The sequence below is a fragment of the Lysinibacillus piscis genome (assembly GCF_026012395.1).
Lineage (GTDB): Bacteria > Bacillota > Bacilli > Bacillales_A > Planococcaceae > Lysinibacillus > Lysinibacillus piscis.
The window spans coordinates 115,343-173,013 of sequence record NZ_BRZA01000004.1; the positions used below are offsets into that span (position 1 = coordinate 115,343).

Sequence of the window (57,671 nt, forward strand, 5' to 3'; positions counted from 1 at the left end):
TTAATTTGTACAGATATCTTTTTATCCTTTAATTGCTCCAATGGTGTAATTTGTGAATCCTCTGTAATCGGTGAATCCTCTTTTACAACAATCACTAACTGTGAATTATAATATGGATCTGTGAAATCGAATTCTTGTTGGCGGTCTTCTGTAATGGTAATGCCTGACGCACCAAGATCTTTTTCGCCATTTTTAACAGCTTGGAAAACAGGTTCCCATCCAATATTTTCCCATTCCACAGCAAAGTCCATTTCATCTGCAATAGCCTGTAAAATATCTACATCAATCCCAACAATCTTCCCAGAAGCATCAACAGATTCAAATGGAGCGAAAGTAGCCTCTGTTCCAACTTTATATACTTTTTTCCCACCATCAGCAGAACCACCTTCTTTTGTACCACAACCAGCTAATACTAGCATGAAAGCAGCGACTACCATTACTAACATCGACAATCTTTTTTTCATTATTATTCCCCCTAACAAACATCTTTTAATTCTAAAATATCTGATTATTGAATTAATTATAGTAACACTCTCAATTGAAAAGCAATCGTTTTTTCAAAAAAATTATTAACAATAATTTCAATAACAAAAATCAATAATAAATATAACATAAACGGAATATTTATTCAAATTATATTTACTTTATTCATAGATTTATATGAGTGATATCGCTTGCTCATGTTTATAACGCTCCATTTTACCAAATTTCTCTATGCAAAATTTTACACACTTTGTGTAAGAAAATAAAAATTCCTTACAACCATGCTTACAATAACATTTAGACACATTTTATCCCAATAGTCGCAAATTTCTTTCATATAAATAGAAAGACCCCACAAACGTTGGTACAATAACGTTTGTGAGGTCCTTCTAAAATATAGCAAGGTTTTCTTAATAGTAAAATGGCACCCTCGGAGGGAATCGAACCCCCAGCGCAAGAACCGGAATCTTACGTGTTATCCATTACACCACGAGGGTAAATAAATACAAAAAAAAAGTACTCACTCAAGGCTTATCAAAAAGCATATTGTAGATACTCCAAATATGTGAAGCATACCAGCAAAATAGTGTAGCGTACTCTTAATCTTATGACTTTACTATTATACATATGAATGATTCATTTTTCAACTAAAAAATATAAATCTTTTTAATTAGATTTTATTGGGGTTAATATTTGACCTTTATTGACTATCGTGTGTATGATAAGGATACAGCTGAAATACATATTGTCTTTCAGCAAAGGTAGTCGAATTTTAGTTTCCAAGGAGGATTTAACATGAATTTAATTCCTACAGTTATTGAACAAACGAGCCGTGGTGAACGTGCCTATGACATTTACTCACGTCTACTAAAGGATCGCATCATCTTATTGGGCAGTGCGATTGATGATAATGTCGCAAACTCAATCGTGGCGCAGCTTTTATTCCTACAAGCTGAAGATCCAGATAAAGACATTTCACTTTACATCAACTCACCAGGTGGCTCTATTACTGCTGGTATGGCGATTTATGACACAATGCAAATTATCAAGCCACAAGTTCAAACAATTTGTATCGGTATGGCTGCATCAATGGGTGCATTTTTACTAGCGGCTGGTGAGCCTGGTAAACGTTTTGCCCTTCCGAATGCTGAAGTAATGATTCATCAACCATTAGGTGGTGCACAAGGGCAAGCAACGGAAATTGAAATTGCTGCTAAACGTATTTTATTCTTACGTGAAAAGTTAAATGGTATTTTATCAGAGCGTACTGGTCAGCCACTTGAAGTGATTGCTCGTGATACAGATCGTGATAACTTTATGACAGCTGAACGTGCAAAAGAGTATGGTTTAATCGATCATATTATGGAGAAAAAATAAGCATAAAGAAAAGGCATCCGTATACAGGGATGCCTTTTTTAATCTTCTTTTTCAATAAGAGCTGTTAAAATTGTTAGCGCTTTCTCTTCATCCCGACCTTCAGTGCTGACAATCACTTCAGCTCCCCTCGCGATAGCTAAGCTCATCACACCCATAATCGACTTGGCATTCACCTTTTTGCCGTTTTTTTCAATAAAAATATCTGCATGAAAACGGTTTGCCTCTTGTACGAACATAGCTGCCTGCCTTGCTTGTAAGCCCACTTTCAATTTAACATCCACCCTTTTTTCTATCATTCACAACCACTCCCTCAGTAGATTCTATATGAACATTCAGCGAGGACTTCCCCTCGCTAAATTATTCTTCCATTTTCCAACATTATTTACCGATGCTTTCACCATTTCTTAAAGCATCTGCAATTTCATCAATTTTTCTTAACCGATGATTCACACCCGATTTACTCACTGAGCCACTCGATACCATTTCGCCTAGCTCTTTCAATGTAACATCTTGATATTCTACACGCAATCTTGCAATTTCTCTTAGTTTCTCTGGTAGTTGATCCAGCCCAATTGTATTTTCGATAAAACGAATATTCTCCACTTGGCGCAATGCAGCCCCGATTGTTTTATTCAAGTTAGCCGTTTCACAATTCACGATGCGATTCACACTATTTCGCATATCTCGTAATATCCGAACATCCTCAAATTTCATCATTGCTTGATGGGCACTCACAATATTTAAGAAATCTGAAATTTTCTCTGCTTCTTTTAAATAGGTCACAAATCCCTTTTTACGTTCAATGGTTTTGGCATTCAATTCAAATTCATTCATCAAATCCATCAAAGCCTCACCATGTTCTTTGTATAAAGAATAAATTTCTAAATGGTAGGCAGATGTTTCAGGATTATTAACAGAGCCTCCTGCTAAAAAAGCCCCTCGTAAATAGGCTCTTTTTTGACCACTTTTCTTAATCAGTTTTTTAGAAATCGTATGGTTAAATTGAAAATCACTCGAAATGATTTCTAAATCCGTCAGCAATTCACGTGCTCCTTCTCGCACACGGCAAATATAGACGTTATTTTTTTTCAAGCGCATTTTTTTTCGTACAAGTAATTCTACATTATATGGATATAACTTCTTCATAATCGTATACAGCCGTCTCGCAATAGCTGCATTTTCAGTTTGTACGTCTAAGCTAAGCTGTTTATTGGCAAAGGATAGTGAGCCATTCATACGAATTAAGGCAGATACCTCCGCTTTCATACAATGATTGTCTGCTTCTATTTGTGTTAATTCCTTCTTTGTTTCAGAAGCGAAAGACATAAGCTCCCTCCTTTCTATACTATGTATATGTCTATTCTTTCATATACGTTAATCACTTTTTCTAGCATGGTAACCGTTCACATAATCTACTAGCCACTCAGCAACATTAGCTGAATTATGACGAACCGCCCCATCTTGACGGATAGTAGCAATATCACGCTGAATCACCTCTAAGCCCATACTCTCAAGCTTAGCTACATCAAAAGTAACTGGCTCCGCACTTTCTTCCTTATACAATTCCTTGACAGGGCTCGGCAATGTTTTATCATTCACTAAAATCGCATCAATAAATGGCTGTCCTACATGTTGATGTATAGCGTGTACATGGTCTCCCGCTGTATAGCTAATGGTTTCTCCTTTTTGCGTCATCAAATTGCATACATAAATTTTCCGACCTTTTGCTTTCAACACAGCTTCTCCAATTTCTTTGACAAGTAAATTGGGGATGATGCTTGTGTATAAACTACCAGGCCCTACTAAAATATAATCCGCACGCTGGATTGCTCGAATAGCTTCTGGTAATGCTGTCACATTTTCAGGCACTAAAAAAACGCGATGGATGCGTTTTTTAGCCATTGGGATTTTCGATTCTCCTTCAACTATTGAACCATCTTCAAACTCTGCATGTAAGTTAATTTTTTTATTTGCTGCTGGTATTACACGTCCATGTACTTTTAGCACTTTGCCCATTTCACTAATCGCCCGATTGAAATCACCTGTAATATCTGTTAATGCGGTTAGCATCAAATTACCTAGAGAATGTCCACCTAAGTCTTCTGATGTAGAAAAACGATATTGAAACATTTGCTCTACAAGTGGCTCTACATCCGATAATGCGGCAATCACATTCCGCACATCGCCAGGAGGTGGAATATCATAGTCATCACGAAGTCGCCCTGAAGAGCCTCCATCATCTGCCACTGTTACAATTGCTGTAATATCAAATGGATGATGCTTCAATCCACGAACTAATGTCGAAAGACCTGTGCCTCCTCCGATAACAACGAGCTTTGTTTGCTTCTTTTTCATTTACTCAATCCTTCCTATGATTGATATCACGATGTGTAATGAAGGCATGCTCTTTGCCAGTGAAGTATGCACCAAAGTATTCAGCCAATGTGACAGAACGATGTTGCCCACCTGTACAGCCAAAAGCAATGACAAGCTGTGATTTTCCCTCTTGTCGATATAAGGGAATCATAAATTCAAATAAATCGGTTAATTTTTGAATGAGTGTTTGTGTATCGTCTAAAGCTAAAACATATGAAGAAACTTCCGTCTGTAGACCTGTTTTATGGCGTAGCTCCTCAATATAGTATGGGTTTTTTAAAAAACGAACATCAAATACTAAATCTGCATCGATTGGAATCCCATGCTTAAAACCGAAGGACATAACATTAATTGAGAATGTATTCGTCGCATCTTTAGCAAATGCTTGTGCAATTTTTTCTCGTAAATCTTTCGGCTTCATTTTGGATGTGTTATAGACAAATTGTGCGCGTCCTTTGATTTCTGACAATAGCATTCTTTCTTGTTGAATTCCTTCTAAAGGCAAACCATTGATTGCTAAAGGATGTGAGCGTCTTGTTTCTTTATAACGTCTAACTAATGTAGCATCATCCGCATCTAAAAATAAAATACGAATCGCAATATCTTCCGCTTTTAACATTTGGTCTAAAGCATCAATAAGTGAGTCAAAAAAATCACCACCACGCATGTCCATTACAGCTGCAATACGTGTGCTATTTTTCCCTGAATCTTTTAGTAGCGTTAAAAAAGTTGTTAATAATGCCGGTGGTAAATTATCAATACAGTAATATCCTAAATCTTCAAAGCTTTGAATCGCTACTGTTTTTCCAGCACCAGACATTCCCGTGATTATCACCAATTCATGTGTACTTTGTTGATTTTCAACTATCACTGTTAAACAGCTCCCTTATATCATAATTAACTGCTACTTCGTGGTAATTCCTTTGATTAATAGTTATTAGTTAACGTTATCATAAATAACTGCTAGCTTTCCTATTCAATTGAATGCTGTATCTTTTCATGAAGCAATTCAAAATTAGTGGTATATTCAAATGTGCCATATTGAATACCTGCTGCTTGTGAAACAACAAACTGTAAATTTGTTCGATCGCCTTCAGCCATTGGTAAATGTGCTAAATCCTCGATTGGATGCCATGCTAATTTACCTTCTCGTGTTTCTTCAAATGGCGTTCCTTCGATATCTTTCGCCACGAATGTATAAAGCATCCATTCATCCACGACCATATCATTTTCTTTGATGACCATCGTATAGACACCTTTTAAATGTGCATGATGCGGGATAACATTCGTTTCCTCCTGAAATTCACGAACGGCTGCCTCATAAATGGATTCTCCGCTTTCCATTTTTCCACCTGGCGCTACATACCAGCCGCGTCTTGGTTTTTGTAATAATAAAACTTTCCCATCTTTAATGGCAAGTAAATTTGCAATTCTTTGCATAGCCACACCTCTAATCTCTTTTGCATTCTATTCTCCATTATAACAAGAGCAAGTATCATTTGTCTTGAATTCGTTCTTTCAATAAATCAATTATGCCCTAGCCTAATTGCATCTAGGTTTTCTATATGAAAGGGGAATGGGCATTTGGATACCCACTACATGCTCAGTTTTTTTGAACAGGTCCTTCACGTAATTTATTCTCAATCATAACTAAACGTTCCGCTAAAGCATCCACCTGCTTTTGTGAATGAATTGCTCTTACACCTGGCGATTGTCGCTATTGGTTACGTTGAGCTTTTCTGTAACATTCTCTAAGATAAAAAAATAAGCTACCCCACCTACAAAAGTGGAGTAGCCTATTCGGATAAAATAAAGGGGGATTGCTAATTACAACTCTTATTGTACACCCTTTGTATGTCATTCAAGTTACAACAATATTAAAAGCATATTAAAATTTACGCTTTTATTTTTTCTAACAAGTTTTCAATGTAATGCTGTGCCGCTTGTGCTGCAATACTTCCATCACCCGTTGCTGTCACAATTTGACGCAATGTTTTTTCACGTACATCACCAGCTGCAAAAATACCAGGTACATTCGTTTCCATTGTTTCATTTGTCACAATATAGCCTGCATCATTCAAAATGCCTAATGCTTGGAATGGTTTTGTTAATGGCAACATGCCGATATAAACAAAGACACCATCTGCTATAAATTCAGACTCTGTCCCATCCACTGTTGATTGTAATGTCACGCTACCCACTTTACCATTTGCTTCATTAATTTCTTTCACTGTTGCATTCCAAATGAAATCAATTTTGTCGTTGGCAAACGCACGATCTTGAAGAATTTTTTGTGCACGTAATTGATCACGTCGATGAACAATTGTCACTTTATCAGCAAAACGTGTTAAATACACGCCTTCTTCTACTGCCGAATCACCGCCACCTACAACGACAAGATTTTTTTGTTTAAAGAATGCACCGTCACATACAGCACAATAGCTGACACCACGACCACCAAGCTCTTGCTCACCAGGCACACCCATTTTTTTATATTCTGCACCAGTCGCAATAATAATAGCACGTGTTTTATATTCTTTTGCACCCGATTTAATGATTTTATATTCTTCACCATCAATAATTTCATTTACATCGCCATAAGCATATTCTGCGCCAAATTTCTTCGCATGCTCAAACATTTTCGTTGATAATTCTGGCCCTAAAATCGTTTCAAATCCTGGATAGTTTTCAACTTCTTCTGTGTTAGCCATTTGCCCACCTGGAATACCACGTTCTAGCATTAATGTGGCAAGATTTGCACGAGATGTATACACTGCAGCCGTCATCCCAGCAGGTCCTGCCCCAATGATGACAACATCATAAATTTTTTCTTCTGACATCCTAAACTCCTCCTAAACGAATACTAACTTCATCGTATGTGAAAGTGATATGTTATTCAACTAAGTTGCTCACGACTTAATCCTGACTATATGGCAAGAACGTTAACATTTCATCGATATACTTCGATAAAGTGGCTACAGAAATATTGTATTGCTGAGCAATTTCTTTTTTCGTCACATTTAACATACGTGCAGAGCGAAATAAATAATCATTTGCTCCAGCTAGTGCATTCGGATTCGTAAAACGATAATTTTTCACTAATGCTTGTTCACACAGCGTAAACCAAATTTGAAACATCGGCACAATAAATGGCGTTAGTTTACCATATTGCGCTAAAAGCACTTCTGGTACTTGAACAGCTCGTAAAAAGCAAGCCTCCACTTTATTTTTCATATCAAATTCATGACCAAGCGCATAGGCTAAAAATAATTTCTCTAACGCATTACATTGCTCCACATCAATCCATTTAGGATGTGCCATAATTTCTTGTTTATGTGCCGAACAACTTACTAGAAACAAGCCAAAAATACGCTCACTCGTATACTCACTTTGTAATTTTTCGATAATAAAATCACGATCATGCTCTAGTGCATCAAGCACATACTCATTCTCCTGCTGACGCCAAGGCTCAAATCCTTCTTTCTCTGGGTCCATATCTAATAATTCTTGCCATGCATCTTTCGCAATCGCTTCATAACCAGAAAAATACGCTGCATGTGCTAGCCAAAAATAAAAGCCTGCATCACCTATGTATCCTCTTTTTTGCATGCTACGCAACCATTTATAAGCTAGTTCATATTGTCCTACTAGAGCTAGAGTCGCTCCTAATTTATAACGATGCTCCCATGCATAAGGTTGAATTTTCATCAGAAGCATCAATAAATCTTGAAGTTCTTCTTCATTTTTTTCATAATAAGCAATGACTGTTAAATTACAAAGCGCATGCAAATTCCCTTTATTTTCACGTAATACTTCATTTAATAATGCTTTTGCTTGCTCCGCTTCTCCTACATAAAAATAAGCAAGGGCTAAATTATTATAGGCTGACCACAAATATGGTCGTTCCTCTATTAAAGCTTCTAACATGGCAATCGCTTCAGGGAAATCCCCTTTCTCCATACACCGTCTTGCCTGCTCTTGCCGATACAGTTCTTCTCCTGTACCATCAAGCTCTTCAAATTCATCCTGCTCAAAAGCGACAAACTCTAATATTTCTGCGGCTTCATCCGCATAAGCTCCCTCTGGCTCTAATTCCAGATAGCGCTCTGCAAAGCGTTTAGCATCTTGTATAATTCCTACACAGCCCGACACTTCTGCCATATAAAAAATAATTTCTGGATTTTCTGCATCTAGCTGATAGGCATGTTGCAACAATCCGTATGCTTCTTCAAAGCGTTGACCTTCTAGCTCCATAATCGCTAATTGCAGTAAAATCATAGCATCGTCAGGGCTTAATGCTACGGCACGCTGTAAATATTTATAAGCCTTTGCCATTTGTCCACTATTCATGGCTTGAATGGATTTTTTATAATAATAGTCACCTGTCGGAATAAACGATACTACATTTGTTTGATTGTCCTTTTGACGTTTCTTTTCCAAATTATTTCCTCCGAAACAAGAAATAAGGAACGCATTATACGTTCCTTCATACAGTAACTTTTATTATAACACAAGATAAGCGATGTGTGGTTATTTCTCCTCATGGCGTTTTTCTAGTACATGTAGCACATCATAAATGCTAACTTTTTGTTCTTGTAACAAAACAAGTAAATGATATAGTAAATCAGCTGCTTCCCATTTCACTTCTTCTGCATCACGATTTTTAGCACCAATTACAACCTCTGTCGCCTCTTCTCCAACCTTTTTACAAATTTTATCGATACCTTTATCAAATAAATATGTAGTATATGCGCCCTCTGGCATCTCCTGTTCACGCTGTGCAATTACTGTAGCAAGCTTAGAAAGAATCTCCACAGAGCCAACCTTGTCATTTTGCTGAATGATTTCTGTAAAACAAGAAGTTGTGCCATTATGACATGCAGGACCAACAGGCAATACTTCTACTACTAATGCGTCCCTGTCACAATCTCCTTTAATCGCTACAACCTTTTGCGTATTGCCGCTTGTTGCCCCTTTATGCCAAAGCTCCTGACGGGAACGTGAATAAAACCATGTTTCACCTGTTTCTAACGTTTTCGTTAATGACTCTTTATTCATATAGGCTACAGTCAACACTTCTTTTGTATTCGCATCCTGCACAACAGCTGTCACAAGCCCTTTATCATCAAATCGAATTCTTTCTATCATCTGACTGCCACTCCTTTTTCACGTAAATATTCTTTGACCTGCGCGACACTCGTTTCTTTATAGTGAAAAATAGAAGCTGCTAAGGCGGCATCTGCCTCTACATCTCCAGTTAGCACATCATAAAAGTGTTCAGCATTCCCTGCACCACCACTTGCAATAACAGGAACCGTTACAGCCTCTCTAACAGCTTTTGTTAAAGCAATATCAAAACCAGATTTCTCACCATCTTGATTCATACTTGTTAGTAAAATTTCACCTGCACCTAAACGTACCGCTTCCTGTGCCCACTCAACAGCTTGCCATGCCGTTTTGTTACGTCCACCATGTGTATAAACCATCCATGTACCATCTTCTTCGCTAAAACGAGCATCAATCGCTACAACGATACATTGAGAACCAAAGAAATCTGCACCCTCTTGAATAAGCTCTGGTCGTTCTAAAGCAGAAGTATTCACAGATACTTTATCTGCTCCAGCACGTAAAATACGTTTCATATCTTCTAATGTGCGAATGCCACCGCCCACTGTAAACGGAATCGCTAATGCTGTCGCTGTTTGACGCACAACATCTACCATCGTTTCACGTCCCTCATGTGAAGCGGATATATCTAAAAAGACAAGCTCATCTGCCCCTTGCTCATCATAAAACTTAGCTAATTCCACGGGATCACCCGCATCACGTAATGACACAAATTGTACCCCTTTGACAACTCGTCCCTCTTTGACATCTAAACAAGGAATAATACGTTTCGTTAACATGTAGCGACCCCTTTCAACCATTGTGCTAGTAAGGACATCCCTAAGTCACCTGATTTTTCTGGATGGAATTGCATACCTGTCACACTACCATTCGCTACAATGCCAGGAACTTGGATACCATGATAATCCGCATAGGCAACAAGTTGTTCCTCTTCTACATTCGCTGCATAAAATGAATGTACAAAGTATACATGCTTAGCTAATGCTTCTTCCGTTAACCATGTAGGGCGATTGGCAAATACAAGCTCATTCCAGCCCATATGTGGTACTCGGTAAATTTGCCCTTTTTCATTGCCACTAAAGCGTTGAATTTGTCCTTTGAAAAATCCTAAGCCTTTTGTCGGTGTTACTTCCTCGCTTTGCTCAAACAATAATTGCATACCTAAACATATGCCAAGCAATGGACGTTGCCCTACTTGTACCTTCTGCAAATAGCTGTCCAGCTGGCTTTCTTGTAAGCATTTCATCGCATCTGGAAACGCTCCAACCCCTGGCAATAAAAGAGCGTCCATTGTATCTAGCACTTGTGGCTCTGCTGTCACAAAAACCTCACAGTCCAACCGCTTTAATGCCTGCTCTACGCTAAATAAATTACCCATGCCATAATCAATTACGCCTATTTTCACGTTAACAGCCCCTTAGTTGATGGTACACCTTTCACGCGTGGATCAATGGCTATCGCTGCATCAATTGCTCGTGCCAATGCTTTGAAAATAGCCTCAATAATATGATGTGTATTATGACCATATGGTACAATGACATGCACGTTCATTCGAGCCTCCAACGCAAACTTCCATAAAAACTCATGCACTAACTCTGTATCAAAAGTGCCGACTTTGTCTTTCAATGGAGGGACACGGTATTCCAAATGTGGACGGTTAGAGCAATCAATCACAACCTGTGCTAACGCATCATCCATTGGTACAAAAGCTGTCCCATAGCGTGTGATACCCTTTTTATCTCCTAGTGCCTCACGAATTGCCTGTCCTAATACAATACCAATATCCTCTGTTGTATGATGGTCATCAATATATGTATCACCCTTCGCTTGAATCGTACCATCAAACAAGCCATGCTTCATAAATAAATCCAACATATGATCCATAAAGCCAACACCTGTTTGAATCTCTGTCTTACCCTCTCCATCTAAATAAATTTCTACCGCAATTTGTGTTTCATTTGTTGTACGCTCTATTTTTGCATAACGCTTCACTTCAGTCATCGCTATTCTCCTTTACGCCAGCCTCTTGATTCTACCGCTCGTGCATGTCCCTCTAGACCTTCCATACGAGCCAAACGAGCAATTTTTGGTGCATGATTTGCCCATGTTTGCTCACTGTAATACACCATGCTCGTCTTTTTTACAAAATCATCTACATTTAAGCCACTTGCAAAACGTGCTGTACTATTCGTTGGCAGCACATGATTGGTTCCTGCAAAATAGTCCCCAACAGGCTCTGAACTATAACGTCCTACAAATATAGCGCCTGCATGACGTATTTGCTCTGCTACTTGCTCCGCCTGTTCTGTCATTATTTCTAAATGTTCAGGTGCTAATGAGTTAATAGCCTCCACCGCATCTGCCATTGTATCCGCTATATAAATAGCACCAAAATGAGCAATCGATGCACGTGCTACCTTTTCTCGTGGCAATGCAGCCACTTGCTTTTCCACCTCTTGTGCTACTTCTTCAGCTAAACGTTCAGAAGTTGTCACTAAAATCGCACACGCTAATGCATCATGCTCTGCTTGTGATAGAAGGTCTGCTGCTACCTCATCCGCAAAAGCTGTATCATCTGCTAAAATAGCAATTTCACTTGGCCCTGCAATCATGTCAATTGCTACTTCACCAAATACCTCTCGCTTTGCTAACGCTACGAAAATATTACCTGGTCCTGTAATTTTATCAACAGGTACAATGGATTCTGTGCCATATGCAAGTGCCGCAATCGCTTGAGCCCCACCAATTTTATAAATTTCTGTAATACCTAAAATATGGGCTGCTGCCAGTACCCCTGTTGGTAATTGTCCATCTCGCCCTGCTGGTGATGTAAGTACAATGCGCTTCACCCCTGCGACAAGTGCAGGAATTACATTCATCAATACAGAAGAAGGGTAGGCAGCTGTCCCACCTGGCACGTATAGCCCAACAGCATCCAGTGGTGTTATCCGTTGACCCAGCCATGAACCATTTGCTAATTGCACACGATAGCCTGAACGCTTTTGCTGTTCATGGTAAAAACGAATATTATGGGCTGCTTCTTTTAAATCTGCATACAGCTGTGGATCAAGTGATTTCGCGCCTTGTTCGATTTCTTCTGTTGATACACGAAGCTCCTGCAATGTAAAACCATCCCATTTCTCTGTGTACGCTCGAACTGCTGCATCTCCTTGAGCACGGACATCTGCTAATACTTGCCTCACAACTTGCAACTGCTCCTCATTGCCTCCTTCAAGTGGACGCTTTAAGGAAATTCCCTTTGTTAACTTTGTTATTTTCATCAAACATTCTCTCCTTAATTCACACGCTTCTTCAATCGTTTCACAAGATCTAAAATGCGCTCTCCTTTCATGCGATAGCTAACAGGATTAGCAATTAATCGAGATGTCACAGCCGCAATAAATTCATATTCCACTAAGCCATTTTCCTTCAACGTTCGCCCTGTTGATACAATATCCACAATGCGATCGGCTAAACCAATCATAGGCGCTAACTCAATCGAGCCATTCAGCTCAATAATCTCAACTTGTTCTCCAATACCTTTATAATATTTCATCGCGATATTTGGATATTTTGTAGCAATTCTTGGTGCAATTTCATTCATCATCGTATTCGGTAAGCCTGCTGAAGCGATATAACAGTTGCTAATTTTTAAATCCAGCAGTTCATGAACTTCACGCTGTTGCTCTAGTAAAACATCCTTGCCTGCAATGCCAATATCCGCTACGCCATGCTCCACAAAAACAGGTACATCCATAGGCTTTGCTAAAATAAAACGAATCTTTTCTTCTGGAATTTCAATCATCAACTTTCGAGACATTTCCACTTCTTCTGGCAAATTAAAACCTGCATCTAATAGCATTTGATAAGCCTCTTCAAAAATACGCCCCTTAGGCATCGCAATAGTTAATTCATTCATCGATTACTTCCTCCTGTCCTACTACGATTATTTCTGTAAAATGTGCTAAAAAGGCTTGTTCATCAACTAGGCTATTGCGCAACTGTAAGACACTTTTCTTTCCCACTGCACGTAGCTCCTGTACTATAGCTAAAGCGGCTTCAAACTGCTCTTCTTCAAATAGCACAACCGTTGTATCATGAGACTGACTTTCTTCGGTATCTAATGTTTCCAACAAACGATCCACACGAATACTAAAGCCTGTTGCACCGACTTTGGAACCAAATACATCCAACAAACCATCATAGCGACCACCATTACCTAATGGGAATCCACTTCCAGTAGCAAATATTTCAAATAACATGCCTGTGTAATAACTCATATGGCTAGACAAAGTGAAATCAAATGCTATGTACTCTGCTAAATTGGCTGCCTCCAGCAATGTCGCTAATTGCTGCATATACGTAAGTGCATCATTTTTCCGTACATATTTCTCAATATCTCGAATGTCATTAACAGTGACCGCTTCTTCTATAAATTGCAACAAAGCATCTGACTTAGCTTTTGGTAAATCGAATGATTCCACTGCTTCTTCAAAACCAACAAAATTACGTTGTACTAATAATGATCTTAATATTTGCTGCTGTTCTATACTTTCCGTATAATCTTGCAAAATACAATTCAGTATGCCAGCATGTCCAATTGTCACTTTAAATTGTGTTAAAGCAAATCGCTGTAATAGCTCTAATGCTGTGATGATAACCTCAGCATCAGCAAAAACGGAATTATCACCAATAAGCTCGATGCCCATTTGCTCAAATTCTGCTGGTCTTCCTCCCTCTGTTTCCTGTGCACGAAAAACGCTAGCAAAATAAGCAAGACGTAGTGGAATCATCTCTTTCAATAGTTTTGAGGCTGCTACACGAGCAATAGGGGTTGTCATATCAGGTCTTAGCACTAATGTGTTTCCTTGGCTATCTACTAATTTGAATAATTGTGTATCCGTAATAGCAGAGGCTTTACCTACTGTGTCAAAATATTCAACTGTGGGTGTTTTAATAAATACATACCCTCTTGTAATTAAAAACTCTCTCCCTATACTTCTAATCGTTTCAACTTTTTCATAGATTTTAGGTAATGTATCACGCATCCCTAAAGGTTTTTCAAATTTTTTAATAAATGACATTTTGACACATCCTCACTCGATACTTCACTTCACTAGTGTATTAGATAATGAAAGTATTCTATCTTATTTCTAACATTCCGTCAATGAATCAAATTAATAACTATTAAATACTGATTTTTCTGTTAATTATACATATAAAACTACCACTCGTCCTATGGCAAATGGAGATTCTAATAATGAAAGCGCTATTGAGAATGAGAATGTGTCTAAAATGTGACAATTGAATTTTTATTATTATAGATATTTTTATAAAAAATAAAAAACATCTACTTTTCACACCTTTAATTATCAGAATAATCAATCTATCAATACTTTTATTATCTTGAAATAATTAAAAGTCTAACTAACCAAAAATGATTATCACTCTTATTATCATTTAAACACTTATTCTATCAATATTTCTATTGATTATTATTCTCATTTTATTTTTTAATATACATTTTTAAAAATCCATTATAGAATAACATCAACAACAAACATACTAGAAAACATAGGAGGGATTTATCATGGCATGTCCATTCGTACAACTTAGTGAACATATGATTGTAAGTATTTGTAAAGGCGAGTATTATCCTGGTGATAAAGTAACACTGCATGCAACAGAAGATGTTGATGGCACAGCAATTAAATCAGCCTATGCTGAAACTACTTGCTTAGGCGATCATGATAATTGTGAATTCAAACCTCAATATGATGCAGCTCATGGTGTAAATTAAACATTCATTCGCCAATATCTAAAATTGTATATGGGCTTACCCCCAGCAAATATTGTAAATTCAGTCGATGTCTAAACGCTCACTAAAGATAAAAAGCTGTTCTAAACAGGGTTTTCTCCCTAGCTTAGAACAGCTTTTATTATGTTGAATGTAGTAGCTTATTACGTTCAACCATTTGCTCAGCTGTATAAATAACACGCATTGGATTTCCTCCAACTAAACAGCCTGCTGGTACGTCTTTATGTACAAGCGTTGCAGCCGAGACAGTAGCACCATCACCAATTGTCACACCTGGTAATATAGTAGAATTTGCACCTACCATCACTTCATTACCAATATGGACATCCCCTAAACGATATTCCTTTATTAAATATTCATGTGCCAATATCGTAGTATTGAAACCAATGACTGTATTATCACCGATATGAATACGCTCTGGAAACATTGTATCTGGCATCACCATAAGTGCAAGTGATGTTTGCTTACCGATATCCATTTTTAAAAATGTACGATAGAGCCAATTTTTCACACGTAAAGAAGGTGTATAGCGCCCAATTTGAATGATAAGAAAACATTTCATCACCTTCCAAAAGGATACCGTATCATACATTTGCCACAGAGAATTAGCCCCCTCAACACGATAGCGTTCTGTTTTACGTGCCATATATCTCTCAGCCCTCTTTCACAATTGTCACTAAATCCGACATATGTTGCAACATATAATCAGGTTTAAACTGTTGCAAGTAAGCCTCACCCTTAATTGCCCAAGCCACACCTGCTGCTCTCACTCCTGCATGATGACCTGCTTCAATATCATGTGAATTATCCCCAATCATGATTGCTTCTTCTTTTGCTATGCCTAAACGACTTAAAGCAAGTAACACAGGCTCTGGATCTGGCTTTACATTTTGTACATCATCTGTGCCGATACACGTATCAAATAAATGATTAGCTCCAAGCAATGTTAACCCACGTTGAATTGTTTCATTGCGCTTAGTAGAGACAATTGCTAATTTGAGCCCCATTGCCTTTAATTGTTCTAATGTTGAGACAACATCTGGATATTCGGTAATTAATTCATCATGATGTGCCTCATTCCATGTGCGATATTGGGCGATTAGTTCCTCTTCTTCACCAGGAGCAAGCTCACTAAATGTTTGTGTTAATGACGGACCAATGAATTTTAAGCAATCTTTTGGCGAATATTGCCCAGGAAATCTTTTATTTAATACATGCATAAAGGTTTGGATAATAAGCTCATTTGTATTCAGTAATGTTCCATCAAAATCAAATAATAAAGCCTTTATAGTCATATTTGACACCTCTTATTTATTGTCTAAATAGTTTACTACTGGTTTCGTTTTTATACGTCGATAAATAATGGCTCCAAGCCCTACTACAATCCCAATGATTGAGACTACTTGTGCTGAACGTAAATCCCCTACTAAATACAAGCTATCTGTACGCATGCTTTCAATATAGAAACGTCCAATCGAATACCAAATCAAATAGCTAAAGAAAATTTCTCCTCGATGTAAATTCACTTTGCGTAATACTAATAAGATGATTAAGCCAACTACATTCCATAATGATTCATATAAAAATGTTGGATGCACATATGTACCTAAATCAGCCACATACATTTGATTAATAATCCAATCAGGTAACATTAAATTTTCTAAAAATGTACGAGAGACAGGACCTCCATATGCCTCTTGATTCATAAAATTACCCCAACGTCCGATAATTTGTCCAATTAACAAACTTGGTGCTAAAATATCAGCTACACGTAAAAAGCTAATATTTTTAATACGAGTAAAGACATATGCTGTTATAAATGCGCCAATCAGTGCACCATGGATAGCAATACCACCATTCCATATTTCAATAATTCGACTTGGTGTCTCACGATAAGCATCCCAGCTCATGGCTACATAATAAATACGCGCACAAATAATGGAAATAGGTACAGCCCATAATAATAAATCTGCTAAAAAGTCTTCTGGTAATCCTCGTTTAACTGCCTCTCGCTGTCCAACAAAATACGCTAATATAATACCTGATACAATCAATAAACCATACCATCGGACAGGAATTGGTCCTAGATGGAATGCTATTGGATTAATTTCTAATAATATCAAATCCATAATTTACATCCTTTCACTTCATTAATCATCTAATTCATCTGATGATGATGCAATGACTTCATCTAAACGTCTAGTAAATTCCTCTGCAGCATTAATTCCCATACGTTTCAGACGATAGTTCATTGCTGCCACTTCAATAATAACGGAAACATTGCGTCCAGGCCTTACAGGAATGGTCATTTTCGTTAAATCAGTATCAATAATTTTCATCTTTTCTTCTTCTAATCCTAAACGATCGTACATTTTTTCAGGATCCCATGTTTCCAATTCAATCACTAGTGTAACCCGTTTGTAGGGACGTACTGCACTCGCTCCAAACAAAGTCATAATATCAATAATCCCAACACCACGAATTTCTAGCAAATGCTCTAGTAATGGTGGAGGGCTACCAATTATAAGATTCTCCGATTCTTGACGAATTTCTACACAATCATCCGCTACTAAGCGATGCCCTTTTTTCACAAGCTCTAGCGCTGTCTCACTTTTCCCTACACCGCTTTGTCCAAGTATCAGGATACCAATTCCATATACATCCACTAAAACCCCATGCACAGCCGTTGTTGGCGCTAATCGACCTTCCAAGTAGTTCGTTAGCTTACTTGAGAATTTAGTTGTTGTCATATGTGTTTTAAATACTGGGACATGCTTTTCATTAGCCGCTTGTAACAATTCTGTTGGTACTTCTAAATCACGTGAAATAATGATTGCTGGTGTATCCTGTGAGCATAATAAACGCATACGTTCCAACTTGACATCAGCAGGAAGCATCTCAAAAAAGGATAGCTCTGTTGTACCAAGAAGCTGCACACGATTTGCTGGATAATGGGTAAAATAGCCAGCCATTTCAAGACCTGGTCTCGAAATATCACTCGTAACAATTGTTCTACCGATTCCTTCCTCACCTGCTAACAGCTCTAAATTAAATTTCTCCATGATGTCTCTTGTATAAATTACGACCATTATGAGAAGCCTCCATTTTCAAAGGAATTGAATATTGTTTCATTTTATCATGTTTATATAGAAAAAAAATGTATTTACACTTCTTTAAATTATCCAATGGCATTTATAAACAAAAAACTAGCGGATTTGAGCACCGCTAGTTTTTCTGTGTTATTTTTGTGTAGCCAACCATTTTGCAACAGCTTCCGCCTCTGCACCTTTAACAACATTTGCTGGCATCGTATTTTTACCGTTTTTAATAATATCTAAAATTTCTGTTTCAGATAAACGAGCACCAATATCATTGATAGCTGGTGTATTACCTTGTCCTGTCAGTTCTCCACCATGACACATAATACAAGATTTTTTAGCAATCGTTTCTCCATCTAATGGAGCCGTTTCACCGCCTGTAGATTCTTTGTCTCCGCCACCACAAGCAGCTAAAAAGATAGCAGAGCCAGCTACTAATGTTAACATCGCTTTTTTCATGAGTACCCCTCCTCATCATTCATAGCTTACAAGGATTAGTATACCAAATTTATGCACGTTTGAAACCTTCTCCTAGTACCTCATAAGCATCAGAAACGATAACAAATGCTGTCGGATCAACAGTTTTAATCAGTTGTTTCAGTTTTGTGAATTCTGTTTGGTACACAACTACCATTAAAACTGGTCGCTCTTCTCCTGTGTATCCACCGATAGCTGGTAGTTTCGTAACACCACGATTCACTTCAGCATAAATGGCATCTCGTACTTCATCTTGTTTATTCGTAATAATATAAACCATTTTTGATTGACTAAAACCAAGTTGAATAATATCAATTGTTTTTGTTGTTACGTATAAGCCAATTAACGCATATAGCCCTTTTTCTAAATCGAAAACAATAGCTGCACTTACCGCAATCACACCATCAATAAGCAATACACTCGTCCCTAGAGAGATACCTGTATATTTTGTAATAATTTGTGCAAGTAAATCTGTTCCACCAGTAGAAGCCTGTCCTTTAAAAACAAGTCCAATACCCAGCCCAACCACAATACCACCAAAAAGTGCACCAAGTAACGGATTATCTGTCCATGGCTGCCATTCATTTGTGATGATGACCACAAAAGGCAATGTGATGGTACCAATAAATGATTTAATCCCAAACTTTTTTCCTAATAAAATAACCCCTGCAAGAAACAGTGGAATATTGAATGCATACTGCACATACCCAGGATTCCAGCCGAACAAGCCATGCAGTATGGTACTAATACCACTTACTCCACCTGATGCTACTTGGTTAGGTAATAAAAATACATTGAAACCGACCGCAATAATTGCTGCACCGACTACAACATATACGTATTCCAGAATGCTCTCTTTCACACTATATGGTTGATTCATCATCTTTCACGCCCACTTTAACTATTGAAATTTTCTAAGACCAAATGATTATAACAAATAGATGTCTAATTGAGAACTTCAACCCAGTAAAGAGTATATGATTGATGCATAAATCACAGATTTACAATGATTTTTCTGCCCATTCCATTGCCTCACCATAGAGAACATCTGCTGTATATACATCTACATCAATTTGAGCAGCTAGCCTATTAATGTTCTCCCACTCTAATTTTTTAAGTGCCATACTAAATTCCAAATAAGGCGTCATTTCCGTTTGGTGACCTAAAATAGTATCAATCACATTAGCCGAAAATGGCAATTGCTTCAAAATCATATCTAATGGTCTTTGAAGCAATGTATCAATAAGTGAGAACATGCCGACTAAAAAGTATTCAGAGTAATTCTTTTTATAGGCACGTTTAGCTAATTTTTCACATACCTTGGCTCTAAATAAAGACGTAATCATTACCTCTTTAAATGCCTCGGAATCCATATTCGTATCTATTTCACGCATAGCCAACAAGTAAATCCATCGCTGTAAATTAGGAATACCTAATAAAATAATCGCCTGTTTCACTGAACGTACTTTTGATTTCGATTGTCGATTATCACGATTAACCATTTGTAATAGTTTGTACGTCAATGAAATATCACGCTCAATATTATCTGCTAATAACTGTATATTCGGCTCATCTTCTTTTAATAAAGAAATAATATGCAAATATTGCAATGTATTAGCAGGTATTTCCGTAGCCTTCAAAATTTGTGGTTTTTCAAAAAAATAGCCTTGAAATAGCTCATAACCAGAGTGTTTAGCTACATTGAACTGTGTCCGTGTTTCTACTTTTTCAGCTAACAATTTGATATGTGGAAATTTGGTTTTTACTTTGTTTTCAATTTCTAATCGTGCCGTCAGGGAAGTAGCCAAAAAATCCACTTTAATATAATCAATATGTGCAAATAATTCGTCATACACTTGAACATGTTCCTCTAAAACAAAATCATCCAAAGCAATTTTATAGCCAAATGCTTTTAATTCCACCACACGTGCTACTAACTTTGGCGTAATTGGTACATCTTCTAAAATTTCAATCACTACATGTGCTGGGTTCAAATATTCATTAATGGAACTCATCAATAAGTTTTCTGTAAAATTAATAAAAGCTGGTTTTCCTTTTGTTATTTCTTCAATGCCAATAGAAACAAATGCGTTAACTAACACTTCAAGCGTTGCCGCATCTGAATCAACCATAGGGAAAGCATTCATATTTTTATTGCGATACAACAATTCATAAGCAACAATTTGTTCGTTCAAATTAAAAATAGGCTGTCTGCCAATAAATACTTCCAATGTAACTGCCCTCCTCCTAAATATATAAGTTGAAATCCTTCATTGCTTCTATCTAAATGATAGGTATCTTCGCTGTCAGTAAATATTTCTATACTATAGAAAACATCCATTTCACTTATATCATTTCATTTTTCATATTCTGTTACATCTCGATTTTGGCGAGCTCACCACAAAAATTCGTAACTTGTAATACCCGCTAAACAGGAAAAATCAGCATTTCTCTTGCCACCGAAAAAGATGGAAGCTTTCTGTATCTGATGCTTTGCTTTCGATACAAAAAGAGAACTGTATCTGTCGCTTCGCTTTCGATACAAAAAGAGAACTGTATCTGTCGCTTCGCTTTCGATACAAAAAGAGAACTGCTGAATGAAGATAAATAATAGTTATTATAGCACTTTTCCAATAATAATTATATGCTCCTATAATTTCATTTTCTTTTTACAAATTAAAAAACAGCCTTTCAGTGATTGAGCTCACTTGAAGGCTGTTTTACTTTATCCCGTATTAACAGGCTGTAAGATCCCTACTTCAAAATAAGAAGTGGAAATGAACTGTTTCAGTGGGGGAGGAGAAAATCCCCCACCGATTGAAGGTTTACTTTATTTAGCCTTTATTTTCGATTTAATCGCACCCAAAACAGCAGGTATTACAGAAATGAAAATAATTAAAATTAGTACAGTTGAGAAATTATCTTTAATAATTGGAATGTTGCCAAAGAAATACCCTAATAATGTACAACTGAACACCCATAATACAGCCCCTACAATGTTATAAAAGATGAAGTAACGATAATTCATCTTACTCGCACCTGCAACAAATGGGATAAATGTACGGATAAATGGCATAAAACGGGCAATGACAATGGTTTTTCCACCATGTTTATTGAAAAACTTTTCAGCCGCTTCCATACGCTCTTTTTTGACAACTTTCCCTAATAAACTAGTAGGTGGAATCGATGTCCCTACTTTATGTCCGATATGATAATTTACCGTATCCCCTAAAATTGCCGCAACTAAAAAGACAGGAATTAGTATCCACATATCAAATGCACCCATCGCTGCCGCTAATGTCCCACTAGCAAAAAGTAAAGAATCTCCAGGTAGAAATGGAAAAATGACAACGCCTGTTTCTACAAAAACAATCGCAAATAAGATGACATAGCTCCAATTGCCAAAATCACGAATAATCTCTTCTAAATGTACATCAATATGTACGATAAAACTAATTAACCCTTGAATGAATTCCAACATTGTAATAGGCTCTCTTTCTCTCAATAAATTTATTCAATATACTCTCGAGGCTTTGACGAAATACATTTTCAAAAGTTCCAACTCATTTCATTTAGATCATGCTTATCAGCTTTTCAATCTCAATATATTGGCTACTATATGCTAAAAAATCTCCTGTTATGTTCCATGACTGATTCTATCATTTGTCCATAGAAGCATTCAACTGATTTCTTGATTCGCTACTTCAACACTACAGCTCTATCTTCTCTATTGAAGCAAATATCCCATAGTCGACTAAGTATATAAAGTGATACTAACAATCCAATTTTACAGACTGTTAATACGAAATAAAATAAGTAAGGTCTATTGAAGGATATTATTTCCTCAATAGACCTTACTTTATTTAAAGAAGCTTTTCTTTACACCTTCTCTTTTAATGAACGTCGTAAAATTTTCCCTGTTGTATTTTTTGGTAGCTCATCTAAAAACTCAATTACTTTTGGTATTTTGTACTTTGCAATATGCTCTGCACAGTAAGCTAAAATCTCTTCACTTGTCGTTGCTGTTGCATCCTTTAATACGATATAGGCATGAACAGCTTCACCTAAGTTTGGATCTGGGAAACCTACAACAGCTGCTTCCACAATATTCGGGTGTGCAAATAACACTTCCTCTACCTCTCTAGGATAAACATTATAGCCCCCTACAATAATCATATCCTTTTTACGATCTACAATATAGAAATAGCCTTCTTCATCCATCTTCGCTAAATCCCCTGTGTATAGCCAGCCATCACGAATTGCCATCTCTGTTTCCTCTGGCATTTTATAATACCCCTTCATCACGTTTGGACCGCGAACAATCAATTCACCAACTTCTCCAACAGGCACTTCCACACCATTAATATCTACCACTTTATTTTCGACATTACAAATCGATGTACCAATAGAGCCTGCTTTACGGTCACGGTCTAATGGATTAAAGCATGTAACTGGTGATGCTTCTGATAAGCCATACCCCTCTGACACACGTACATTAAATTTCTGTTCAAAATTATGTAATAATGCGACAGGTAATGATGCACCTCCAGAAATAGCCAGACGAATTGTTGAGAAATCTTCTACATTGCTATCTGGTAATTGGTATAAGAAATTATACATCGTTGGTACACCTGCAAAGACAGTTGCTTGTTGCTCTTTCGCTAAAGCAAAAATTTCTATTGGGCTGAAACGTGGTGCGAGTAAAATCGTTGCACCACTTAATAAAGGTGCATTGACAACAACCGTTAACGCAAACACGTGGAATACTGGCAATGTAGCAATAATACGATCCTCTGCACGAAATTCTAAATATTTCGCTACATCCCTTGCATTTGAATAAACGTTGCCATGTGTAAGCATTGCCCCTTTTGGACTACCTGTTGTACCAGATGTATATAAAATAATAGCTGTATCATCCTCTGTTACTTCAACAACTGGCAATGATGTTTGCGCTTTCAAAACTACTTGTGAAAATAAATGGATTTTTGCTTTTACATCATCTGATAGAGCTGCGACTTGCTCTCCAATAGTCGGTGTCGTTTCACACACAATAAATGACTGTATTTGTGGGAATGCCTGAACCCCTTTTTCTACTAAAGGTAATAATAAATCTAACGCAATCACTGCTTTTACATCACCATTATGTAGAATATACGAAATTTCATCTGCTGTATAAATTGGGTTAATCGGAATGGCTGTTGCCCCTAAACGCATTGTCGCATATAAAGCGATTAAATAATGCGGTGTGTTTCCAAGTAAAAATGCAACATGATCTCCTTTTTCTACCCCTAAATCTTGCAGCCCTTGTGCGAAGCGTCCGACAGTATATTCAAACTCCCCGTATGTTGTATCTTTCCCCATAAAATGATATGCCACTTTTTCTGGCTGCTGCATTGCTTGCTGTGAAACGCTTGAAACTAAATTCAATTACACCATCCCCCTTATTGTATAAAATGAATCGTTATTCATTCTTATTATATAAGAAATATTGTGAAAAAACAATGAATCTTTTCAACTATGCAAAAATTATGTTAAATAATCACTTTCTTGTCTCTTATACATATTTATAATCAATAAATATTTTTTTAACATAATATAAGTCTTCCACAAAAATACTATGTGGAAGACCTATGAAATCATTAAGAACGAATATGTGAAATGTAACGCCAGCGAATTAAATAAAAATACACAATTTGTATTAATACAAAAAAGCCAAAAGCAAAAAATACTTCTTTAGCAATCGATACATCAATAAACTCTCGAAGCACCCCTTGAATCATTAAAAAGGCAAAGGTACTATGCAGCATCGCCACACCCCATGGCAGGAAAAATTGTGGGAAAAGATGTCGATTCACTAATTTCTTCAGTTCAGCATCTGTTAAGCCCATTCGTTTTAACACATCAAATTTGCGCTTTTCCCTCTCCAATGATGTATGTAATTTGAAATAAACAAAACTACCTGCTGCTAATAAAAAGACAGTTGCGACCAATACACCCACCAATGTAAACAATGAATATGTTGCTAATATATAGGAATAATTGAGACCTGCATTTTCAAAATAAAATGGACTAAATTTACTTTGTTTTTTTACATAAATACTACTAGCAAATTGGTCGATATCTTGACCAATATCCTTCGTTTCTCTCCATTGTGGAATATGGAATGTAAAGAGGTGATAGACGGGCTGTATAATCGGCTTATAACTAATCAGTCTTGTAATTTTCTCAAAGTCCTCGTCACTAATCACAATTGAATTGACACTCACAATCGACGTTGGAAAAACAATTTTAGGGTACACACTATCAATTGTAATTGGAATATTATTTTCCTGTAATATCGTATGCACAATTTTATTTTTTAATTTTTTCAGTGACTCCTCCGAATAAGGAATAAATATTGCTTCGCCTGATTCTAAATTAATTAATGGATAATTAAATGAAGACACTAGACTGTTCATATCTGATTCTCTAAACACTTCCACTTCATTATGTGTAAAGGAGGATGTTTGTTTGACTACTACAAAGCGTGATAGCTGGTAGGATAATCCCTTTTCCTCTAATTGCAATCGTAATGAGTTAATATGATTTTTTTCATATGGATTGTCAATATCCCCTTTATATACAAGCCCTAATGGATTTAAACGGTCATATTGCGTCGTATAGGAGGACATTGTTGCTAATATACCTACAGATAAAAAAGCCAATGTGGAAACCATCGTCACTACAAAAAACATTTTGACGTTATCTTTTAGAATATCTGTCTGTTCCGCTAATGAGAGTAGTCGATAGCGTTGCCAATGAAAGTGACGTTTTTTTCGAGCCATTTCTAAAAATAAAGGAATCGTATCGCTGAATAAATAATACGTACCAACCGTCGCAGAAAGTGGAATCAATGCTAATAAACTAATAAATGATTTTTGGGCAATAATTAATGTAATCAAATAAGTGAATAAAATAAGACCAATCCCATATATGGCATGTACTTTCGAGTAAGTTTGTGCATAATTTGTTGTGCCTTTCATTAAATCACGCAATTTCCGTACACGTGTAAAATACACACTAATAAAAGAAATCACAATAAAGGCACTCATAAAGACACCAATCGTTAGTAAAAAAGGCTGCCACGAAACATACAATGATAATTTATTCAAATGTAAAATTTCACGAACAATCATAAAAAAGAACTTCGAAAAAGAAAAGCCAAAAATAATCCCTACGATAATGGAGCCAGCACCGATAATCATGGTTTCCAAAAACACAAGTCGATTCATTTGACGCTTTTCCATCCCAAGATGCAGTAAAATGGCAAACTCATGTGACCTTGCTTCTAAAAAGGCACTCAACGAATAGTATAAAAAAAATAAGGTAAACAGCACGAGTACGATTTCTGCGCCAACCATACCAATTAATGAAACCTCTCCTAAAATCCCTCGTTCAATATCAGGATGGAACATTAACATGGAATAGATAAAAAAGACAGCCACAGAAAAGAAACTAGCCATGAAAAAAGCGCCATATATACGACTATTGCGTATCACATTACGGTAAGCGAATTGTCGAAAGGTCACCCACTTGTCCTCCCCCTAATAAACTTAAAACATTTAAAATACGCTGGAAGAACATTTGGCGTCGATCATCTTTATAAATTTCATTAAAAAATTCGCCATCCTTAATGAATAACACACGATCACAATAACTTGCTGCAATCGGATCATGTGTCACCATGACAATAGTCGTTTTTCGCTCTTGATTAATTTTCGTTAATAATTCCAAAACATCTCGTGAAGAATTGGAGTCTAAATTTCCTGTTGGTTCATCTGCTAAAATCAGGCTTGGATTATGTATCAATGCCCTCCCAATAGCTGTTCGCTGTGCTTGGCCACCAGATATTTCGTTTGGTCGCTTCGGTAAGATAGCTGTTAAATCCAACTTTTCAACAATGCTAGTTAAACGACTTTCCATTACCTCTAATGGCTGTTGGTCTAACGTTAATGGCAGCACAATATTTTCTTCCACCGTTAGCGTAGGTAAAAGATTAAAATCTTGAAACACAAAGCCTAATTGTCGTCTTCTAAAATAAGCCAACTCTGTCGCATTTAATTGATGTGGATTCATACCGTCCACAATGATTTCACCACTTGTTGGTTCATCAATTGTTGAAATAACATTTAATAATGTCGTTTTCCCACTCCCTGATGGTCCCATGACTGCTAAAAATTCACCTAGCTCTACATCAAAGCTCAATTGGTTTAGTGCACGATGTGTCACTTTTCCTTCATACACCTTTGTGATATCTTTAATTTGCAAAATCGGCATCGTTCTTCACCCTATTTCCCGACTAATTCGATTGATTCAGGGAGCAGCCATTGTAAAACAACCTCAAAGCCAATTTGAAAATAAGGCTCTGCCAATCGTGTACCCAAATCATCTTCTTCCACCAGACTAAAACAATGTTGCCCAACAATCATGTCCCATGCATCGATTTCACCCGCTATAATTTCACCACAAATTGTATAGTAGCCACTATACATCACTTGATTGCCTGCTACTGGTAATGCCTGAAGTGTAGTAGGGTTGTGTAAATCTAAACCTAGCATATTTGAAAAGCCCAGAACATCTTCATCGACTAAACAGCTTGCTTGACGGAAATTTTCACTCAATAAACAGCCATGTTTTTTGCAATTTTCTGCATTATGATGTTCTGTTTTTTCTTCCTTCACGTTTAAAACCCACTCACCTACACGTAACTCTCTCAACTCGACTCCTCCTAGTTTGTAAATGTCACTGTTACAACTGTCCCTTTGCCAACCTCTGATGTAATCGCTAATGTATGCCCTAACTTCTCACAAATTTCCTTTGCCAAGTATAGCCCCATTCCTGTAGATTCCCCTGTTTTACGACCATTTTCTCCTGTAAAAAAGGCTTTCGTTACACGAGAAAGGTCAGATATTGGAATACCTATTCCCTCATCACAAACAGCTAACTGCACTGAATCTGTCGATTGTATAGCTGAAATGACAATTTTTTTATTTGCTTCAAATGTATATTTCACCGCATTCGTAATGAATTGGCTAATAATAAAGCGTAGCCATTTGGAATCACTCGCAACAATGATATCTTCGTCGATATGAATTTCTGGAAACACACGCTTTGTAATAAATAAACGTTTATTTTCATTCACAGTAGCTGTCACAATTGCCTTTAAAGACACTTGTTCCACCTGCATATCTTCTTCGAAATTATCCAATCGTGCATTCACTAATACCATATCCAGCCCTCTACGCAAACGGTCCATTTCTTCCTGCACATTCTTTTTATCCAATGGACGTTCATCTTGTAACAGCATTTCCATTACCGCAAGTGGCGTTTTCATTTGGTGCACCCATTGATTCATAAATTGCTCATGACGCTTTTGGCTCGCATATAATGCATGTAGTTCATGCTGATAAAGCCGGTATAGTTCGTGCATGTATTTTTCGGCTTGGGTAGCTTCTGGCGTTTTTGCACTTTTGAGCAATACGTCTTCCATCGTTTTAGGAAGTTGGGCAATTTTCGCTAAATAACGCTGCCTCATTAAATAACGTACAAAGAGAAAGGAGGCTAGCAATACTAAGCTAATACTAAATGTATAAATTGCCGTATCTACATTGCGGAAGCCATCTAAGCTATACAAAACCATAATAAAGCCCACTAATATTAGTTGAAATACAATAAATGAGGCATAATCACGTAAAAATAATTTCCAGCTCACTATAGCTCACCCGCACTTAACATAAAGCGATAACCTGCTCCACGCACAGTTTCAATTGTCGAGGTAATATGATAATCCGCTAATTTTTTGCGCACTCTGGTCATGTTCACATTCAACGTATTTTCATCAACGAAGGCTTGGTCATCCCATAATTCTTCAAGCAATTGCTCACGTGTGACAACTTTTGGTGCATTGCTCATTAACAGCTCTAAAATAATACATTCTTTTTTCTGTAGTGGTATTTCTAGGTCATTTTTATGCAGCTCCATACGTTCTAAATGAAGTGTAAGCTGCCCTTGTTTGATTGTACGCTCTTCCTGTTTTGCGGCATACTCTCCATAAGTACGGCGTAAATGACTACGAATTTTTGCCAGCACAATTTCATAGTTGAATGGCTTCGTAATAAAATCATCTCCACCATTTTCTAAAGCAAAAATTTGGTCCATTTCTCCAGAACGTGCCGAAATAAATAAAATCGGACATGTTGTATATTGACGCAATTGACGACACCAATAATAGCCATCATATGCTGGTAAATTTATATCAAGCAATACCATATGCGGATTAAATACTGTAAACTCTTCAATAAGTCGCTCAAAATCCTGAATAATTTCAACTTCATACTGATATTTTCTCAATGTTTCAGCAAGTAATGACGCAATTTTCACATCATCTTCCACGATAAATATTCGGTGCTTTTCCACCATGAACACCTCCTCATCTCTCTATTATACCAAAAAAAGGTTCGATGATATAATTATCCACCGAACCTTTTCATTTTGTTGCAACAAGATACTATCAATAGCAGAAAAAGCACTTTTAGCAAAGCGAGAGTTGATTTCCGTTCCGCCAGCGTGCTTTGTTGCTGTCGCTACGTTGCACTCACGCTTTCGCACAGAGCAGAGCTTCCAGGGGCGTCCGATGAGCCGCTTCACTCATAAGGAAGGAACAAAGGCTAAGAGCGTCACGTCCTGTGACAACGCCTTTATGACTAACATCGTGTTAGCCTCAGGGTCTCATCTGTGACGCTCGGTCCCCTAGGAGTCACGCTGGCTCCACTCCAATCAACCATTCTGCAAAGGTGTTCTCCTGTGAACAGTAGGAAACAATATAATGGCTCCTCACTGTTACTTTGAAAGAAGAACAGGTAAGGATTCTCCAATTTTAATGCTGGAGCCATCCATTCTTTATGACATCTATCATGTGAGTAGTAACTACTTTTAATATCTCTAATAAAATGATTGTTACAAGGATTACGCTTTTATTATTGAAAAAAGATTAGAATCGTAGTAAAAAGTCCTCTTTCAGTCATTTATCTACAAATCATTTCTCCATTTTCACAAAGATGCCACCGAACCTTTTAGCATTTCGTATTTAATAAATCAATTGTAAAAAGTCTTCTGTTGTAATGCCACCGAAGTATGTAGGAATGTCAATATCCTTCAATACCTCCGCTATCGCCGTTCTATCATAATTTGCTCCAATGAGTCGCTGCTCTACATCAGCTATATCGCCTACACCGAAGAAATCGCCGAAAATATGTGCTTCCTCAATGACACCATGATTGACTTCTAAACGAATATCAATACCACCAGTTGGGAAGCGATGTGTCTTTTGAATATTAAAACGTGGGGATTTGCCATAGTTCCATTCCCATGTTTGGTAACGTTCTGCTGACAGCTTTTGAATATTAGCCCAATCTTCCTCTGTTAATTCATAATAACGAATATGCTCTTCTCCACCAAAGATTGATTTTAAAACTTCTAAACGGAAATCCTCAATTGTCATTTGTTTTTGTAAAAACTCCGAAATATTCGCTACACGTGAACGGATAGATTTGATGCCTTTTGATTCAATTTTATCCTGTTTCACTTTCAAAGCAGAAACGACTGCATCAATTTCCGTATCAAACATCAATGTACCATGACTAAACATGCGCCCTTTTGTTGAGAATTGGGCATTCCCTGAAACTTTACGCCCCTCTGCTAAAATGTCATTACGTCCTGAAAGCTCTGCATTGACACCTAACTTCGCTAAAGCATCTACTACTGGCTGTGTGAATTTTTTATAATTCATAAAGCTATCGCCATCGTCTTTTGTAATAAAGCTAAAGTTTAAATTGCCCAAGTCGTGATAAACTGCACCACCCCCTGACAAACGGCGTACCACAATAATACCGTTATCCTCTACATAATCTGTATTAATTTCCTCAATCGTATTTTGATTTTTACCAATGATGATGGAAGGCTGGTTGATATAGAACAGTAGCACAGGCTCTTTCTCTACATCCATCGTTTTCAGTAAATATTCCTCAATAGCAAGATTAATACGTGGATCATGAATCCCTTTATTATCAACGAAAATCATCGTTTTTTCCTCCTTTATAAGGTGTTCCCATTTATTTTAACGTAAATTAGGCATTTTGTGTTGACGAAAGACATCTGTTATAATACAATAAACAATATATAAAACAGTAATAGTACAGAAATACTTAAAAGGAGGAATGAACGATGCTAGATAATATTATGGAATTCTTCAGAAGCCTGCCTGCAAAGCAATGTACACAGTGTGGTGAAAAAATGGAAGAGCAAAGCGAATCCTACCACAACACTTGTGACAAATGTAATTGTTTATAACACATTAAATTTTCAGAAAAGTCAAAATAAATATTGACTAAGTATATCTGTTATAATACAATTCAATATATCAAAACAGTAATAGTACAGAAAATATGAAGGAGGCGAATCATATGTTAGAAAACGTAATCGAATTTTTCAAAAATCTACCTGCAAAACAATGTGCGAAGTGTGGCGAACACATCGACGAGCAAAGCGAATGCTACCACAACACTTGTGACAAATGTAATCACCTATAAGGCTTAGCATCAGTCACAAAATTTTTTATCACAAAAAATCAGAATTTTCAATCAAACTAACCAATAATCGGAGGAATATATGATGTTAGAAAACGTAATCGAATTTTTCAAAAACCTACCTACTAAACAATGTGCGAAGTGCGGTGAACATATCGACGAGCAAAGCGAATGCTACCACAACACTTGTGACAAATGTAACTGCCTATAAATCCAAGTAGCTGATAAGCGTGTCAGCTACTTTTTTTGTCTCTCACCGTAAAAAGATGATGACAATCATAGAAAAAATACTGGATTGATGTCCACTCATAAAAATTCTATTGATTATTTTAGTTTTTACCAAAAGAAAACCACTCACCTTACACGATGAGTGGTTTTACTGTTGATTTTAGTTTTCAGCTACTTTAGAGTAACGTCTTGTGTGTAGCAGCATGAAGTAACCGAATGTAATGGCTAAGAATGCTACTAGGAAACCAGCTAACACAATATAGTTATGTGTTAAGAATGACATATCACCTGTTGAAATACTTGCTTTAAATGCTTGAACTGTATATGTCATTGGTAATAATTTATTAAATACTTGTAATGGTGATGGGATTAACTCAAGTGGGAATGTACCTGCACTTGTTGTTAATTGTAAAATTAACACAATAATCGCCATAAAGCGTCCTGGATCACCAAAAATAGAAACGAGCATTTGAATTAATGCTAAGAATACATAGCTTGTTAATAACGCTGTGAAGAAGAAGTGGCTGAAGCTATTTACTTCGATGCCTAAGCCCCATTTCACAATCGCAATTGTTAAGATTGTTTGAATTAGCCCTACTGCTGCTAATACTGTTACTTTACTTAAGAACCAAGATGTTCCATTTTTCGGACGAATTGCTGGCTCGACAAGTGGGAATACGATTGAAATTAACAATGCCCCAACGAATAAACCAAGAGAAATAAAGTATGGTGCGAAACCTGTACCATAGTTTGGCACATGGTTAACTGCTTCTTTATCTATTTCTACTGGACTACCAACCATATCATATGTGTCTTGATTTGCATGTACTTCATTTGCTTTCTCGCTTGCTTCACCTAGCTTACTAGATAGAGTAGATGTACCATCAGCAAGCTCTGTTGTTCCATCTACAAGTGTAGTTGAACCATCTGCTAATTCACCTGATTTACTCGCAAGTGTTGATGTACCTTGATTTAATGTTGTCGTACCAGTTGCTAATTCATTTAAGCCTGATGCCAATGTTTTAGAACCTGTTACAGCTGTATTGACACCAGCATTTAATTCACCTAATTTTGCTGCAAGTGTTGCATTACCTGCTTGAAGGCCTTTTGCTCCTTCCATTAGTGCACCACTTTTTGCTGTTAATGCATTTGCACCCTCTAATACTTGTGCCTGCCCTGCTGCAATTTGTGTTGCACCTGAACTTACTTGATTTGCACCAGCTTGTAATTTTTCTGTACCCGCTGATAATGAACTTAATCCATTATGCACGCCCGCACTACCTGCTTGTAACTCAGCCAATGCTTTTGTTAATGCCGCTGCCTGCTCTTCTGGTAATGCAGCCATCACACCTTGTAATTGGTTAGCTAATGCTGTAATACCTGCTTCTACCTTCGCTGAGCCTGCTGTTAATTGACCTGCTGCACCATTTAATGTACCAGCGCTTTCGGCAATCGATGCTGCACCTGCACTAATTTGTTGCTGTTTCTCATTTAATGTAGCTAAACCACCTTGTACTTTCGCTACACCATCTGTATATTGTGCTACACCTTGTTGCAAACTTGCTGCGCCATTTGCTGCTTGCTGTGCGCCTTGCTGTAATTGCACTGTACCATCTTGTAATTTCACTAAACCTGTTGATAAATCATTTGCACCTTGTGCAGCCTTGTTAGCACCTTGTGTAATTTTATCTGTGCCATTTGACAGTTCAATTGTGCTTGATGCTAATTGTTCTAAATAGCCTTTTAAATCTTTTGCCCCATTGGCAATTTTTTGTGCACCTTCATCTAATTTAGCAGAGCCATCTGCTGCCTCAGTAAAGCCATCACCCATTGTTGCAATCGAATCAAATAATTTTTCAGCATATGTCTTCGAAACCTGTGCATTTACTTCTCCACGTATACGATCCATTGCTGTCTCACCAATTTGAGCACTTAAGAAGTTGAAACCTTCATTAGGGATGTAATTTATCTTCAATTTAGAAGGCTTATCATCTAGCAATGTTGTTGCATGCTCTGAAAAATTTTCTGGAATTTCTAAAACCATGTAATAATCTCGACCATTTAAGCCTTCTTCAGCCTGTTCCTTCGATACTTCAATAAAATTAAATTGCTCACTATCGACGAGCTTATCAACTAATGTATTACCTAAATCCAGCTTTGTCCCATCCATCTCAGCACCTTTGTCTTCATTGACAACCGCTACTGGTAGATTCGGTAATTCTTTATAAGGGTCCCAGAATGCCCATAAAAACATACCCGCATACATAACTGGAATAAATAATACAGCAATAATTGAAACAAGCATTTTTCTTGTTTTGAGTATTTGTAGCCACTCAGCTTTTATCATATTGCTATCACTCCTCTATTTTTGACCAAAATCATTATCGAGCCATTCTAACACAAAAAATTCCCAATTTCTACATTAAGTTAATAATAAGCCCCGAAAAATCGTCTCTTGAAAAAGATTAAGAATTCTCTCCTCTTCAATCACTTCTCCGTGAGACTCATACCAGTCCACAACAAATGCTAAATATGCCTTAAACAATAAATAGCTAACTAATTGCCCATCACAATTTTTAATTTCACCTGTATCGATACGTCTTTGAATCAGCTCTGCAATATAGGAAATGATTTCTGTTTCGATTTGTGCTAAAACTTGTTTAACGGCTGGTGTGCGTAGTTCCTTTTCCTCCTCTATTAACTTTGCAAATAAAAGATGTTTTTCACGGAACTGTAGCAATTTCATCAAAGCTTGATGCGCATTGTCCATAAAACTTGCGGAAGCATCTAATACTGCATCTGCTTCTATTTTCATTTCGTTCACAAGTGACATAACAATCTCTTGAAACAGTATTTCTTTATTTGCAAAGAATGTATAAATCGTACCTTTACCTACATTTGCAATTTTCGCTACTTGTTCCATCGTTGTTGCCTTATAACCGAATAGCGTAAAAGACTTTGCAGCCGCTTCAAGAATTTCTTGTCTACGATCCATTCCAAGCATCCTTTCTTTTTGAATTAAAATGACCATAAAACCATTTCGGTCATCTGGTCATTATATTATACCCATTCTAAAAAAAATGCAAGTAGATAAGTGTAATTTATTAAATAAAATTTTATGAACCCTTATAGAGCGAATTATTGATAAATTGCAACTGCGCTAAATAAAAAAACATCTGTATCCACTACTAACAAATAAGTTAGTATGTATACAGATGTAAACACGCCAAGACATAATATTACTGGTAGCCAATTCAACTCCTAGTTGCACATAAATATTGACGCTAAACTATAGTTAATGATGATTCGTTTCCTTTTTACCATGCTCTGAATGTTCCATCTCACCATCCATCATATGGTCATCACCATCTTCTTCCTCAGGTAAAACCTTTGACATATCAGGATTCCCCGCTGTAAATTGTTGCTTTGGCATATTATGAATGCCATTAGCCGTTGTATGGGCATACATATAGTAGACACCATCATGGTCAAAGATTGTAGTTGCTTTGTATATACCATCCTTATCTAACTTACCTTCAATCATTTGACCTTCGTCACGCTTGCCAGATTCCCATACTTCAAATTCTACTGTCGCATTATCCACGTCTTTACCACCTTGTTCAACTTGGACTGCTAGCTCAACCTTTGCATTAATTACGATTTCCTGTGGTGTTAAAATTTCCACCTCTAACATTTCAGGCATCTTTGGTTCTTTTAGCTCTTTTTCACCACAGCCTACTAATAATGCTGGAACTGCTACTAACGCTACTAACCATTTCTTCATTGTTATTCCTCCATTAATGGCATCCTAATTTTCACAACCGTGCCTTTATTTACTTCACTTTTAATTTCCAACGTTCCCTGTAGCTGTTTCACTAACTGTTCAACGATGGACAATCCTAGCCCACTGCCACCATCTGCACGACTTCTTGCTTTGTTTACACGGTAAAACCGTTCAGTGACATGCGCTAAATCTTCTGATGCAATACCAATCCCATCATCCTTAATCATAATTTCAGCATGATGATTGATGCTCTGTGCGACTACCTCCACAGTGGCCTGTTCATAGGAATAATTAATCGCATTTTCAATAATATTAATAAAAATTTGTTTCAATTTGAGTTCATTTGCCTCAACGATTAATGTATCATCGACCTCTAGCATAAGTGTTATATTTTTTTTGTTAGCCTGCTGACTCATAATAGCTTGCACATCACGCAAAGTTTCAGCAAGTGGCATCGGATATAACTCAATATCGGTTTGTTCATTTTCCATACGAGCTAATTGTAGCAATTCGTTTGTTAAACGCTCCATTCGATTTGCTTCTCGGACAATCAACTGAATGGTTTCTTCCTGTTGTGCATCCTCAATCATGCCATTATGAATGGCTTCACTATAACCTTTCACATAGCTAATCGGTGTTCGTAGTTCATGTGATACTGTAGCTAAAAAGGTCTTTTGTGCTTCATCCTCCTGTTGAATAGACGTAGCCATTGTGTTAAATGTGCTCGATAATCTCCCTACCTCATCCTTTGAATGGACAGGGACACGCACGCCATAATTTCCTTGTGACATTTGCTCAACCGCAAGCTGTAGATCACTAAGTGGACGCATAATATGCCGAATTCCTTTATAAATACCAAAACCAATCACAATTAAAAATAAAAAAGCGCTTCCTATTAAAAAAATAACTTCTTGATTTGCTAATTCACTAATTTTCGCTAATGGATAGTAAATGTAAATAATACCTTCCAACCGATTTTGATCGACTAATGGCAACACAACAGATATAAGCTGTCGGTCAAAGCGGGGCTCATAGCCAATTTTTTGTATATACTTCCCTGCTAATAACTGCTGTCTTTCTTCAAAGCCTATTAATGTAGCATAATCAATATCAAATGGTACACAGGCACTAAGCTCTCGTGGATTTCGCACCGCAAAAATATTCAAGTTGGAATAATCATTATAATTTTCAATCGTCTCGATAAAATCATCTGTTACCCTGCCACCTGTATAAATCGTTTGCAGTTTCGTTCCTACTTCAATCATCATATTTTCTGTATCCTCAACATACAGTCGCTTATATAAAAAATTGGTTAGCACATACATAAAGACTACTGTGATAATCAAAAAGAGGAACATCAATATCCAGATGCGAGTTGAAACTTTTTTCATGTGCTTTCATCAAAGCGATAGCCTATTCCCCACACCGTTTGTATATGTACTGCCGCTTCCTTTCCAAGTTTTAAACGTAATGTCTTAATGTGTGTATCCACCGTTCGTGTACCACCTACATAATCAAGATCCCAAATACGCTCTAACAATTGCTCTCTTGTATACACAGTACCAGCATTTTTCATAAATAGCTGTAGTAATTCAAATTCCTTTAATGTCAATGGTATGCTTTTATCATGGACAAACACTTTGCGAGACACTTCCTCCAATTTAATAGAGCCCATGACAATATGCTTTGGCTGCGTGTCAATTAGATTGGTGCCACTTCTTCGTAACACGGCTTGAATACGTGCCAGTAATTCTTCTATTGTAAAAGGTTTAATCATATAATCATCGCCACCTAATGTTAAGCCCTTTACTTTATCTTCATTGGAATCACGAGCCGTTAAAAAAATAACAGGCACATTGGACATCGCCCGAATACTTTGACAAACGGTAAAGCCATCTTCATGTGGCATCATGACGTCCAGTAATACTAAATCGATTTGTTCTCGCACAATGATGTCATATGCTTCTAAACCACTTGCTGCTGTAAAGGTTTCAAAATTAGAATTTTTCAGCATCATTTGGATTAAATTTCGCATATCCTGCTCATCATCAACAATTAATACAGTGGTCATGACGTTCCCTCCCTTACCAACAATTGGAATGCTCCTTTTCCAACATCCACAGTTTTCTCAATTTGACCATTTTTTATAAAATACAATGTATGGTCATCATAACCAGCAACGACAATATACGCCTGTAATTGATTCACAACAAACGGATTGGCGCCCACTTCTAAATGCCACTTCACATGACCATCCCAATCTACTACATACAATTCATTATGCCCATGACTAACAACGAGTACAGCATCCTTCGTTTTCGTTAATCCAACAGGCATCAGTGGTGTATCGATTTCTCCCACCAGCGCACCTGTCTCTAACTGATAACGCTTAATGGTCCGATTAGGCTTACTTCCTTCCCCATGCCCACCAATCCATAGCTCGTTTGTTTCTTCAATAATCGCTATACCATGAGCAGATTTAGGGATTGTCCATTCCTGTTCAACGCTTAAATCCTTCATAGCTAACACAGATAATGTCGTATCCTTAAAATTAATAACATATAAGTGGTCTTGAAAAGCTTCCATCGACATTGGGTAATTACCAACTTGTTGTGTAACAAGCTCCTTACCATGTTCATCAAAACTTGTTACCGTATTGGTCATACTGTTTGCAATAAAAAATTGCTTTGTCTTGTCCGCATAGTAAACATTGGTTGTCCCTAGCTTCACTTTTTTGGAATATAGCTTTTGTCCTGTTGATAATGTATAAACATCTATTTGATCTAATTGATGTCCAAACAATAATAGCTGATCAGGACCAAGCAATGTTGCTCCTGTATAGGCTTTGTCAAATGACCATGTTTTCAGGATAGTCCCTTGAGAATCAATAAAATTCAAGGAGGTATCCTGTATATTCAAAGAAGCAATAAAGGTTTGTTCTAATTGAATCGGTTCAAATGCCTGATTTTTACAACTAGCTAGTATTGTGATAAGTATGAGGAGAAACAGGAGCAGTATCCATTTTTTCACTATCATCACCTCTTCCCTTCTACTATACTTGATAATTGTGAAATCTGCGTGAAAGTTGATAGGTCATTTTATGACAAATCGTACACCTTTGCTCATCGCTCCTACATATACTATCCAAGATAAGCCTAAGGAGGAATCAGTCATATGGTGTCCATTAGTTTATGTATGATTGTTAAAAATGAGGAGGACGTTATCGGAAGATGCCTTGAATCTGTTCAAGCATTCGTTGATGAAATCAATATTGTGGATACAGGCTCGACAGATAATACAAAACAGATTGCTCTTCAATTTACAGATAGGGTTTTTGATTTTGAATGGATTCAGCATTTTGCTGCTGCTCGAAATTATTCCTTTCAGCAAGCTACAAAGGATTATATTCTTTGGCTCGACGCAGATGATGTGTTAGCAGTAGAAGATCAACAGAAATTAAAACAATTGAAAGAATCTCTCCCATCTGATATAGATGCTGTTTCTATGAATTATCATTTAAGCTTTGATCAGGAAGGGAAGGTGGATTCACTATTACGACGTTATCGTTTAGTACGAAGAGATAAACAATTCCAATGGATTGGTGCTGTACATGAATATTTAGAAGTTAGTGGCAAACTATTTGATAGTGATATTGCCATTAGTCACCTTCCACTCCATCACGACCATATGCGCAATATCACTATTTATAAGGAGCTTATTCAATCTGGTCAAACACTTTCTCCTCGTGATACATTTTATTTTGCGAATGAACTAGTTGATCATGGTCAATTTGAAGAAGCTCTTTTTTATTATGAACAATTTTTAATATCAAAATTAGGTTGGATAGAAGATAATATTCGAGCTTGCTACAAACTAGCAGACTGTTATGCTCATTTACAAGATACCGATAATTATATTCATTCCATTCTCAGAAGCCTAGAATACGATATTCCTCGTCCAGAAGCCTGTTGTCGACTTGGCTATCATTTTATGGAACAACATAAAAATCACGAGGCAATTTATTGGTATACACAAGCCCTTTCACTCCAGCAGCCTACTCATGCTCCTTTTCAAAATAAAGCCTATACTACTTGGTTACCACATTTACAGCTTTGCGTACTTTATGACCGCATCCAACAATATGAGCTTGCCAATACGCATAATGAGTTGGCAGGCTCTTTTTTAACACAGGACGCAAGAATTATTCATAATCGAAGTTATTTTAAAACACTTTTACAAAAGGAGAAAAATAGTTAAGTATACAAACATATAAGATTTTTGTGAATATAACTGAATTTCCACGGAGTTTTAGTTAGTAGTCTATCTCCTATTGTTTTCTCTGAATAACCTATAGAGGAAAGGAGGGACTTTTGTGCATTTCGGAAATTTTTTAGATAAGGTATGTAATAGATGTAATTCTTACCCATGCGTTTGTACTAAACGAAATATACCTAACCAAAATTGTCCTATTTGGCCTGTTAAGCCTGTTTGTTGCTGTGAGACAGGGGCTACTGGACCGACAGGGGCAACAGGTCCTACTGGAGCTACTGGGGCTACTGGTGAAATCGGGCCTGCTGGGGCAACAGGCGCTACCGGAGCTACTGGTGAAATCGGACCTGCTGGGGCAACAGGCACTACTGGTGCTACTGGGGCTACTGGTGAAATCGGGCCTGCCGGGGCAACAGGTGCTACCGGAGCTACTGGGCCTACTGGAGCAACAGGTGTTACCGGAGCTACTGGTGAAATCGGACCTGCTGGGGCCACTGGCAATACCGGGCCTACTGGAGCAACAGGCGCTACTGGGGCCACTGGCAATACCGGACCTACTGGAGCAACAGGCGCTACTGGGGCCACTGGCAATACCGGACCTACTGGAGCAACAGGCGCTACTGGGGCCACTGGACCGGCATTTACAGAAGGGTTTTCTGCCTTTGTCAGTACGCTTACCGTTAGTGGTTCTACTACAATCGGTAACTGGAGTGTTGCTTCGCCATACTTCACAACACCAGCATTTAATCCAACAACAGGTATATTTACTGTCCCAACTACAGGTAGATATTGCTTTGAAGCAACCATCAACTATTCCACAACCGCTGCTATCACATTAAGCTTAGGCGCTGGTATCAACCCATCCTTTGCTATCCGTCGCAATGCTTCAACTAACTTAATTAGTGGACTTTTCCCAGTATTAAATGTTGCCGTTACACTTCTTACATTACGTGCTGTTCTCGGAAATGGAACAGTAACATTAACTGGTGAAGTAGAATTAAATGCAGGCGATGCGATTGATTTATTTTATAATGCTAATGGGTTAACAATTGGGTTAACTCTTGGTGGTGCTAATTCGGGCGGTATTGTTTGGTCCTGTCACCGTATCTCATAGCTCCATTCTATATGAAAAGGACGTACACTGACTATCCATCCAGTGTACGTCCTTTTCTTCATTTCCCTGTACTTACAAATTCTTGTATAATTTCTTGAGCAACATTTCTTCCTTGCTCAACACATTCAGGAATCGAAATTCCTTCAAAAGAACTACCTGCTAATTTGACAGTTGGAAAATGGGTTTGAAGCTCCTGTTTAATGCGTGTGATTTTTTCTTCATGTCCTACCGTATATTGTGGCATTGCATTTTGCCAACGAGAAACGACTGTCATAAGTGGAACACCCTCTACACCAATTGCTCGTTCTAAATCAGATAACACAGTTTTTTCAATTTCCAAATCCGATAATGCTACAATGGTTTCGTCGCCTACTCGCCCAATATAGCTACGTAATACAATATATTCTTCGGGGACCATATTCGTCCATTTTCGGTTCATCCATGTGCAAGACGTAATAGAAAAATCACTGTTGCGAGAAACATAAAATGATAATGCATCTAATTCAGCCATTTGCTCTTTTTTAAATACCATAGTGACCGTTGCAATGGTAGCAGCCTTCATTGTGCTTAATTCCGTTAGCAATGCCTGTTTACTAAACATTTTTTCTACCATATGAAATGGTGTTGCAATCACAACCGCATCTGCATGAATCGTAGAAAAATTATTTAATATAACCTGAACTGTGCCATCAGGATTGTGCTCAATTTCTTCGACTTTTACACCTTTCATAACTGTCCCTGCTGCCAATGATGCCTCAAGATTTTCCACTAACGTCTCCAAGCCATTTTGAAACGTTTGAAAAATTCCTTTATTTTCAGCTACGATATGATTATCTAAAAAATTAGTACCTGATTTTTTCATACCAACTAATAAACTACGGTATTGTTGCTCTAATTGATACAACTCTGGAAAAGTAGATTGCATACTTAATTGCTCAATATCACCTGCAAATGTCCCCGCAAGCAGTGGTTCAACTAAATTTTCTACTACTTCTGCACCAAATCTTCTTCTAAAAAATGCCCCTAGTGGTTGGTCTTCACTTTGAGTAGAACGTGGAATAAAAAAATCTCCTGCCGCCCGTATTTTCCCACTTAACGAAAACAAACCAGACATAATAAATGAAGAAACATGTGGCGTTGCACCTGACATCAAGCTACTTGGAATTGGATAAAGATGGCGACCCACCGCCACATAAGTTGGTCCTGTATTACTTGTCACTAGCTCCTGCTCGATAGCTAATTCCTGTGCTAAGGAATGGACAGCTCCATTACGATCAAAAAAGGATTCTGGTCCACGTTCAATAATCAAACCGTTTTTCCTTAATGTTTGAATTTTTCCGCCAAGACGTAATGACGACTCGACAAGTACGACATCTAATGGCAATTCTTTTGCTTGTGCTTCTTTTTGCATATAGAACGCAGCTGTAAGGCCTGTAATACCGCCGCCAACAACAACTACCTTTCGTCTTTTCTGAGTCACCAACATCATCACTTTCTACTTGCTTAGCTTAGTTTTTTTGTAATTGCCGCTACCATCGCATCGATAAATAATGGATGTGTATTTGGCATTGCAGGACGAGCATAGTTTGCACCTAACTCATCACAGACTACTTTACATTCCGTATCATTATCATAAAGTACTTCTAAATGTTCTGTCACAAATCCAACTGGTGTATAAACAAACGAACGGAAACCTTTTTGCTCATATAGCTCACGTGTTAAGTCCTGCACATCAGGCCCGATCCACGGCTCTGGCGTTTGACCTGCTGATTGCCAACCAACCTCAACATTCGGTAATCCTGTCGCCTCTTGAATTAAACGTGCTGTTTCAATAAGTTGCTCCTCATATGGATCGCCTAGTTGTTTAATTTTTTCAGGCAATGAATGAGCAGATACAATTAGGCAAGCTGTTGCACGTTCTTCCTCAGACATCGCATTGAAAGCTTCGTTTACACGCATTTGCCAGTATTCAATGAATTTTGGTTCATCATACCAAGACTCTACAGAAGTAATTGTTACACGTCCGTCTGCCGCCTCTACTGCACGACCATTGTATGATTGAATAGAGAATGTTGAGAAGTGTGGCGCTAATACAATCGATACGGCTTCTGTAATTCCCTGTGCGACCATTTCTTCCACAGCATCTTCAATAAAAGGATGAATATGCTTTAAACCAATAAATAATTTATATTCTACATCATCTTGTACTTCATTTAAACGGGCACATAAACTTTCGGCTTGTGCTTTTGTTGCTGCTGCTAATGGCGATAGTCCACCAATTGCCTCATAGCGACTACGTAAGTCTGCTAAATGCTCCTCTGATGGTTTACGCCCATGACGGATATGTGTATAATACGGTTCAATATCTTCCTCTTTGTAAGGTGTACCATACGCCATTACTAATAAACCTTTGATTTTCTTCATTCTATTTCACCTCTATAGTAGTTTAAAAATGTTCTACTTATTTTGACACATACGCTTGAATTTGCTGTGCGCTATACTCATGAATAAGTGCTGTTAAACGTTTCAATACTTCTGGATCTACCTCTGGGAATACGCCATGTCCTAAATTAAAAATATGACCTGGCATTTCTAAGCCTTGATCAATAATGTCTTTTGTACGCTTTTCAATTACCGACCAATCGGCAAGCAATAAGGAAGGATCTAAGTTGCCTTGTACAGCTTTTGTAATACCATTTGCTTTTGCTTCTTTAATCGGTAAACGCCAATCTAGACCAACGACATCAATCGGTAAATCATTCCATTCTTTCGCTAAATGACTTGCTCCAACACCAAATTGAATAAGTGGCACATTTTCTTTTTTCAGCTCCGCAAAAATACGCGTCATAACAGGCTTAATGAATACACGGTAATCCTCTACATTTAATGCCCCTACCCATGAATCAAAGATTTGAATTGCTTTAGCTCCTGCTGCAATTTGAGCCGTCACATCAGCAATAATCATATCAGCTAATTTATCCATTAAAGCAAACCATGTTTTCGGTTCTGATACCATCAATGATTTTGTTTTATTATAATTTCGTGATGGTCCACCTTCAACCATATAGCTAGCAAGTGTAAATGGTGCACCCGCAAAGCCAATTAATGGGACATTCAGCTGCTCTTTTGTCAATAATTGAATCGTTTCTAAAACAAATGGTGTATGCTCTTTCGCATTAAATTCGCCTAATTTTTCAACATCTGCAATTGTACGAATCGGATTCGCAATAACTGGACCAACGCCAGCCTTGATTTTCACATCTACACCAATGCCAGGTAGTGGTGTCACAATATCTTTATATAAAATCGCTGCATCTACTTGATAATTTTCAACTGGTAGACGTGTCACATATGCACATAGTTCAGGTTGTTGTGTAATTTCTTCCAACGAATATTTTTCTTTAATCGCACGATACTCTGGCTGTGAGCGTCCCGCTTGTCGCATATACCATACAGGTGTGTGCTCAACACTTTCTCCTCTAGCAGCACGCAACAATGTATCATTAAAAGTTGTCATAAAAAAATTCCTTCCTCTCTCGCTAGCCCAAAAATTATTTATTTTACATTATTTCTTACCCTATAGTATTGATATCCGTTTTCAATAGTAATCGTTTCTTTTAAAATTGTATAGTTTTCCACGATAAATGTCATAAAATTGTTCTTTATCAAGTTTTTTTTGACAAATTCATCATTCTACATTTTAATGGGAATAATCACACTAAAGGAGATGATGGCATGTTTATATATTTCGCTTCAGGTACGGGAGATTTTCTAGAACAATTGAAAAATAAGTATTCCAATGAACATATGATTTTATTACATGGTGAGGGCAATGCTGTGCTTATACATGAAACGGAAGGAAAATCTGTATTTGCTACACCACGTCAATTTGAAGTAATTGATGCTGTCAATGACTTAGAAGAACAAGGCTTTTTTGTGTGTAACAACATTCCTGTGACAGATGAAGGTAGACCTGTCTTTGAACATCGTTTCCTAAATCGAGCGCGTGCAATTGAAAATGAACCAGGCTTTATCGCTTTTCGATTACTTCGTCCTATTAAAGAGGATACTTATATCGTCATGACGCAATGGAATGGACCCCATTCCTTTGAAGCTTGGAAAAATTCACAAGCCTTTAAAAATGCACATGCTGAACGCCAAGAATCAGTCGGAGCCAATCCACAAACTATTTTCTCAGCAGCCTCTTATGTGACAACTTACAATGTCGTACAACCAGAGGATACTAAATAAATCGTATATCCACATTTAAAAGCAAGGTTTCTGACAATATCCCATTGTCAAATACCTTGCTTTTTACGTTGTTATGGTTTGGACATCTTTGAAGTAATCTCGCTGACAATTAACACAATCAATATCGATAGATAGAACATTGGCTGTCCCATACTACATACCCCAACAATCACAGCTTGCACAATCATTGTCAATCGTACAATTTGCACAACGGCTATCTTTCTTGCACCTTCTGGCAATGGATAAAGCATGTCCATACGAAATTCTCCACTTGCCATCAAGGCTTGCTTCAATTGAATCGTTGTCGCAAAACTTAAGGCTCCAGCTACAATCCATGTCACAACAGGAATATCCACAAAGGCAGCTATCACTGCGGAAATAGCTGTTAAACGTAACCATAAATAAAAATGATCATCTGTGCGAATAAATGTCCGAAAAACTAAATATTTTTGGGTATTTTGCTTATGATATGGCACAGATCGATACAGCCAATCTAGCCAACCACGACGACGAATGCTACCACGTAAATGTGGCACATCTGTAAAATAATTCGCAAAGCGATAAAAACTCATCATTCGATTTTGTTCTAATTTAACAAAATGCTCATACGGTATCGGCTCACCCACACATTTTTTACGAAATACAGCACTATATACAACACTAATAACAATCACTACTAATGTGAAGATAAATTGTGTGTGCAGAGCCAAATAAATAACTAAACCAAAAATGACCGCTCGAATTAGTCGGTCCATCCATACAGATTGACCACGTTCACTATAACGATAACAAAATTCACCTTGTACACTTAAAAACTTCAACACAATCATGATAAAGAATACAAGCCAAATTTCTGTTGACGTAAGCTCTGTTACCGCTTTTAACAATGGAATCCCGACAATGTATACAAGTGCTACAAGCCATACCTGTGACCAAAATGTCCATGCCAAAGCCTTCTTAAAATATAAAGGCATTTTTGATTCTAATGGCAATAAATAGACTTGATCAGGCTCTCGTAATAACGAAGTCGGACGACTAAAGGCAAGTAAAATGCCTACCAACGCTGCCATGACGATTTCAGCTGGAAAATCCGTATCGACCACTTTAAGCCATTCACTATATTGATAGCCCCCTGCACCTATTAAAAAGACAAGGACAATAGCAATATGCCCTGTAAAAACGAACTGCATATATTTTTGCACTTCACTAATATAGTGATGAAAACGAGTGGACCATACATCACGCAAGTTCTTCATGATCCTTCTCCTTTGTCATGGCAATATATAAATCATCTAATGTAGCATGTGGCATATGGAAGGCTTGGCGCAAATCATCCATCGTTCCTTGTGCACGTACACGTCCATCATGCAGTAAAATAATACGGTCACAATATTTTTCAGCCGTTGATAAAATATGTGTAGACATTAAAATTGAAGAGCCCTCTCGTTTTTTCGCATCCATTTGGTCTAACAACGATTGAATACCGAGTGGGTCCAGCCCTACAAATGGTTCATCGATAATATATAAGCTTGGATTCACTAAAAAAGCACACATAATCATGACCTTTTGACGCATTCCTTTTGAAAAATGTGATGGAAACCAATTTAATCGCTTTTCCATACGAAATTCTTTCAATAAAATCTCTGAACGTGCCGCCAATGTTGCCTCATCTAAGCCATAAGCCATCGCCGTTAATTGCAAATGCTCCCGCAATGTTAATTCATCGTAAAGCACAGGTGTCTCAGGTATATAAGAGAAGGCTGTACGATACTTGTCCATGTTTTCTTTTAATGTCACACCATTGAGACGAATAGCACCCTCTTTTGGTAGCATTGTCCCAATAATATGTTTAATCGTCGTACTTTTCCCAGCACCATTTAAACCAATTAAGCCAACAAGCTCTCCCTTTTCAATAGTAAAAGACAAATCCTTTATTACTGGTTTACGTGTATAACCACCTGTCACATGTTGTACTTCTAATATTGACATATTTTCACTCCTCTTCTTATTTTCTATTTTATCAAAATTTAGCAAATGATAAAGCATTGAGTATGATAGAATGAGTGTATCATTTTACTAAGGGGGATTTTTTCATGAGCGATTGCCTATTTTGCAAAATTATTGACGGCACCATTCCAAGTACAAAAATTTATGAGGATGAGCATGTCTATGCCTTTACGGACATTATGCCTGTCGCAAAAGGTCATACATTATTAATTCCAAAGCAGCATTGTCAGGATTTATTTGAAATGCCTGAAGATGTGGCACGTAATTTATATGCGGTAGCGCCAAAAATTGCGAATGCTATTAAAGCTGCTTTCCAGCCCATCGGTATGAACACGATTAATAATAATGGAGCAGCGGCTGGACAAACTGTTTTTCACTATCACTTACACTTTATTCCTCGCTACGATGAAAAAGAAGGATTAAACTTAAATTGGCAAACACAAAAATACACATCTGAACAGCTTATTGAAGTGGCTGATAGTATTAAAGCCAATCTTTAGGTTATTGCAATTTAAAAATTTTTAGCGTACAATCACAAATAAGTTTCGCTAACGGTCATGAGGACACGTTAGGAGGCAAATAGAAGAGCTTAGCTGAGGAGAGAGAAAAATGAATACAAAAAATTTAGTATTATTGGCTTTATTAGTAGGTGTCGGCGCGGCGCTATATGTTGTCACACCTGGAATGGTCAATGGCATGAAGCCTGACTTTATGCTAACGATGATGTTTATTGGAATTTTATTATTTCCAACTGTAAAAGAAACATTTTTGTTATCCGTAACAACTGGTGTACTTTCTGGTTTATTTACAACATTTCCAGCAGGTCTTGTACCGAATATTATCGATAAAACCATTACAGGCTTCGTATTTTTACTGATTTTACTGATGATTAAAAAGTTAGCAAACCATCTTGCTATGTCGGCTGCTTTAGTTGGCTTAGGAACCGTTATATCAGGCACTGTCTTTTTATCAGTAGCGTTATTTATTTTCAACGCTAATGTCGGCGCAACATTCTCTATGCTTTTTGTAGGGGTTGTGCTTCCAGCAGTTGCATTTAATGTGGTCGCATTCATTATCATTTATCCGATTGTGGTCAAGCTGACAAAACGAGCAAAATTTACAACAGCCCTTTCACAAATTTCATAAAATGTACTATAAAATAGGAAGCGAAACAGTGAAAATCACTTGTTTCGCTTCTTTTTGCTTTTAGAATCAATGCCTTACATGGTTTAATAATACTTAACATACTTAGAAATGAGGTCATTTATATGAAAGCAAAACCTTTTTTAGTTGGACTTGCAGCTGGTATCGTTGGTGGAGCAGCAGCTATACTTTTCTCTACACCTCAATCGGGACAAGATTTACGTACTACTTTGTGTACAAACTTTTCAACAACGAAGGAAAAAATGTCAGATGTGCGCCAGCAAACAAAAGTTGTGAATCAATCTATTCAAACATTCACAAATGAAGCGAAGAATAATATACCAAAAATAATAACGGATTTAAAGCAATCCATTACTACATTCACCCAAGAAATTGAGCCGACAAAAAATAATTTGCAGCAGGATTTAGAGGCTTTACAGAAAAGTATTAGTGAAATCGAGCAAAACATAGCTCAATTCACTGAAACCAAGAAAAAAACACAAAAAACGATAAGCAACTAAAGACCTTTAGCTAGTATCTAAAAAAGCAATTTTATATTAGAAAAAACAAGAATACTATTATTTTTTAATTATTTAATTTTTCTAACTTTAAAGTTTTTTCCTTTACTGCTATAATAATTTTAAAATGATAAAGAAAGCAGTGGGTGATGGCTTTGTCAGAGGAATTATATACAAAAAAAGAAGCAATGCTTTACAGCCAAAGAATTGCACAATTATCAAAGGCTTTATGGAAAGCCGTTGAAAAAGATTGGCAACAATGGATTAAACCCTATGATTTAAATATTAATGAACATCATATTTTATGGATTTCATACCATTTAAAAGGTGCATCTATTTCCGATGTAGCCAAATTTGGTGTGATGCACGTTTCAACAGCTTTCAACTTTTCCAAAAAGCTAGAAGAACGTGGCTTTCTAAATTTTTCAAAGCGTGATGATGATAAACGTAACACATATGTTGAGCTAACAGCTGAAGGAACGGCACTTATTATTGAAATGAACAATAATTACCATAACACGTTCCATTCTGTACTAGAGGGCTCATTGCCTTTAAAAGAGTTATATGGCCGCTTCCCAGACTTTTTGGATATAATGGCGGTTATTCGTAATATTTATGGGGACGATTTCATTGATATTTTTGAACGTTCATTTAGAAATTTCCGTGAATCCTTCGATACATTAGAAGAACAACCAACTGTCAATAGTTAAACCAAAACAACACAAATCTACCTTCGATTTGTGTTGCTTTTTTATGTATATTCCCACCTTTACAGCAATGAATAACCATGATAATCTTGTTGCACAGCATAAGTAACAAGCTGAAATTTTTTCGGAGTTGATTCAAGCCATGCATTGCTGGAAAATATTAAATCTGAGACATCATTATGGCATTACACGTATTGTGATTCTTGCAGCCATTATTTTTTTTATGGTGTTTTCCTTTTCCTATGTCACATTAAATTTAACTCATCATGAGCCCTATACAGATCGATTATTTTGGTTATTTATTTTAACACTAATAGTGCTTTATCCTATTCACAAACTTTTACATTTTTTAGCTCTATCAGATTTACGTGCCTATTTAAAATTACGCATACGCCTTCATTTTCATGTGTTGCCTGTTTTACATATGCGTATTCGAGAGCCTTTACCAAAGAATCGTTATATCATTGCCTTACTAACACCTTTTATCGTCATCAATATATGTATACTATTAGTTATCTATTTTTTCCCTTCATACACACACTATGGTACATTACTATTAGCGTGTCATTGTAGCCTTTGTTCTATCGATATGCTCTATGTGAAATTTTTACTAAAATCGCCAAAAAACTCTCAAATAGAAGAAACACCAAAAGGCTATGAAATTTTAGTACCACCATCTATACCGTAGTCATCTAAAACTTGTATTTTATTGATGCTTTTTGTTATGCTATTAATTATTGAGGAAGGGAGGAATAGATTTGCTATTAACAATTGTAGTAGTCTTCTCGGTACTATACTTATTCCAAATTAACCGTATGACATATGCGCTATGTATGCGACGCGAAATCCCAGAAGAAAACCAACCTAAAATATTCCGAACTATAAATATACTAATCACTATTTTACTTGTCTCATTCTATATTGAAATTTTATATGCAGTCTAACTTGAATCTTAACCAATAGAATATTTTCATGTAAAAAGCTAAGGATACATTCATCCTTAGCTTTCGTTGTTTAGTATAGGAACGCTGCTCCTACAATGATTAACAAAATAAATAGCACAACTAATAAAGCAAAGCCTGAGCCGTAGCCACCGCCACCATATCCTCCGTTGCTCATAACTTCACCCCCCTTCTTTCTTCTATCCTATGCGTCTAAAAAATCAACATTTAGGCGATATTCAAAGGGGAACCATTTTTGTTTTGAGAGCGTTTATGTTATAGTAAAAAACGGACGAAAAAATGTTAGGAGCGTATATTTATTATGAAAAAAACAGTTTTATCTTTAACATTAGCAGCTTCTGTATTAACACTAGGTGCTTGTAGCGGTGGCGATGACAAAGCATTAGTCACTTCTAAAATTGGTGATATTTCAATTGGTGAATTCAATGAAACAGCAAAAAATTTAGCAGGTGCTAAAATATTACAACAAATGGTGACTGAAAAAGTATTAGCGGATAAATACAAAGTATCCGATAAAGAAATCCAAGAAGCTTATGATTCAGTAGCTGCACAATTGGGTGACAACTTTGCACAGGCACTTAAACAATATGGTATGACAGAGGATAGCTTTAAAGAGTCTTTACGTGTAGAATTACTTCAAGATAAAGCCTTGGAAGAAACATTAGATACGAAAAAATATTACGAGCAAATGAAATCCGAATTAAACGCACGTCATATTTTAGTTGCTGACCAAGAAACAGCAAGAGCCGTAATTGAAAAATTAAAAAGTGGTGCAGCCTTTGCAGATGTAGCAAAAGAATATTCTACAGATACAGGTTCTAAAGAAAAAGGCGGCGAGCTTGGTTGGTTCTCTGTTGGTGCAATGGTCGATGAATTTAATGATGCAGCATACGAATTACCATTAAATACGATTAGTGAACCTGTTAAATCGGCATTTGGTTATCATATTATCGAAGTAACAGATAAACGTGATGTAAAAGATATCGGTTCATATGAAGAAGAAAAAGAAAAAATTAGTCAAACAATGCTTGGCAAGTTAAAACAATCAGATGAATTCCAAACAAAGGCACAGGATATTGTGGCAAAGTTAATCAAAGAAGCTAATTTCAAAACATCTGATAAAAATCTACAAGGTGCTTTAGATACATTAAGTATGACAAGCGAAGAACAAGCAAAAGCAGCTGAAGAAGCAGCTAAAAAGGAAGAAAAGAAAGAAGATAAAAAATAATTATCTTAAACAAAAAGGCAACTATGTTATTTCTCAACATGGTTGCCCTTTCTTTTGCTTAAATCGTTGGCTTATAAAATGAACGGTTATCGAGTGGGAATAATCTTTCTGTAAATTCACCAGGCGTTGTTTTTTGCAACGCTCTTGTTAACATATTCATCTTTGCATCAATATTATCAATATAATGTAAGATTTCTGCCTCTTGAATCATTGGCTTCTTTGGACTACCCCATTCTTCCTTACCATGGTGTGCCAGTACCATATGTTGAAGCAGCATGACTTCTTCTCCTTCAATTTGTAGCTCGCTCGCTACTTTTGCAATTTCATTGACCATAATCGTAATATGACCAAGTAAATTCCCTTCTATTGTATACGTTGTCGCAACAGGTCCTGATAGCTCAATCACTTTACCAATATCATGTAAAATAATGCCTGCATACAATAAATCGCGATTTAATGTTGGATATAAATCAGCAATTGCTTTCCCTAAACGAAGCATGGATACCATATGATCAAGCAAGCCTGAAGCGTAATCATGATGATTTTTCGTAGCTGCTGGATAAACTAAAATAGCCTCTTGATGCTTTTTAATCGTTGCACGTGTAATGCGTGAGATATTTGGATTTTTAATGTCGAAGAAAAACTGTGTAAGCTCCTCATATAATTGTTCTTTCGGTGTTGAGGAAGATGGAACTAAATCATGAATCGCTATTCCTTCTTCTGGTTTAGCTACACGAATCGCTTTAATACGTAATTGATTTTTCCCTCGATAATCGTGAATTTCGCCACCAACACGTACAATCGTCTCAGCACGATACATATTTTCATGTTCCTCATTTGTATCCCATAGCTTTGCCTCAATATCACCACTTTTATCTTGTAAAATGAGTGACATAAATGGTTTACCAACAGTTGTAACTCCTTTTGTTGCTTGTTTAATTAATAAAAATTGATCTACGGCTTCTCCAACCTGGAGTGTTGTAATTCCTTTCATCTCGCCGTCACGCCCCTTTCATTACACATATCCATCACGATTTATTGTATTTCGATGATTACCCAATTCGTGACATTTACTATGGTTTTCATCTTGCTTCAGGTGCCCTATTAGCTACTGAATCAAGTAAAAATAAAACATTCGGTATTCATATTGTACCATTTTACGCCTCTATTTTCGATTAAATACCTTGTCTCAAATTTTCCACAATTTTCGAAATTTATTAAATGATATGTTAGTTTTCTCGTGAAGTTTATCCAGCTTCTAGGTATAATAACGATATACTTCAATAAAGGGTGGGTTTAAAATGGAGAATTATCGTTTTACAGCTTTTGAAAAAACAGGGGAAACATTATTTGATGAAGTTTGGACATTTGAAAACGATGCAGCAGCTAAAATCAATGGACAACAACAAATTGAAGAAAAAGGTGTAGCTGAAAAAACACATCGTCTTGTCAACGCAGCTGGCAAATTAATTTTATTCCATGTATAAGAACAAGCTGGTGAAGGAGGCTCTTTCACCAGCTTGTTGAAACTTATGTATATCTAATCCGTATATATACTTGTAGCAACATGATACAAGAAGGAGAAACGATTTTATTTTGAATCACTGACTGAAAAAGCTCTTATTTTTCGTTTACATCATAATGATAGCTGAAACATACTATTCAACGATGATGTTTGAGTCTAAGCTTCCGCCTCGTCTACAAATACAGACTGCGCAAATAGCTCCTCAAGCCATTGTCCATATGCGGTAACAAAGATTAACAAAAAAAGACTGTTGATGCGTATTGTATCAACAGTCTCTTCTTTATTTACCTACAAAAGCGGGCCTTCTTTTTGCTACAAATGCTTGAATTCCCTCTAAATGATCAGCTGTTTTACGCATAGCAGATTGTCCCTCTGCCTCCATGGCTAAAATGCTTTCTAACTGTGGCAAATTTTGTGTATGCAAAATTTTCTTCGTTGTTATCATGGCAGTCAATGGAGAGGCAAGTAATTTTGCGACAAGTTGGTCAGCTACCGCAAATACAGTACCATCTGGCGCAATATGATCAATTAAACCGGCATCCAATGCCTCTGCGGCCGTTAAAACTTTGCCCTCCCAAATCAATTGCTTCGCTTTTACTGTACCAACACGTTCCCTCATAAAGAAATGACCACCACCATCTGGAATCAAACCAATGCCGATAAAATTCATCGCTAGCTTACTATTCTCACATGCCACGATTATATCTGCACCTAATGTTAAACTAAAGCCTAAGCCAGCCGATGCACCATGTACTGCTGCTATTACAATCATTGGCAATTGATAATAAGCCTTTGCAATACGTGTTAAATACGTCATAGCCACATCTATATCAAGCGGTTGATTTGTATCCAGCATTGCTTTAATATCGCCACCCGCTGAAAATACTTTTCCTTCCCCTCGAATGACAAGCACTTGCATCTCCTGCTCTTGCTGTAATGCCTCAAAGCAATCTGCTAGCTCTCGCATCATAACAGCATCCATTGCATTCATTGCCTGTGGTCGATTTAACGTCAATATCCCATAACGCCCTAATTTTTCTAAAGTAATTGTTGAAAATTCCATTCTGACACCCCCGAAAATATGAATAACCATTCATTTATAATTATTCGTGTTCGATTGAAAAACTCCTTCTTTTCTACGCAAAAATTGTACACAATATGCTATATTTAAGGGCGAAAGGTGGTTAATGATGTGACACAAAAAGATTATCGCATATTACTTTATTATAAATATATTGCTATCGAGGCCCCTGAAGCGTTTGCTGCTGAACATTTGACACTTTGCAACGAAATTGGGCTACTTGGGCGAATTTTAGTTGGCTATGAAGGAATTAATGGTACTGTTTCTGGTACAATTGCTCAAACAGAAGCCTATATGAATCAGATGAAGGCGGACGTTCGCTTCCATGATATTATGTGGAAAATAGATGAAGCAGATGGACATGCCTTCAAAAAAATGCATGTGCGTCCACGTCGTGAAATTGTTCACCTTGGTTTAGAGCAGGATATTAATCCATTAGAAATAACAGGTGATTATTTGTCGCCAAAGGAATTTATGTCACGTATGCAGGAGGACAATACCATTATTATTGATGCACGAAATGATTACGAATTTGATTTAGGTCATTTTCGTGGAGCTATTCGTCCTGATATCGAAAACTTCCGTGACCTGCCTACTTGGATGGATGCACATAAAGAAGAATTTGAGGGCAAACATATTTTGACGTATTGTACAGGTGGCATTCGCTGTGAGAAATTTTCAGGCTGGCTGAAACGTGAGGGCTATGGGGAAAGTGTTGGTCAATTGCACGGTGGCATTGCGACCTATGCGAAAGATCCTGAAGTAAAGGGCCAATTATGGGATGGACAAATGTTTGTCTTTGACCGTCGTCGTAGTGTGCCAATCAATCAAGTTGAACATGTTATTGTTGGGAAAGATTTCTTTACTGGCGAACCTTCTGAACGCTATACAAATTGCGCTAACCCAGCTTGTCATAAATTAATGCTTTGCGAGGAAAAACATGAGGCCTTCTATATGCGTAGCTGTTCGGACGATTGCCGTCGTGCTGAACGTAATTTCTTTGTAGAAGAAAATGATTGGACACCAGCGCAAGTAGAAGAACAAATTGCTAAAATTGCTCAACACCAAGGTCAATAACAGAAAGTGATTCTTCAGCAATTTATCGATTGTCTACGAATCTTTTGTTTTTCAACGCGATGAACACACATCAGCTTACTAAATGATGTGTGTTTTCTTTTTGTGAACGTTTTCATTGTCCTCCTCAAAAACACGAACAATAATTAATGTAAATAACAATAAAGTTCGTTTTAAAAACCATTCCTTGAAATCAATCACGATTATTTTGAAAAATTTTAGAAATATCATTGACAAAGGTGAACAATACCGATTATGATGTTAACTAATTAAATAATAAAAAATATAACGAGGGAGACACACTTAGCGTGAGGGCATCTCAAGAGAGCTGATGGTTGGTGTAAATCAGCGATGTTTACGATTAAGTTCCACTCCTGAATAGATAGGCCGAATATAGTAAGCCTATCCGTCCCATGCACGTTACGCATATAGCTAAGACTGCCTAAAATTGTCGCAATTTTCAGGTAGTGATTAAGGGTGGTACCGCGAACTCATGTTTATTACAGCCTTTCGCCCCTTACGACACAATCTTTGTGTTTGTAAGGCGTGAAAGGCTTTTCATTTTATTTTACTTCAAAACAAAGGAGCTATTAAAAATGACAACTGCAACAAAAACAATTAACGTATTTATCGCCGACCCATTAAGTGAGGATGGTATTTTCCCACTTCGACAAGAACAAAATTTAGACTTGAATATCATTGTTGATACTGGTTTAACACAAGAAGAACTCATCGCCAAAATTTCGGATGTCGATGTATTATTAGTACGCTCTCAAACAACGGTAACACGTGAAGTTATTGAAGCGGCAAAAAATTTGAAATTAATTGGTCGTGCGGGTGTTGGCGTTGATAATATTGACCTTGCCGCTGCTACTGAACATGGCATTATTGTCGTAAATGCTCCAGATGGTAACACGAACTCTGCTGCAGAGCATACGATTGCCATGATGACCTCTCTTGCACGTCATATTCCACAAGCCTTCAACACCTTGAAAAATGGCAAGTGGGACCGTAAATCATATGTAGGAGTTGAATTAAAAAATAAAACATTAGGTGTTGTTGGTTTCGGACGTATTGGCGTGGAAGTGGCTTATCGTGCGAAAGGGCAACGTATGAATATTCTGGCATACGATCCATTTTTAACAGATGAGCGTGCAAAAGAATTAGGTGTGACAAAAGCGACGGTTGAAGAAATTTGTGAAGCGGCGGATTTTATCACAGTGCATACACCACTACTCCCTGAAACACGTAACCTACTGAACAAAGATAAATTTGCCATGATGAAAGATGGCGTACGCATTATTAACTGTGCACGTGGTGGTATTATTAATGAAGACGATTTATATGATGCGATTGTCGAAGGTAAAGTGGCAGGGGCTGCGCTTGACGTATTTGTATCAGAGCCAGCAACAGACCATAAACTACTGACATTACCACAAGTCATTGCCACACCACATTTAGGAGCGTCTACGATTGAGGCACAGGAATCTGTGGCCGTTGATGTTTCAAACGATATCATTAAATTTTATAAAACAGGTACTGTGACAAACCCAGTGAATATGCCATCTATTCCAAAAGAATTACTCGCACAGGTAGAGCCTTTCTTTGAATTAGCTGAAAAACTTGGTGCCTTTTTATCACAAGTAACAGCCGAGCCAGTAAAAGAAATCCATTTATCTTATGCAGGTCAAATCGCCAACTATGATGTTCGCCCGTTAACATCCAATGCACTCAAAGGCTTATTGTCAAAAAATCATGGTAATCATGTCAATGATGTCAATGCTCGTTATTTATCTGAACGTATCGGCATGAAAATTAATGAGCATAAAACAACAACAGCAAAAGGCTTCACAAACTTAATTACGATTGAAGTGAAAACAGCGAATGAGGTACACACTGTCGCTGGAACATTACTAAATGGTTTAGGAGCACGTATTGTGAAAGTTGAAAATTATGTAGTAGACGTTATACCACAAGGTAACCTACTATATATTAAAAATACGGATAAGCCTGGCGCAATCGGTCGTGTAGCAACGAAATTAGCTGAAAAAGATATTAATATCGCTACAATGCAGGTTGGCCGTGCACAGGTAGGCGGAACAGCCGTGATGATGTTAACCGTTGATAACGTGGTCACAGAGGAAGATTTGAATTTTGTTGCACAGCTTGAAAATATTGATGAAGTAAAGGCGATTACACTATAAAATAAATCTAAGTAGCTCTTCGTTTCTTTTGACGAAGAGCTATTTTTATGAATGATTATTCTATAAATTGATACTTTTCTCCAAGTCATTCGTCTTTAAGGATAAGGAGGTGTAGATAGTGACGCTTGAGGAGCTATTTTATTTACATAATCAAACCATTTTCAAATACTTATATTACTTACTCAATGATGAAAAAC

The 57,671-nt window shown here is 37.1% G+C and carries 63 protein-coding genes and 1 tRNA gene (2 of these 64 running past the window's edge); 19 read left to right on the plus strand and 45 right to left on the minus strand.

Annotation, left to right across the window (positions count from 1 at the left end; all coding sequences use genetic code 11):
* Positions 1-464, minus strand: the 5' portion of a protein-coding gene (locus tag OPF91_RS14955) for a basic amino acid ABC transporter substrate-binding protein (protein WP_264989706.1). 328 nt of this gene lie to the left of the window's left edge; 464 of the gene's 792 nt are visible here — the first part of the coding sequence; its start codon is at positions 462-464; the stop codon falls past the left edge of the window.
* Between the two features lie 441 nt (positions 465-905).
* Positions 906-980: transfer RNA gene (locus OPF91_RS14960), tRNA-Arg, on the minus strand.
* 298 nt (positions 981-1,278) lie between these two features.
* On the opposite strand from OPF91_RS14960, the gene clpP reads away from it, so the two are divergent.
* Entirely contained in the window at positions 1,279-1,860 is a 582-nt protein-coding gene (clpP, locus tag OPF91_RS14965; protein WP_264989707.1) for an ATP-dependent Clp endopeptidase proteolytic subunit ClpP, read from the plus strand.
* 38 nt (positions 1,861-1,898) lie between these two features.
* On the opposite strand, the gene OPF91_RS14970 is transcribed toward clpP, so the two are convergent.
* The 14 genes from OPF91_RS14970 to OPF91_RS15035 form a co-directional block, all read right to left on the minus strand.
* Complete coding sequence (locus OPF91_RS14970; RefSeq protein ID WP_264989708.1) at positions 1,899-2,156, minus strand: HPr family phosphocarrier protein; 258 nt, start codon at positions 2,154-2,156, stop codon at positions 1,899-1,901.
* An 82-nt stretch (positions 2,157-2,238) separates the two neighbouring features.
* Entirely contained in the window at positions 2,239-3,186 is a 948-nt protein-coding gene (gene whiA, locus OPF91_RS14975; RefSeq protein WP_264989709.1) for a DNA-binding protein WhiA, read from the minus strand.
* Positions 3,187-3,234: 48 nt separating this feature from the next.
* The gene (gene mgfK / locus OPF91_RS14980; protein WP_264989710.1) at positions 3,235-4,215 is read right to left on the minus strand and encodes a gluconeogenesis morphogenetic factor MgfK; all 981 of its coding nucleotides are present in this window, start codon (positions 4,213-4,215) and stop codon (positions 3,235-3,237) included.
* A 4-nt stretch (positions 4,216-4,219) separates the two neighbouring features.
* Positions 4,220-5,107 (minus strand): RNase adapter RapZ, encoded by an 888-nt coding sequence (gene rapZ / locus OPF91_RS14985; protein ID WP_264989711.1) that lies wholly within the window; start codon positions 5,105-5,107, stop codon positions 4,220-4,222.
* A 101-nt stretch (positions 5,108-5,208) separates the two neighbouring features.
* Positions 5,209-5,676, minus strand: coding sequence for an NUDIX domain-containing protein (locus tag OPF91_RS14990; protein ID WP_264989712.1), 468 nt, complete (start codon positions 5,674-5,676; stop codon positions 5,209-5,211).
* Between the two features lie 455 nt (positions 5,677-6,131).
* On the minus strand, positions 6,132-7,076 hold the full coding sequence (gene trxB, locus OPF91_RS14995; protein ID WP_264989713.1) for a thioredoxin-disulfide reductase: 945 nt from the start codon (positions 7,074-7,076) through the stop codon (positions 6,132-6,134).
* Positions 7,077-7,152: 76 nt separating this feature from the next.
* A complete protein-coding gene (locus OPF91_RS15000; protein ID WP_264989714.1) occupies positions 7,153-8,676 on the minus strand; it encodes a tetratricopeptide repeat protein in 1,524 nt (507 codons plus the stop codon).
* Positions 8,677-8,766: 90 nt separating this feature from the next.
* A complete protein-coding gene (gene hisIE, locus OPF91_RS15005) occupies positions 8,767-9,384 on the minus strand; it encodes a bifunctional phosphoribosyl-AMP cyclohydrolase/phosphoribosyl-ATP diphosphatase HisIE (RefSeq protein WP_264989715.1) in 618 nt (205 codons plus the stop codon).
* Positions 9,381-10,142, minus strand: coding sequence for an imidazole glycerol phosphate synthase subunit HisF (hisF, locus tag OPF91_RS15010; RefSeq protein WP_264989717.1), 762 nt, complete (start codon positions 10,140-10,142; stop codon positions 9,381-9,383). The genes hisIE and hisF overlap by 4 nt, the downstream gene beginning before the upstream one ends.
* Entirely contained in the window at positions 10,136-10,768 is a 633-nt protein-coding gene (gene hisH, locus OPF91_RS15015; RefSeq protein WP_264989718.1) for an imidazole glycerol phosphate synthase subunit HisH, read from the minus strand. The genes hisF and hisH overlap by 7 nt, the downstream gene beginning before the upstream one ends.
* Complete coding sequence (gene hisB, locus OPF91_RS15020) at positions 10,765-11,364, minus strand: imidazoleglycerol-phosphate dehydratase HisB (RefSeq protein ID WP_264989720.1); 600 nt, start codon at positions 11,362-11,364, stop codon at positions 10,765-10,767. Before hisB ends, hisH begins: the two co-directional genes overlap by 4 nt.
* Before the next feature lie 2 nt (positions 11,365-11,366).
* A complete protein-coding gene (gene hisD / locus OPF91_RS15025; protein ID WP_264989721.1) occupies positions 11,367-12,644 on the minus strand; it encodes a histidinol dehydrogenase in 1,278 nt (425 codons plus the stop codon).
* Positions 12,645-12,658: 14 nt separating this feature from the next.
* Positions 12,659-13,282, minus strand: coding sequence for an ATP phosphoribosyltransferase (gene hisG, locus OPF91_RS15030; RefSeq protein ID WP_264989723.1), 624 nt, complete (start codon positions 13,280-13,282; stop codon positions 12,659-12,661).
* Positions 13,275-14,447 carry an ATP phosphoribosyltransferase regulatory subunit gene (locus OPF91_RS15035; RefSeq protein WP_264989724.1) on the minus strand — a complete coding sequence of 391 codons (1,173 nt, stop codon included), beginning with the start codon at positions 14,445-14,447 and terminating at the stop codon, positions 13,275-13,277. Before OPF91_RS15035 ends, hisG begins: the two co-directional genes overlap by 8 nt.
* A gap of 506 nt (positions 14,448-14,953) precedes the next feature.
* Between OPF91_RS15035 and OPF91_RS15040 the strand changes: the two genes are divergently transcribed.
* Positions 14,954-15,163, plus strand: coding sequence for a hypothetical protein (locus tag OPF91_RS15040; RefSeq protein WP_264989726.1), 210 nt, complete (start codon positions 14,954-14,956; stop codon positions 15,161-15,163).
* Positions 15,164-15,302: 139 nt separating this feature from the next.
* Here OPF91_RS15040 and OPF91_RS15045 read toward each other — a convergent pair whose 3' ends face one another.
* From OPF91_RS15045 to lplA, 15 genes are all read right to left on the minus strand, one after another.
* Positions 15,303-15,827 carry an acyltransferase gene (locus tag OPF91_RS15045; RefSeq protein ID WP_264989727.1) on the minus strand — a complete coding sequence of 175 codons (525 nt, stop codon included), beginning with the start codon at positions 15,825-15,827 and terminating at the stop codon, positions 15,303-15,305.
* A gap of 7 nt (positions 15,828-15,834) precedes the next feature.
* Positions 15,835-16,476: a pyrophosphatase PpaX gene (gene ppaX / locus OPF91_RS15050; RefSeq protein WP_264989729.1), complete on the minus strand. Its 642-nt coding sequence runs from the start codon at positions 16,474-16,476 to the stop codon at positions 15,835-15,837.
* Positions 16,477-16,488: 12 nt separating this feature from the next.
* The gene (gene lgt / locus OPF91_RS15055) at positions 16,489-17,310 is read right to left on the minus strand and encodes a prolipoprotein diacylglyceryl transferase (RefSeq protein ID WP_264989731.1); all 822 of its coding nucleotides are present in this window, start codon (positions 17,308-17,310) and stop codon (positions 16,489-16,491) included.
* A 21-nt stretch (positions 17,311-17,331) separates the two neighbouring features.
* Positions 17,332-18,270, minus strand: coding sequence for an HPr(Ser) kinase/phosphatase (gene hprK, locus OPF91_RS15060; protein WP_264989733.1), 939 nt, complete (start codon positions 18,268-18,270; stop codon positions 17,332-17,334).
* Positions 18,271-18,420: 150 nt separating this feature from the next.
* Complete coding sequence (gene cccB, locus OPF91_RS15065; protein ID WP_264989734.1) at positions 18,421-18,738, minus strand: cytochrome c551; 318 nt, start codon at positions 18,736-18,738, stop codon at positions 18,421-18,423.
* A 49-nt stretch (positions 18,739-18,787) separates the two neighbouring features.
* Positions 18,788-19,639, minus strand: coding sequence for a YitT family protein (locus tag OPF91_RS15070; protein ID WP_264989735.1), 852 nt, complete (start codon positions 19,637-19,639; stop codon positions 18,788-18,790).
* Between the two features lie 118 nt (positions 19,640-19,757).
* Entirely contained in the window at positions 19,758-20,987 is a 1,230-nt protein-coding gene (locus OPF91_RS15075; RefSeq protein ID WP_264989736.1) for an EAL and HDOD domain-containing protein, read from the minus strand.
* 599 nt (positions 20,988-21,586) lie between these two features.
* The gene (locus tag OPF91_RS15080) at positions 21,587-22,234 is read right to left on the minus strand and encodes a VTT domain-containing protein (RefSeq protein WP_264989836.1); all 648 of its coding nucleotides are present in this window, start codon (positions 22,232-22,234) and stop codon (positions 21,587-21,589) included.
* 401 nt (positions 22,235-22,635) lie between these two features.
* Positions 22,636-24,183 carry a fatty acid--CoA ligase family protein gene (locus OPF91_RS15085; protein ID WP_264989737.1) on the minus strand — a complete coding sequence of 516 codons (1,548 nt, stop codon included), beginning with the start codon at positions 24,181-24,183 and terminating at the stop codon, positions 22,636-22,638.
* Between the two features lie 212 nt (positions 24,184-24,395).
* Positions 24,396-26,324: an FtsX-like permease family protein gene (locus OPF91_RS15090; protein ID WP_264989738.1), complete on the minus strand. Its 1,929-nt coding sequence runs from the start codon at positions 26,322-26,324 to the stop codon at positions 24,396-24,398.
* Positions 26,296-27,072 (minus strand): ABC transporter ATP-binding protein, encoded by a 777-nt coding sequence (locus tag OPF91_RS15095; RefSeq protein ID WP_264989739.1) that lies wholly within the window; start codon positions 27,070-27,072, stop codon positions 26,296-26,298. Before OPF91_RS15095 ends, OPF91_RS15090 begins: the two co-directional genes overlap by 29 nt.
* A gap of 11 nt (positions 27,073-27,083) precedes the next feature.
* Positions 27,084-27,512: a hypothetical protein gene (locus OPF91_RS15100; protein WP_264989740.1), complete on the minus strand. Its 429-nt coding sequence runs from the start codon at positions 27,510-27,512 to the stop codon at positions 27,084-27,086.
* A gap of 11 nt (positions 27,513-27,523) precedes the next feature.
* Complete coding sequence (locus tag OPF91_RS15105; RefSeq protein WP_264989741.1) at positions 27,524-28,507, minus strand: sensor histidine kinase; 984 nt, start codon at positions 28,505-28,507, stop codon at positions 27,524-27,526.
* Positions 28,507-29,211, minus strand: a complete 705-nt coding sequence (locus OPF91_RS15110; RefSeq protein ID WP_309297444.1) for a response regulator transcription factor — start codon at positions 29,209-29,211, stop codon at positions 28,507-28,509. Before OPF91_RS15110 ends, OPF91_RS15105 begins: the two co-directional genes overlap by 1 nt.
* A gap of 670 nt (positions 29,212-29,881) precedes the next feature.
* Positions 29,882-30,874 carry a lipoate--protein ligase gene (gene lplA / locus OPF91_RS15115; RefSeq protein ID WP_264989743.1) on the minus strand — a complete coding sequence of 331 codons (993 nt, stop codon included), beginning with the start codon at positions 30,872-30,874 and terminating at the stop codon, positions 29,882-29,884.
* A 158-nt stretch (positions 30,875-31,032) separates the two neighbouring features.
* On the opposite strand from lplA, the gene yhfH (OPF91_RS15120) reads away from it, so the two are divergent.
* The 3 genes from yhfH (OPF91_RS15120) (at position 31,033) to yhfH (OPF91_RS15130) (ending at position 31,590) form a co-directional block, all read left to right on the plus strand.
* Positions 31,033-31,143 carry a protein YhfH gene (gene yhfH / locus OPF91_RS15120; protein ID WP_373877065.1) on the plus strand — a complete coding sequence of 37 codons (111 nt, stop codon included), beginning with the start codon at positions 31,033-31,035 and terminating at the stop codon, positions 31,141-31,143.
* 113 nt (positions 31,144-31,256) lie between these two features.
* The gene (gene yhfH, locus OPF91_RS15125; RefSeq protein ID WP_264989745.1) at positions 31,257-31,382 is read left to right on the plus strand and encodes a protein YhfH; all 126 of its coding nucleotides are present in this window, start codon (positions 31,257-31,259) and stop codon (positions 31,380-31,382) included.
* A gap of 82 nt (positions 31,383-31,464) precedes the next feature.
* Entirely contained in the window at positions 31,465-31,590 is a 126-nt protein-coding gene (gene yhfH / locus OPF91_RS15130) for a protein YhfH (protein ID WP_264989746.1), read from the plus strand.
* A 177-nt stretch (positions 31,591-31,767) separates the two neighbouring features.
* On the opposite strand, the gene OPF91_RS15135 is transcribed toward yhfH (OPF91_RS15130), so the two are convergent.
* From OPF91_RS15135 to OPF91_RS15160, 6 genes are all read right to left on the minus strand, one after another.
* Positions 31,768-33,954 carry a YhgE/Pip domain-containing protein gene (locus tag OPF91_RS15135; protein ID WP_264989747.1) on the minus strand — a complete coding sequence of 729 codons (2,187 nt, stop codon included), beginning with the start codon at positions 33,952-33,954 and terminating at the stop codon, positions 31,768-31,770.
* Positions 33,955-34,029: 75 nt separating this feature from the next.
* Complete coding sequence (locus OPF91_RS15140) at positions 34,030-34,602, minus strand: TetR/AcrR family transcriptional regulator (RefSeq protein WP_264989748.1); 573 nt, start codon at positions 34,600-34,602, stop codon at positions 34,030-34,032.
* Positions 34,603-34,902: 300 nt separating this feature from the next.
* Positions 34,903-35,391, minus strand: coding sequence for a FixH family protein (locus OPF91_RS15145; protein WP_264989749.1), 489 nt, complete (start codon positions 35,389-35,391; stop codon positions 34,903-34,905).
* A 2-nt stretch (positions 35,392-35,393) separates the two neighbouring features.
* The gene (locus tag OPF91_RS15150) at positions 35,394-36,659 is read right to left on the minus strand and encodes a sensor histidine kinase (RefSeq protein WP_264989751.1); all 1,266 of its coding nucleotides are present in this window, start codon (positions 36,657-36,659) and stop codon (positions 35,394-35,396) included.
* Between the two features lie 119 nt (positions 36,660-36,778).
* Entirely contained in the window at positions 36,779-37,462 is a 684-nt protein-coding gene (locus OPF91_RS15155) for a response regulator transcription factor (protein ID WP_264989752.1), read from the minus strand.
* Complete coding sequence (locus OPF91_RS15160; RefSeq protein ID WP_264989754.1) at positions 37,459-38,427, minus strand: YncE family protein; 969 nt, start codon at positions 38,425-38,427, stop codon at positions 37,459-37,461. The genes OPF91_RS15155 and OPF91_RS15160 overlap by 4 nt, the downstream gene beginning before the upstream one ends.
* A 138-nt stretch (positions 38,428-38,565) precedes the next feature.
* Between OPF91_RS15160 and OPF91_RS15165 the strand changes: the two genes are divergently transcribed.
* Positions 38,566-39,648, plus strand: coding sequence for a glycosyltransferase family 2 protein (locus tag OPF91_RS15165; RefSeq protein WP_264989755.1), 1,083 nt, complete (start codon positions 38,566-38,568; stop codon positions 39,646-39,648).
* A 115-nt stretch (positions 39,649-39,763) separates the two neighbouring features.
* The gene (locus OPF91_RS15170) at positions 39,764-40,774 is read left to right on the plus strand and encodes a hypothetical protein (RefSeq protein ID WP_264989757.1); all 1,011 of its coding nucleotides are present in this window, start codon (positions 39,764-39,766) and stop codon (positions 40,772-40,774) included.
* A gap of 58 nt (positions 40,775-40,832) precedes the next feature.
* Here OPF91_RS15170 and hemY read toward each other — a convergent pair whose 3' ends face one another.
* Genes hemY through hemE form a run of 3 tightly spaced genes read right to left on the minus strand, consistent with a single transcriptional unit; the run spans position 40,833 to position 44,291 of the window.
* On the minus strand, positions 40,833-42,263 hold the full coding sequence (gene hemY / locus OPF91_RS15175) for a protoporphyrinogen oxidase (RefSeq protein WP_264989758.1): 1,431 nt from the start codon (positions 42,261-42,263) through the stop codon (positions 40,833-40,835).
* Positions 42,264-42,277: 14 nt separating this feature from the next.
* Entirely contained in the window at positions 42,278-43,198 is a 921-nt protein-coding gene (gene hemH / locus OPF91_RS15180; protein ID WP_264989759.1) for a ferrochelatase, read from the minus strand.
* 37 nt (positions 43,199-43,235) lie between these two features.
* Entirely contained in the window at positions 43,236-44,291 is a 1,056-nt protein-coding gene (hemE, locus tag OPF91_RS15185) for a uroporphyrinogen decarboxylase (RefSeq protein WP_264989760.1), read from the minus strand.
* A 218-nt stretch (positions 44,292-44,509) separates the two neighbouring features.
* Here hemE and OPF91_RS15190 point away from each other — a divergent pair, with 218 nt between their 5' ends.
* Positions 44,510-45,025, plus strand: a complete 516-nt coding sequence (locus OPF91_RS15190) for an antibiotic biosynthesis monooxygenase family protein (protein WP_264989761.1) — start codon at positions 44,510-44,512, stop codon at positions 45,023-45,025.
* A gap of 71 nt (positions 45,026-45,096) precedes the next feature.
* On the opposite strand, the gene OPF91_RS15195 is transcribed toward OPF91_RS15190, so the two are convergent.
* Both OPF91_RS15195 and OPF91_RS15200 read right to left on the minus strand, forming a co-directional pair.
* Positions 45,097-46,281, minus strand: a complete 1,185-nt coding sequence (locus tag OPF91_RS15195; RefSeq protein ID WP_264989762.1) for an ABC transporter permease — start codon at positions 46,279-46,281, stop codon at positions 45,097-45,099.
* Positions 46,265-47,014 (minus strand): ABC transporter ATP-binding protein, encoded by a 750-nt coding sequence (locus OPF91_RS15200; protein ID WP_264989763.1) that lies wholly within the window; start codon positions 47,012-47,014, stop codon positions 46,265-46,267. Before OPF91_RS15200 ends, OPF91_RS15195 begins: the two co-directional genes overlap by 17 nt.
* Before the next feature lie 104 nt (positions 47,015-47,118).
* Here OPF91_RS15200 and OPF91_RS15205 point away from each other — a divergent pair, with 104 nt between their 5' ends.
* The 6 genes from OPF91_RS15205 to OPF91_RS15230 all read left to right on the plus strand — a co-directional run bounded on the left by OPF91_RS15205 (position 47,119) and on the right by OPF91_RS15230 (position 50,344).
* A complete protein-coding gene (locus OPF91_RS15205; RefSeq protein ID WP_264989764.1) occupies positions 47,119-47,532 on the plus strand; it encodes an HIT family protein in 414 nt (137 codons plus the stop codon).
* 109 nt (positions 47,533-47,641) lie between these two features.
* Positions 47,642-48,178, plus strand: coding sequence for a tryptophan transporter (locus OPF91_RS15210; protein ID WP_264989766.1), 537 nt, complete (start codon positions 47,642-47,644; stop codon positions 48,176-48,178).
* A 122-nt stretch (positions 48,179-48,300) separates the two neighbouring features.
* Complete coding sequence (locus OPF91_RS15215) at positions 48,301-48,696, plus strand: YtxH domain-containing protein (RefSeq protein WP_264989767.1); 396 nt, start codon at positions 48,301-48,303, stop codon at positions 48,694-48,696.
* Positions 48,697-48,842: 146 nt separating this feature from the next.
* On the plus strand, positions 48,843-49,403 hold the full coding sequence (locus OPF91_RS15220; RefSeq protein ID WP_264989769.1) for an HTH-type transcriptional regulator Hpr: 561 nt from the start codon (positions 48,843-48,845) through the stop codon (positions 49,401-49,403).
* Between the two features lie 139 nt (positions 49,404-49,542).
* Positions 49,543-50,088 carry a DUF3267 domain-containing protein gene (locus tag OPF91_RS15225; RefSeq protein WP_264989770.1) on the plus strand — a complete coding sequence of 182 codons (546 nt, stop codon included), beginning with the start codon at positions 49,543-49,545 and terminating at the stop codon, positions 50,086-50,088.
* Positions 50,089-50,158: 70 nt separating this feature from the next.
* Positions 50,159-50,344: a hypothetical protein gene (locus tag OPF91_RS15230; RefSeq protein WP_264989772.1), complete on the plus strand. Its 186-nt coding sequence runs from the start codon at positions 50,159-50,161 to the stop codon at positions 50,342-50,344.
* 70 nt (positions 50,345-50,414) lie between these two features.
* On the opposite strand, the gene OPF91_RS15235 is transcribed toward OPF91_RS15230, so the two are convergent.
* On the minus strand, positions 50,415-50,519 hold the full coding sequence (locus OPF91_RS15235; protein WP_264989774.1) for a YjcZ family sporulation protein: 105 nt from the start codon (positions 50,517-50,519) through the stop codon (positions 50,415-50,417).
* A gap of 144 nt (positions 50,520-50,663) precedes the next feature.
* Between OPF91_RS15235 and OPF91_RS15240 the strand changes: the two genes are divergently transcribed.
* Entirely contained in the window at positions 50,664-51,590 is a 927-nt protein-coding gene (locus OPF91_RS15240) for a peptidylprolyl isomerase (RefSeq protein ID WP_264989775.1), read from the plus strand.
* Positions 51,591-51,648: 58 nt separating this feature from the next.
* Here the strand turns inward: OPF91_RS15240 and yhaM are convergent, their stop codons facing one another.
* Complete coding sequence (yhaM, locus tag OPF91_RS15245; protein ID WP_264989776.1) at positions 51,649-52,584, minus strand: 3'-5' exoribonuclease YhaM; 936 nt, start codon at positions 52,582-52,584, stop codon at positions 51,649-51,651.
* 307 nt (positions 52,585-52,891) lie between these two features.
* Between yhaM and OPF91_RS15250 the strand changes: the two genes are divergently transcribed.
* Complete coding sequence (locus tag OPF91_RS15250) at positions 52,892-53,077, plus strand: YhzD family protein (RefSeq protein ID WP_264989777.1); 186 nt, start codon at positions 52,892-52,894, stop codon at positions 53,075-53,077.
* A 318-nt stretch (positions 53,078-53,395) separates the two neighbouring features.
* Here OPF91_RS15250 and OPF91_RS15255 read toward each other — a convergent pair whose 3' ends face one another.
* Positions 53,396-54,178 carry an enoyl-CoA hydratase gene (locus OPF91_RS15255; RefSeq protein WP_264989779.1) on the minus strand — a complete coding sequence of 261 codons (783 nt, stop codon included), beginning with the start codon at positions 54,176-54,178 and terminating at the stop codon, positions 53,396-53,398.
* 129 nt (positions 54,179-54,307) lie between these two features.
* Between OPF91_RS15255 and trhO the strand changes: the two genes are divergently transcribed.
* The 3 genes from trhO to OPF91_RS15270 all read left to right on the plus strand — a co-directional run.
* Complete coding sequence (trhO, locus tag OPF91_RS15260; protein WP_264989780.1) at positions 54,308-55,273, plus strand: oxygen-dependent tRNA uridine(34) hydroxylase TrhO; 966 nt, start codon at positions 54,308-54,310, stop codon at positions 55,271-55,273.
* 593 nt (positions 55,274-55,866) lie between these two features.
* On the plus strand, positions 55,867-57,474 hold the full coding sequence (gene serA, locus OPF91_RS15265; RefSeq protein ID WP_264989781.1) for a phosphoglycerate dehydrogenase: 1,608 nt from the start codon (positions 55,867-55,869) through the stop codon (positions 57,472-57,474).
* Between the two features lie 118 nt (positions 57,475-57,592).
* Positions 57,593-57,671, plus strand: the start of a protein-coding gene (locus OPF91_RS15270; RefSeq protein ID WP_264989783.1) for an RNA polymerase sigma factor. Its footprint extends 413 nt past the window's final position; only the first 79 of its 492 coding nucleotides appear in the window; the start codon lies at positions 57,593-57,595; its stop codon lies beyond the right edge, outside the window.

Coding starts and splice junctions, on each gene's coding strand:
- OPF91_RS15155 (WP_264989752.1), bottom strand. CDS start 37,462: ATGACCACTGTATTAATTGTTGATGATGAGCAGGATATGCGAAATTTA.
- OPF91_RS15150 (WP_264989751.1), bottom strand. CDS start 36,659: ATGATGATTGAAGTAGGAACGAAACTGCAAACGATTTATACAGGTGGC.
- OPF91_RS14970 (WP_264989708.1), bottom strand. CDS start 2,156: ATGATAGAAAAAAGGGTGGATGTTAAATTGAAAGTGGGCTTACAAGCA.
- OPF91_RS15095 (WP_264989739.1), bottom strand. CDS start 27,072: ATGCCGATTTTGCAAATTAAAGATATCACAAAGGTGTATGAAGGAAAA.
- OPF91_RS15160 (WP_264989754.1), bottom strand. CDS start 38,427: ATGATAGTGAAAAAATGGATACTGCTCCTGTTTCTCCTCATACTTATC.
- OPF91_RS15215 (WP_264989767.1), top strand. CDS start 48,301: ATGAAAGCAAAACCTTTTTTAGTTGGACTTGCAGCTGGTATCGTTGGT.
- OPF91_RS15225 (WP_264989770.1), top strand. CDS start 49,543: ATGCATTGCTGGAAAATATTAAATCTGAGACATCATTATGGCATTACA.
- hisF (WP_264989717.1), bottom strand. CDS start 10,142: ATGTTAACGAAACGTATTATTCCTTGTTTAGATGTCAAAGAGGGACGA.
- mgfK (WP_264989710.1), bottom strand. CDS start 4,215: ATGAAAAAGAAGCAAACAAAGCTCGTTGTTATCGGAGGAGGCACAGGT.
- hisD (WP_264989721.1), bottom strand. CDS start 12,644: ATGAAAATAACAAAGTTAACAAAGGGAATTTCCTTAAAGCGTCCACTT.
- OPF91_RS15205 (WP_264989764.1), top strand. CDS start 47,119: ATGAGCGATTGCCTATTTTGCAAAATTATTGACGGCACCATTCCAAGT.
- OPF91_RS15220 (WP_264989769.1), top strand. CDS start 48,843: ATGGCTTTGTCAGAGGAATTATATACAAAAAAAGAAGCAATGCTTTAC.
- lgt (WP_264989731.1), bottom strand. CDS start 17,310: ATGGATTTGATATTATTAGAAATTAATCCAATAGCATTCCATCTAGGA.
- OPF91_RS15035 (WP_264989724.1), bottom strand. CDS start 14,447: ATGTCATTTATTAAAAAATTTGAAAAACCTTTAGGGATGCGTGATACA.
- OPF91_RS15210 (WP_264989766.1), top strand. CDS start 47,642: ATGAATACAAAAAATTTAGTATTATTGGCTTTATTAGTAGGTGTCGGC.
- OPF91_RS15045 (WP_264989727.1), bottom strand. CDS start 15,827: ATGGCACGTAAAACAGAACGCTATCGTGTTGAGGGGGCTAATTCTCTG.
- hemH (WP_264989759.1), bottom strand. CDS start 43,198: ATGAAGAAAATCAAAGGTTTATTAGTAATGGCGTATGGTACACCTTAC.
- OPF91_RS15190 (WP_264989761.1), top strand. CDS start 44,510: ATGTTTATATATTTCGCTTCAGGTACGGGAGATTTTCTAGAACAATTG.
- clpP (WP_264989707.1), top strand. CDS start 1,279: ATGAATTTAATTCCTACAGTTATTGAACAAACGAGCCGTGGTGAACGT.
- OPF91_RS15250 (WP_264989777.1), top strand. CDS start 52,892: ATGGAGAATTATCGTTTTACAGCTTTTGAAAAAACAGGGGAAACATTA.
- hprK (WP_264989733.1), bottom strand. CDS start 18,270: ATGGTCGTAATTTATACAAGAGACATCATGGAGAAATTTAATTTAGAG.
- hisG (WP_264989723.1), bottom strand. CDS start 13,282: ATGAATGAATTAACTATTGCGATGCCTAAGGGGCGTATTTTTGAAGAG.
- ppaX (WP_264989729.1), bottom strand. CDS start 16,476: ATGACTATAAAGGCTTTATTATTTGATTTTGATGGAACATTACTGAAT.
- OPF91_RS15255 (WP_264989779.1), bottom strand. CDS start 54,178: ATGGAATTTTCAACAATTACTTTAGAAAAATTAGGGCGTTATGGGATA.
- serA (WP_264989781.1), top strand. CDS start 55,867: ATGACAACTGCAACAAAAACAATTAACGTATTTATCGCCGACCCATTA.
- OPF91_RS15165 (WP_264989755.1), top strand. CDS start 38,566: ATGGTGTCCATTAGTTTATGTATGATTGTTAAAAATGAGGAGGACGTT.
- trxB (WP_264989713.1), bottom strand. CDS start 7,076: ATGTCAGAAGAAAAAATTTATGATGTTGTCATCATTGGGGCAGGACCT.
- OPF91_RS14990 (WP_264989712.1), bottom strand. CDS start 5,676: ATGCAAAGAATTGCAAATTTACTTGCCATTAAAGATGGGAAAGTTTTA.
- OPF91_RS15235 (WP_264989774.1), bottom strand. CDS start 50,519: ATGAGCAACGGAGGATATGGTGGCGGTGGCTACGGCTCAGGCTTTGCT.
- lplA (WP_264989743.1), bottom strand. CDS start 30,874: ATGATTTTCGTTGATAATAAAGGGATTCATGATCCACGTATTAATCTT.
- yhfH (WP_373877065.1), top strand. CDS start 31,033: ATGGAATTCTTCAGAAGCCTGCCTGCAAAGCAATGTACACAGTGTGGT.
- OPF91_RS15070 (WP_264989735.1), bottom strand. CDS start 19,639: ATGATGAATCAACCATATAGTGTGAAAGAGAGCATTCTGGAATACGTA.
- cccB (WP_264989734.1), bottom strand. CDS start 18,738: ATGAAAAAAGCGATGTTAACATTAGTAGCTGGCTCTGCTATCTTTTTA.
- OPF91_RS15195 (WP_264989762.1), bottom strand. CDS start 46,281: ATGAAGAACTTGCGTGATGTATGGTCCACTCGTTTTCATCACTATATT.
- OPF91_RS15240 (WP_264989775.1), top strand. CDS start 50,664: ATGAAAAAAACAGTTTTATCTTTAACATTAGCAGCTTCTGTATTAACA.
- whiA (WP_264989709.1), bottom strand. CDS start 3,186: ATGTCTTTCGCTTCTGAAACAAAGAAGGAATTAACACAAATAGAAGCA.
- OPF91_RS15145 (WP_264989749.1), bottom strand. CDS start 35,391: ATGAAGAAATGGTTAGTAGCGTTAGTAGCAGTTCCAGCATTATTAGTA.
- hemE (WP_264989760.1), bottom strand. CDS start 44,291: ATGACAACTTTTAATGATACATTGTTGCGTGCTGCTAGAGGAGAAAGT.
- OPF91_RS15040 (WP_264989726.1), top strand. CDS start 14,954: ATGGCATGTCCATTCGTACAACTTAGTGAACATATGATTGTAAGTATT.
- yhaM (WP_264989776.1), bottom strand. CDS start 52,584: ATGAAAGGAATTACAACACTCCAGGTTGGAGAAGCCGTAGATCAATTT.
- hemY (WP_264989758.1), bottom strand. CDS start 42,263: ATGATGTTGGTGACTCAGAAAAGACGAAAGGTAGTTGTTGTTGGCGGC.
- yhfH (WP_264989745.1), top strand. CDS start 31,257: ATGTTAGAAAACGTAATCGAATTTTTCAAAAATCTACCTGCAAAACAA.
- OPF91_RS15140 (WP_264989748.1), bottom strand. CDS start 34,602: ATGGATCGTAGACAAGAAATTCTTGAAGCGGCTGCAAAGTCTTTTACG.
- yhfH (WP_264989746.1), top strand. CDS start 31,465: ATGTTAGAAAACGTAATCGAATTTTTCAAAAACCTACCTACTAAACAA.
- hisIE (WP_264989715.1), bottom strand. CDS start 9,384: ATGATAGAAAGAATTCGATTTGATGATAAAGGGCTTGTGACAGCTGTT.
- OPF91_RS15135 (WP_264989747.1), bottom strand. CDS start 33,954: ATGATAAAAGCTGAGTGGCTACAAATACTCAAAACAAGAAAAATGCTT.
- OPF91_RS15200 (WP_264989763.1), bottom strand. CDS start 47,014: ATGTCAATATTAGAAGTACAACATGTGACAGGTGGTTATACACGTAAA.
- hisB (WP_264989720.1), bottom strand. CDS start 11,364: ATGACTGAAGTGAAGCGTTATGCAAAAATAGAGCGTACAACAAATGAA.